Origin of the sequence: Nocardia brasiliensis IFM 10847 (genome assembly GCF_000710915.1) — a bacterium.
GTDB classification, from domain to species: Bacteria; Actinomycetota; Actinomycetes; order Mycobacteriales; family Mycobacteriaceae; genus Nocardia; species Nocardia brasiliensis_A.
Window position 1 is genome coordinate 1 of record NZ_BAUA01000106.1, and the last position, 57671, is coordinate 57671.

The 57671-nt window shown below is 67.8% G+C and carries 50 protein-coding genes and 1 pseudogene (1 of these 51 running past the window's edge); 21 read left to right on the top strand and 30 right to left on the bottom strand.

The features are described 5' to 3' along the window. Nucleotides 1–73: 73 nt before the first annotated feature. The gene (locus NBRGI_RS22310) at nt 74–1093 is read right to left on the bottom strand and encodes a hypothetical protein (protein ID WP_029899197.1); all 1020 of its coding nucleotides are present in this window, start codon (nt 1091–1093) and stop codon (nt 74–76) included. Further along, the gene (locus NBRGI_RS22315; RefSeq protein WP_029899198.1) at nt 1080–1574 is read right to left on the bottom strand and encodes a hypothetical protein; all 495 of its coding nucleotides are present in this window, start codon (nt 1572–1574) and stop codon (nt 1080–1082) included. Before NBRGI_RS22315 ends, NBRGI_RS22310 begins: the two co-directional genes overlap by 14 nt. A gap of 743 nt (nt 1575–2317) precedes the next feature. On the opposite strand from NBRGI_RS22315, the gene NBRGI_RS22320 reads away from it, so the two are divergent. Beyond that, nucleotides 2318–3610: a hypothetical protein gene (locus tag NBRGI_RS22320; RefSeq protein WP_029899199.1), complete on the top strand. Its 1293-nt coding sequence runs from the start codon at nt 2318–2320 to the stop codon at nt 3608–3610. A 5-nt stretch (nt 3611–3615) separates the two neighbouring features. On the opposite strand, the gene NBRGI_RS22325 is transcribed toward NBRGI_RS22320, so the two are convergent. The 4 genes from NBRGI_RS22325 to infC all read right to left on the bottom strand — a co-directional run bounded on the left by NBRGI_RS22325 (nt 3616) and on the right by infC (nt 5887). Beyond that, nucleotides 3616–4413, bottom strand: a complete 798-nt coding sequence (locus NBRGI_RS22325; protein WP_029899200.1) for a TrmH family RNA methyltransferase — start codon at nt 4411–4413, stop codon at nt 3616–3618. Nucleotides 4414–4450: 37 nt separating this feature from the next. Then, entirely contained in the window at nt 4451–4831 is a 381-nt protein-coding gene (gene rplT / locus NBRGI_RS22330) for a 50S ribosomal protein L20 (protein WP_014983432.1), read from the bottom strand. A gap of 103 nt (nt 4832–4934) precedes the next feature. Further along, nucleotides 4935–5129 carry a 50S ribosomal protein L35 gene (rpmI, locus tag NBRGI_RS22335; protein ID WP_014983431.1) on the bottom strand — a complete coding sequence of 65 codons (195 nt, stop codon included), beginning with the start codon at nt 5127–5129 and terminating at the stop codon, nt 4935–4937. Between the two features lie 59 nt (nt 5130–5188). Further along, complete coding sequence (gene infC / locus NBRGI_RS22340) at nt 5189–5887, bottom strand: translation initiation factor IF-3 (protein ID WP_014983430.1); 699 nt, start codon at nt 5885–5887, stop codon at nt 5189–5191. 379 nt (nt 5888–6266) lie between these two features. Here infC and NBRGI_RS22345 point away from each other — a divergent pair, with 379 nt between their 5' ends. From NBRGI_RS22345 to NBRGI_RS49780, 3 genes and pseudogenes are all read left to right on the top strand, one after another. Beyond that, nucleotides 6267–6608 carry a DUF1844 domain-containing protein gene (locus tag NBRGI_RS22345; protein WP_014983429.1) on the top strand — a complete coding sequence of 114 codons (342 nt, stop codon included), beginning with the start codon at nt 6267–6269 and terminating at the stop codon, nt 6606–6608. Nucleotides 6609–6730: 122 nt separating this feature from the next. After that, a complete protein-coding gene (locus NBRGI_RS22350) occupies nt 6731–7342 on the top strand; it encodes a TetR/AcrR family transcriptional regulator (RefSeq protein WP_029899201.1) in 612 nt (203 codons plus the stop codon). Between the two features lie 48 nt (nt 7343–7390). Further along, nucleotides 7391–8927: pseudogene (locus tag NBRGI_RS49780) on the top strand (FAD-dependent monooxygenase). Between the two features lie 220 nt (nt 8928–9147). On the opposite strand, the gene NBRGI_RS22360 reads toward NBRGI_RS49780, so the two are convergent. The 4 genes from NBRGI_RS22360 to NBRGI_RS22375 all read right to left on the bottom strand — a co-directional run bounded on the left by NBRGI_RS22360 (nt 9148) and on the right by NBRGI_RS22375 (nt 13246). Next, on the bottom strand, nt 9148–9987 hold the full coding sequence (locus tag NBRGI_RS22360; protein WP_029899202.1) for an alpha/beta fold hydrolase: 840 nt from the start codon (nt 9985–9987) through the stop codon (nt 9148–9150). Between the two features lie 28 nt (nt 9988–10015). Continuing rightward, nucleotides 10016–10447 carry a helix-turn-helix domain-containing protein gene (locus tag NBRGI_RS22365; RefSeq protein WP_029899203.1) on the bottom strand — a complete coding sequence of 144 codons (432 nt, stop codon included), beginning with the start codon at nt 10445–10447 and terminating at the stop codon, nt 10016–10018. A gap of 125 nt (nt 10448–10572) precedes the next feature. Next, nucleotides 10573–12114 carry a M28 family metallopeptidase gene (locus tag NBRGI_RS22370; RefSeq protein ID WP_029899204.1) on the bottom strand — a complete coding sequence of 514 codons (1542 nt, stop codon included), beginning with the start codon at nt 12112–12114 and terminating at the stop codon, nt 10573–10575. 244 nt (nt 12115–12358) lie between these two features. Next, nucleotides 12359–13246, bottom strand: coding sequence for an aminoglycoside phosphotransferase family protein (locus NBRGI_RS22375; protein ID WP_029899205.1), 888 nt, complete (start codon nt 13244–13246; stop codon nt 12359–12361). A 312-nt stretch (nt 13247–13558) separates the two neighbouring features. On the opposite strand from NBRGI_RS22375, the gene NBRGI_RS22380 reads away from it, so the two are divergent. From NBRGI_RS22380 to NBRGI_RS22395, 4 genes are all read left to right on the top strand, one after another. Then, nucleotides 13559–14983 carry a serine hydrolase domain-containing protein gene (locus NBRGI_RS22380; protein ID WP_029899206.1) on the top strand — a complete coding sequence of 475 codons (1425 nt, stop codon included), beginning with the start codon at nt 13559–13561 and terminating at the stop codon, nt 14981–14983. 42 nt (nt 14984–15025) lie between these two features. Further along, the gene (locus tag NBRGI_RS22385) at nt 15026–15745 is read left to right on the top strand and encodes a MerR family transcriptional regulator (protein ID WP_036560373.1); all 720 of its coding nucleotides are present in this window, start codon (nt 15026–15028) and stop codon (nt 15743–15745) included. Between the two features lie 147 nt (nt 15746–15892). Continuing rightward, nucleotides 15893–17473, top strand: coding sequence for a sugar ABC transporter substrate-binding protein (locus NBRGI_RS22390; RefSeq protein WP_158439905.1), 1581 nt, complete (start codon nt 15893–15895; stop codon nt 17471–17473). Beyond that, on the top strand, nt 17470–19059 hold the full coding sequence (locus tag NBRGI_RS22395; RefSeq protein ID WP_029899209.1) for a glycoside hydrolase family 13 protein: 1590 nt from the start codon (nt 17470–17472) through the stop codon (nt 19057–19059). The genes NBRGI_RS22390 and NBRGI_RS22395 overlap by 4 nt, the downstream gene beginning before the upstream one ends. A gap of 96 nt (nt 19060–19155) precedes the next feature. Here the strand turns inward: NBRGI_RS22395 and uvrA are convergent, their stop codons facing one another. After that, nucleotides 19156–22191: an excinuclease ABC subunit UvrA gene (gene uvrA / locus NBRGI_RS22400; RefSeq protein ID WP_029899210.1), complete on the bottom strand. Its 3036-nt coding sequence runs from the start codon at nt 22189–22191 to the stop codon at nt 19156–19158. Nucleotides 22192–22702: 511 nt separating this feature from the next. On the opposite strand from uvrA, the gene NBRGI_RS22410 reads away from it, so the two are divergent. Both NBRGI_RS22410 and NBRGI_RS22415 read left to right on the top strand, forming a co-directional pair. Beyond that, on the top strand, nt 22703–23335 hold the full coding sequence (locus NBRGI_RS22410; protein WP_029899211.1) for a response regulator: 633 nt from the start codon (nt 22703–22705) through the stop codon (nt 23333–23335). Between the two features lie 8 nt (nt 23336–23343). Further along, nucleotides 23344–24540, top strand: a complete 1197-nt coding sequence (locus tag NBRGI_RS22415) for a GAF domain-containing sensor histidine kinase (protein WP_051727951.1) — start codon at nt 23344–23346, stop codon at nt 24538–24540. A 16-nt stretch (nt 24541–24556) separates the two neighbouring features. On the opposite strand, the gene NBRGI_RS22420 is transcribed toward NBRGI_RS22415, so the two are convergent. After that, nucleotides 24557–25333: a sigma 54 modulation/S30EA ribosomal C-terminal domain-containing protein gene (locus tag NBRGI_RS22420; RefSeq protein ID WP_036560363.1), complete on the bottom strand. Its 777-nt coding sequence runs from the start codon at nt 25331–25333 to the stop codon at nt 24557–24559. 142 nt (nt 25334–25475) lie between these two features. On the opposite strand from NBRGI_RS22420, the gene NBRGI_RS22425 reads away from it, so the two are divergent. The 3 genes from NBRGI_RS22425 to NBRGI_RS22435 all read left to right on the top strand — a co-directional run bounded on the left by NBRGI_RS22425 (nt 25476) and on the right by NBRGI_RS22435 (nt 31659). Further along, nucleotides 25476–27197 carry a sensor histidine kinase gene (locus NBRGI_RS22425; protein WP_029899214.1) on the top strand — a complete coding sequence of 574 codons (1722 nt, stop codon included), beginning with the start codon at nt 25476–25478 and terminating at the stop codon, nt 27195–27197. Between the two features lie 553 nt (nt 27198–27750). Beyond that, a complete protein-coding gene (locus NBRGI_RS22430) occupies nt 27751–29094 on the top strand; it encodes a diguanylate cyclase domain-containing protein (protein WP_029899215.1) in 1344 nt (447 codons plus the stop codon). A gap of 291 nt (nt 29095–29385) precedes the next feature. Continuing rightward, nucleotides 29386–31659, top strand: coding sequence for a HelD family protein (locus NBRGI_RS22435; RefSeq protein WP_081878193.1), 2274 nt, complete (start codon nt 29386–29388; stop codon nt 31657–31659). Between the two features lie 127 nt (nt 31660–31786). Here the strand turns inward: NBRGI_RS22435 and NBRGI_RS22440 are convergent, their stop codons facing one another. The 3 genes from NBRGI_RS22440 to NBRGI_RS22450 form a co-directional block, all read right to left on the bottom strand. Continuing rightward, nucleotides 31787–32239, bottom strand: a complete 453-nt coding sequence (locus tag NBRGI_RS22440; protein WP_014983412.1) for a universal stress protein — start codon at nt 32237–32239, stop codon at nt 31787–31789. Between the two features lie 486 nt (nt 32240–32725). After that, complete coding sequence (locus NBRGI_RS22445) at nt 32726–33139, bottom strand: DoxX family protein (RefSeq protein WP_029899217.1); 414 nt, start codon at nt 33137–33139, stop codon at nt 32726–32728. A gap of 107 nt (nt 33140–33246) precedes the next feature. After that, nucleotides 33247–34137: a helix-turn-helix domain-containing protein gene (locus tag NBRGI_RS22450; protein WP_235211069.1), complete on the bottom strand. Its 891-nt coding sequence runs from the start codon at nt 34135–34137 to the stop codon at nt 33247–33249. Nucleotides 34138–34192: 55 nt separating this feature from the next. On the opposite strand from NBRGI_RS22450, the gene NBRGI_RS22455 reads away from it, so the two are divergent. Beyond that, entirely contained in the window at nt 34193–34660 is a 468-nt protein-coding gene (locus NBRGI_RS22455) for a VOC family protein (RefSeq protein WP_029899219.1), read from the top strand. Nucleotides 34661–34750: 90 nt separating this feature from the next. Here the strand turns inward: NBRGI_RS22455 and uvrB are convergent, their stop codons facing one another. Further along, entirely contained in the window at nt 34751–36943 is a 2193-nt protein-coding gene (gene uvrB, locus NBRGI_RS22460; RefSeq protein WP_029899220.1) for an excinuclease ABC subunit UvrB, read from the bottom strand. Nucleotides 36944–37005: 62 nt separating this feature from the next. Further along, nucleotides 37006–37155 (bottom strand): hypothetical protein, encoded by a 150-nt coding sequence (locus tag NBRGI_RS46545; RefSeq protein ID WP_200882212.1) that lies wholly within the window; start codon nt 37153–37155, stop codon nt 37006–37008. Nucleotides 37156–37503: 348 nt separating this feature from the next. Here NBRGI_RS46545 and NBRGI_RS22470 point away from each other — a divergent pair, with 348 nt between their 5' ends. Next, nucleotides 37504–38151, top strand: coding sequence for a DUF402 domain-containing protein (locus NBRGI_RS22470; protein WP_029899221.1), 648 nt, complete (start codon nt 37504–37506; stop codon nt 38149–38151). Between the two features lie 47 nt (nt 38152–38198). Further along, nucleotides 38199–38723: a DUF402 domain-containing protein gene (locus NBRGI_RS22475; protein ID WP_029899222.1), complete on the top strand. Its 525-nt coding sequence runs from the start codon at nt 38199–38201 to the stop codon at nt 38721–38723. Nucleotides 38724–38762: 39 nt separating this feature from the next. Here NBRGI_RS22475 and coaE read toward each other — a convergent pair whose 3' ends face one another. After that, nucleotides 38763–39962: a dephospho-CoA kinase gene (gene coaE, locus NBRGI_RS22480; protein ID WP_029899223.1), complete on the bottom strand. Its 1200-nt coding sequence runs from the start codon at nt 39960–39962 to the stop codon at nt 38763–38765. Between the two features lie 306 nt (nt 39963–40268). Here coaE and NBRGI_RS47610 point away from each other — a divergent pair, with 306 nt between their 5' ends. Further along, nucleotides 40269–40481, top strand: coding sequence for a hypothetical protein (locus NBRGI_RS47610; RefSeq protein WP_141692293.1), 213 nt, complete (start codon nt 40269–40271; stop codon nt 40479–40481). Nucleotides 40482–40529: 48 nt separating this feature from the next. On the opposite strand, the gene NBRGI_RS22490 is transcribed toward NBRGI_RS47610, so the two are convergent. From NBRGI_RS22490 to NBRGI_RS22535, 10 genes are all read right to left on the bottom strand, one after another. Further along, nucleotides 40530–42074, bottom strand: coding sequence for a phospholipase C (locus NBRGI_RS22490; protein ID WP_029899224.1), 1545 nt, complete (start codon nt 42072–42074; stop codon nt 40530–40532). 261 nt (nt 42075–42335) lie between these two features. Further along, nucleotides 42336–43739, bottom strand: a complete 1404-nt coding sequence (locus NBRGI_RS22495; RefSeq protein ID WP_029899225.1) for an MATE family efflux transporter — start codon at nt 43737–43739, stop codon at nt 42336–42338. 5 nt (nt 43740–43744) lie between these two features. After that, nucleotides 43745–44803: a PLP-dependent cysteine synthase family protein gene (locus NBRGI_RS22500; RefSeq protein WP_036560377.1), complete on the bottom strand. Its 1059-nt coding sequence runs from the start codon at nt 44801–44803 to the stop codon at nt 43745–43747. Nucleotides 44804–44868: 65 nt separating this feature from the next. Beyond that, entirely contained in the window at nt 44869–46212 is a 1344-nt protein-coding gene (locus tag NBRGI_RS22505) for an alanine racemase (RefSeq protein ID WP_036560380.1), read from the bottom strand. Beyond that, nucleotides 46209–47183, bottom strand: a complete 975-nt coding sequence (locus tag NBRGI_RS22510; RefSeq protein ID WP_029899228.1) for an ornithine cyclodeaminase — start codon at nt 47181–47183, stop codon at nt 46209–46211. The genes NBRGI_RS22505 and NBRGI_RS22510 overlap by 4 nt, the downstream gene beginning before the upstream one ends. Next, nucleotides 47180–47869, bottom strand: coding sequence for an ABC transporter ATP-binding protein (locus tag NBRGI_RS22515; RefSeq protein ID WP_051727952.1), 690 nt, complete (start codon nt 47867–47869; stop codon nt 47180–47182). The genes NBRGI_RS22510 and NBRGI_RS22515 overlap by 4 nt, the downstream gene beginning before the upstream one ends. Continuing rightward, complete coding sequence (locus NBRGI_RS22520) at nt 47866–48702, bottom strand: ATP-binding cassette domain-containing protein (protein WP_029899230.1); 837 nt, start codon at nt 48700–48702, stop codon at nt 47866–47868. Before NBRGI_RS22520 ends, NBRGI_RS22515 begins: the two co-directional genes overlap by 4 nt. After that, nucleotides 48699–49556 (bottom strand): ABC transporter permease, encoded by an 858-nt coding sequence (locus NBRGI_RS22525; RefSeq protein WP_029899231.1) that lies wholly within the window; start codon nt 49554–49556, stop codon nt 48699–48701. The genes NBRGI_RS22520 and NBRGI_RS22525 overlap by 4 nt, the downstream gene beginning before the upstream one ends. After that, nucleotides 49549–50523 (bottom strand): ABC transporter permease, encoded by a 975-nt coding sequence (locus NBRGI_RS22530; protein WP_235211070.1) that lies wholly within the window; start codon nt 50521–50523, stop codon nt 49549–49551. Before NBRGI_RS22530 ends, NBRGI_RS22525 begins: the two co-directional genes overlap by 8 nt. Beyond that, nucleotides 50523–52130, bottom strand: coding sequence for an ABC transporter substrate-binding protein (locus NBRGI_RS22535; protein WP_029899233.1), 1608 nt, complete (start codon nt 52128–52130; stop codon nt 50523–50525). Before NBRGI_RS22535 ends, NBRGI_RS22530 begins: the two co-directional genes overlap by 1 nt. A 138-nt stretch (nt 52131–52268) precedes the next feature. Between NBRGI_RS22535 and NBRGI_RS22540 the strand changes: the two genes are divergently transcribed. Continuing rightward, entirely contained in the window at nt 52269–53402 is a 1134-nt protein-coding gene (locus NBRGI_RS22540; protein WP_029899234.1) for a hypothetical protein, read from the top strand. A 9-nt stretch (nt 53403–53411) separates the two neighbouring features. Here the strand turns inward: NBRGI_RS22540 and NBRGI_RS22545 are convergent, their stop codons facing one another. Both NBRGI_RS22545 and NBRGI_RS22550 read right to left on the bottom strand, forming a co-directional pair. After that, nucleotides 53412–54365: an AEC family transporter gene (locus tag NBRGI_RS22545; RefSeq protein WP_029899235.1), complete on the bottom strand. Its 954-nt coding sequence runs from the start codon at nt 54363–54365 to the stop codon at nt 53412–53414. 2 nt (nt 54366–54367) lie between these two features. Beyond that, nucleotides 54368–55069, bottom strand: a complete 702-nt coding sequence (locus NBRGI_RS22550) for a TetR/AcrR family transcriptional regulator (protein WP_029899236.1) — start codon at nt 55067–55069, stop codon at nt 54368–54370. Nucleotides 55070–55156: 87 nt separating this feature from the next. On the opposite strand from NBRGI_RS22550, the gene NBRGI_RS22555 reads away from it, so the two are divergent. The 3 genes from NBRGI_RS22555 to NBRGI_RS22565 form a co-directional block, all read left to right on the top strand. Continuing rightward, nucleotides 55157–55843, top strand: a complete 687-nt coding sequence (locus NBRGI_RS22555) for an NAD(P)-dependent oxidoreductase (protein ID WP_029899237.1) — start codon at nt 55157–55159, stop codon at nt 55841–55843. A gap of 99 nt (nt 55844–55942) precedes the next feature. Next, the gene (locus NBRGI_RS22560; RefSeq protein WP_148310909.1) at nt 55943–56509 is read left to right on the top strand and encodes a hypothetical protein; all 567 of its coding nucleotides are present in this window, start codon (nt 55943–55945) and stop codon (nt 56507–56509) included. 301 nt (nt 56510–56810) lie between these two features. Further along, nucleotides 56811–57671: part of an MMPL family transporter coding region (locus tag NBRGI_RS22565; RefSeq protein WP_036560368.1), annotated on the top strand (this coding region is incomplete at its 3' end). The annotated region continues 436 nt past the right edge of the window; the window shows 861 of its 1297 annotated nt.

Sequence of the window (57671 nt, forward strand, 5' to 3'; positions counted from 1 at the left end):
TGAACGACTGCACCGGCTCGGTCGACTGAGAACGGCTATCCGACAGTTCCGGCGGGATCGATGCCGACCGCGCTCAGCCGAGGGGTGGTGGCGCGGCAGGGGTGCGCTCGGCGGCAGGGGGCGGCACGGCAACTCGCTCGACCCCGCCGGGCGGCACGGGCACTCGCTCCGCCGCAGCCGGTTGCACGGGCACTTGTTCGACCGCGGCGGGCGGCGTGGGAACTTGTTCGGGGGTAGGCAGTTCCGGCTCCGGCAGCTGCTGCTCGACCTGCACGACGGCCAGATACCTGCTGTGCGTATCGAGCGGGATGACGCCGAAAACCCACGGACGCCGCACCTCGACGGGACTGCCGCCGCGCTGTTGGAGCCGCACCCATTTCCGCACCGCTTTGCGCTCCGCGCGGTAACGGCGTCGCTGCGCCTCGCGCCCGATCGGCACGCCGTGCGCGCGTTCGAGTTGCTCGATGATCGCGCATTCGTTGCGGCGCTTGCGATGTCGCGGAATGTCCAGCAGCGTCAGCGGAACGAACAGCACGACGGTCACCGCGAGCGGCAGCGCGTTCGCCTGCCAGGGGCCAGCTTTGTCACCGCTCACCGTCGTCGCGAAAAGCCCTGCGATGCAATACAACAGCCAGAACAGCGTGGGCAACAGAAACCACGGGTGCAGCCATTCGCTCGGCAGCGGACGTTCCGCGCCGCGGAAGGCGCGCGGATCACGGCCGTAGAGCCGCATCAGCGGCCCGACCCGGCGGCGGCCCTCGTCGGACCAGGAGTCGGCGAGCGCGTCGGCGGCGTCCCGCATCGCCTTGCCCGCCCACCAGTTGGAGAACAGGCAGGACGCGTTGCTCAGCGCCCCTGCGATGCAGATGATGACGAGTGCCCCGGTGAGCACCGCGGGCCCGGCGAACCGGTCCCGGTTCGCGGAAAGAATGGCGGCGCCGCCGATCAGGAAACCGTTGAGCGTCATCAGCCACGACATCCGATGACCGATGATGTCGTGCTCGAACTTGATCCGATCCGCGAAGACCTCGACCAGCGTCGTCTCGAGCTCGATGCTCGCCGCGGGATTGTCCGGAGGCTCAGCTGCTGCCATGTCCGCGAACCACCAAACTGCCTAGATCGGGAAGTAAGTCGGGTGAGAGCGGGGCGACGAGTGTCATGATCAACGCCCGGACCTCGGCCTGGGCGAGATACCCCGCCATCACTCGATGAGACGAGTCTAGGAGAAGCAACTCGTCCGCGACCCGATATGTCGGCAGCAGCAACACGAACGGCTCGGTCGACGCCTCGAGCTGCGCACGGAACGCGGCGACCCGCTGCTGCCGGGCCCGCGGCCACGAATCGTGCAGTGCGGCAGCCTCGCGCACCGTCAGCGCGGTCGCGCCCGGATCGAACCAGTCGGCCGGGCGACCGTCCGCGTCGACGTGCCACACGGTGCGCAGTTCGCCGAGCGCGGCCCAACCGACCCTCACCTGCTGGGTCACCGGCACGTTCAACTCCGCGAGCGCACGCCAATCGAGCTGCGCACGGATGCTGCCGGAGAAGAGCCGGGCGAAGTCGTCGAAGTCGGTCACCCGGACCAGTCCACCAGATCCGGCGGGTCCGCGGCAGCGATCGCCACCCGCGCGTTCCGAATCCGCGCGGTAGGCCCGCGCTGGCGGTCCGACGGCCGACTGTTAAGCGAACTAACCGGTTCGCCTTAAGTCTGCGGATCTACCGTCACCGCGTGCTCGAAGGAGGGGGTGCAATGACTGACACGGAGGTGCGCGGCCCGGCCGAGTCGGCGGGTGCGGAGACCGCTGCGACAGCGAAGACTCCCCCACGCGGTGCTGCAGAGGATGCGCCACTTGGTGCAACGCAGGCAGCGGCACCCGCGGCCGTGGCACCCACATCAAAGGACAACGCGGCACCCGCCACAGCAGAGGCCGTGCCATCCGCTCCAGCAGAGGTGGCGGCACCCGCAGCACAGACCGCGACACCCGTTACAGCGGACGCGGCGGCACTCCGTGGAGCGGACGCGGCCGTACTCGGTACAGCGGAGGCCGTGGCACCTGCTACAGCGGACACAGCGGTACTCGGTGCAGCGGAGACAGTGCCACCCACATCAGCAGCACCCGTCACAGCAGAGACCGCGCCACCCACGTCGGCAGACACGGCGGCATCGACTACGGCGGCGGCGGTGCCGACCGCCGCAGCAGACGCGGCAGGACCCACTACAACAGACACGGCGGCAACCATTCCAGTACAGGCCAAGGCACCCGCTACATCAGACGCGCGGGCGCTCGGCGCGGCGGAGGGCGAATCGGGACAGTGGCGATTGCCGACGCGTCTCGGATTTCGGTTCGGTGCCGCCTATTTCGGCTTGTTCGGGCTTGCGGGACTGGTCGGGCTGATGCCGATTCTGCTGGCGGGCTTGGGGATCGATGCGGGATGGGGCTCGGTGCTGAACATCCTGCACCTGGCCCGCCCGCCGATCGAATGGACGGCTACGCATGTGCTCGGCCTGCGGGTGGTCAGCACCCAGGTGGGCAGCGACAGCGCGTTCCAGTGGACCGCACTGTTTCTCCTGGTCGTTATCGCGGCGGTGGTCACGGCGGCGTGGTCGGTGCTGGATCGGCGGCGGCTCGGCTACGACCGGCTGTTCGCCTGGGTGCAGCTGTATCTGCGGTTCGTGCTCGCGCTCGCGATGTTCTATTTCGGGATGGCGAAGGCGATTCCGACGCAGATGCCGTTCGTGCTGAACCGGCTGGTGGAGCCCTACGGCAATTTCAGTCCGGCAGGCGTGCTGTGGGCGCAGGTCAGCGTGTCGCAACCGTACGAAATCGCCCTGGGTGTCGCGGAATTGCTGGCGGGTGTGTTGTTGGTGGTGCCGCGCGCCACCGCCGCCGGCGCGCTGCTGTGCGCGGTGGACATGAGCCAGGTGCTGCTGCTGAACCTGACCTACGACATCCGCCTGAAATCGGTGTCGGCACAGCTGCTGCTGCTGAGCCTGTTCCTGCTCGCACCCCATGCGCGCCGCTTGTTCGTGGTGCTGTTCACCGAGCGCGCCGCACCCGCGATCCGGCGAATTCCGTTGTTCGGCACCGCAAGAGCCAACCGCATCGCGCTGGTGGCGCAGCTGGCGGTCGGCCTGCTCCTGCTCACGGTGACCGGCGTGCAGAATTGGCGACAGTGGGCGAACCCGGTGCCGGAGTTGTACGGCATCTACCAGGTGGACGGCTTCTCGTCGGAGGGCTACGCCCGCGATCCCCTGCTGACCGACGAATTGCGCTGGCGCCGAGTCGTTGTCGACCGGCCATTCCATGTGTCCGACCCGGTGGTGGTCACCATCCAGCACATGGACGATTCGTTCGAGGTGTACGGCGGCACCATCGACCCGAAGCGCCACTTCATCGATCTACGCCATCGCATCGCGGTGGGCACCTTCGAAGAAACTCCGGTGCACGTACGCCTCAGCTACTGGTGGCCGAGCCCCGGCCGCATGGTCATCGACGCCGACGACTACGCGGGCCACCGCATCCACACCTGGCTCACCCGTCTCGATCCGAAGTCCTTCCCGCTGCTGGAACGCGGCTTCAGCTGGGTCCAGGAACAGCCCTACAACCGCTGAGCGCGCTACTGCGCGTAGCGGACACGGGAATTGGCGTAGAGGCAGATAGCGGCGGCGGTGGCCAGGTTCAGGCTCTCCGCCCGGCCGCGGATGGGAATGCGCAGGCGGTGGTCGGCGCGGCGGGCGACCGCGGGGTCGAGACCGTGCGCCTCGTTGCCGAACAACCACGCCACGGGGCGGGTGAACAGCTCGTCGGCGTCGTCCAAGTCGACCTCACCGTTCGCGGCGGTCGCGAGGATCGTGATGCCCGCTGCGGCAAGGGAATCCAGCGTCTCGCCGATATCGCGGTGCCGGGCGATCGGCACATGGAACAGGCTGCCCGCGCTGGCGCGCACACATTTGCCGTTGTGCGGATCGACCGAATCACCGGCCAGCACAACGCCGTCCGCGCCCACCGAGTCGGCGACCCGGATCAGCGTGCCCGCATTCCCCGGTTCGGCCATCTCGACGGGCACGGCGAGCATCCGCGGCGCGGTGCCGAGCACCTCCGTCAACGGCACATCGAGCAGCGCACAGACCGCGACCAACCCCGGGGCGGTGACGGTTTCGCCGAGTTGCGCGGCCGCACGGTCGCTGACCAGCGTGGTGCGCACGCCCGTCGCGGCGGCGCCGGCAACCAGCTCGTGTTCCCTGGCCGCGGCGCCCGCCGAGTAGAACAGTTCCCGCACCCGCCCGGTATCCAGCGCCGCGGCAACGGAATTGGCGCCCTCGGCCAGGAACAGCCCGGTCTTGCGCCGCTGCGCGCCGCGATGCAGTTTGACAGCGGAAACGACCCGCGGATTGCGCTCGGAGAGCGCGTCCACGGGTCGTTCCGAAAGGTGTCCGCTGGTCAACGTCAGCTTATGCAGCCGGCGCGTTGACGTCCTGCGGCAGCGCGGCCTTGGCGACGGCGACGAGACCGGCGAACGCCTCGGCGTCGGAGACGGCGAGCTCGGCGAGGATCTTGCGATCCACCTCGACACCCGCGGCCTTCAGGCCCTGGATGAAACGGTTGTAGGTGATGTCGTTCAAGCGCGCCGCGGCGTTGATGCGGGCGATCCACAGCTTGCGGAAGTCACCCTTGCGCGCCCGGCGGTCCCGGTAGGCGTAGGTGAGCGAGTGCAGCTGCTGTTCCTTGGCCTTGCGGTACAGCCGCGAGCGCTGGCCGCGGTAGCCCTTGGAGGCCTCGAGGATGGAACGACGCTTCTTCTGAGCGTTGACGGCCCTTTTGACGCGTGCCATGGGTCAGTCCTGTCGATCTAGGGGGCGCATGCGGGGCACCCGGGGGTTGGTCGGTGGGTCGGCGTCCGGAATCCGGAACGCGGTCTGCTGCTACGAACCGGTCTCAGAGACCGAGCAGCCTCTTCACGCGCGGGACGTCGACGGACGCGACGGCCTCCGTGCCATCCAGACGACGAGTCCGGCGGGTCGACTTGTGCTCCAGGAGGTGGCGGCGGTTGGCCTGCTGGCGCAGCAGCTTGCCCTTACCGGACACCTTGAATCGCTTCGAGGCACCGCTGTGGCTCTTCATCTTCGGCATGGATTCCTCTAATCTGTCTCGTCCCGGCGGTCCTTGCGGACCGCCGGCTCTTATCGGTCTTACTGCGGCGGGGCGGCCTGCTCGGCCGGAGCCGCGGCGGGCGCGCTGTCTGCGGGCTCGGCGCTCTGCTGCGCAGCGGGCTGCTGCGGTCGCGGAGCCGAGGACTCCTGCTGGGCTTTCACCCGCGTCTTCGCACCCTTGTGAGGGGCGAGGACCATAGTCATGTTGCGACCGTCCTGCTTGGCCGAGGTCTCGACGAACCCCAGGTCCGCCACGTCCGCGGCGAGCCGCTGCAACAGCCGGTAACCCAGTTCGGGCCTGGACTGCTCGCGACCACGGAACATGATGGTCACCTTGACCTTCGACCCGGCCTCGAGGAAGCGCATCACATGGCCCCTCTTGGTCGCGTAGTCGTGGTCGTCGATCTTCGGGCGGAGCTTCTGCTCCTTGATCACGGTCTGCACCTGGTTCTTCCGAGACTCGCGCGCCTTCTGCGCCGTCTCGTACTTGAACTTGCCGTAGTCCATGATCTTGCAGACCGGCGGACGTGCATCCGGAGCGACCTCGACGAGATCGAGATCTGCCTCCATGGCGACGCGTAGTGCATCTTCAACACGCACGATCCCAACCTGCTCGCCGCTGGGTCCGATGAGCCGGACCTCGGGAACACGGATGCGATCGTTGATGCGGGTCTCAGTGCTGATGGGGCCTCCTAGGTCAAGCGGTGTCGTCAAGACGACCGCACGCAATAACTGCAACCCCTTTTCAACACGAAAGCCCCGGTGCGGTATTCCGCAACGGGGCCCGAGTCGACCGGTCGACCGCACGCGAAAATACGCGTTCGGTCTCGTACGCACGGCTCTCCTGAGAGAACCCCCGCACAAGAAACCCGCCTCCGAGGAGGCGGGTGACCGGACCGTTTGACCTGACGATCGCTCGTCGGCAACGGTGGGAGTCGGGCTCCACTTATCAGCCCCTGGCTCGAAATCTTGGTAGAAGACACAACCTGGGGCGGTCGTCAGCGCAAAGTCTAACATTCCGTTCGGCTATCGCCGAATCGGGTCCCCGACCGTGCGCCGAGCTCGGCCGATGGCCGCGCGCATCGGGCGGCCGAACCGCCCCACTAGGGTCACCAGTATGACTGATGAGCTCGACGACGCCGTGCGCGAACTGGCCGACATCCCCGCGGTGGAGGTGATCAGCCGGGCCGCCGTGATGCTGATGAGTTCGGCGGCGGAGAAGCTCGGGCTCGCAGACGAGGATCCGGAGAACAGCGCGCGGCGCGACCTGGACGAGGCGCGCCGGGTGATCACGGCGCTGGCCGGACTTGTCACCGCGTCGGTGGAGTACCTCGGCCCACATGCGGGACCGATCCGGGACGGTTTGCAGTCCCTGCAGCGCGCGTTCCGGGAGGCGTCGGCGCACCCGGACGAGCCGGGCAAGGGGCCGGGCGAGAAGTACACGGGACCGGTCTACTGAGCCGGTTCGACGAACAGCCGTGCGGTGCCGAGTAGTTCAGCGCCGCACGGTACACAACTGGTCGAATTTTTCCCGCCGGGAAATTTTGCCCATTGGGCAAGTTTTTGCCGTAGACTCGTGCCATGGCCGAGGAATTGAGTCTGCGCGAACGCAAGAAGCTCGACACCCGTCGCGCATTGAGCGACGCCGCGCTGCATCTGGCGTTCGAACGCGGCCTGGACAACGTGACGCGGGAGGACATCGCGTCCCGGGCCGGGGTGTCGATCCGCACCTTCAGCAACTACTTCGCCGGCAAACACGAGGCCTTGGCCTACCGCAATGTCGACCGAATCCGGCGCAGTCTCACCGAGTTTCGCGATCGTCCCGCCGACGAGCCGCTCTGGACCGCGATCACCGAGGCCATCGTCGCACCGTTCGTCGCCGAAGGCATCCGCGATACGCCGCCGACCGAGGCCCAGCTGGCGGCGGTCCGCGCAATGGTCGAACTGTCGCAGACGCATGTGGGCATCAGTAAGGAACTCGTCGACGAGTGGGTCGCGGCCATCGCGCGACGCACCGGAACCGATCCCGCCCGCGATATGTATCCACACCTGGTGACCGGCGTACTCATCGCCGTCATGCGGTCCGCCGCGGTGGCGTATGTGCACGCCGATCCGCCCGTGGTCATCACCACCCTGCTCCGCCGTGGCTTCGACGACGTGGCCGCCGGACTACCCGAACCCTCCGGTCACTGACCGGCATAACACCGCAGCGTTCCATACACAAAGGGGGGTCTATTCGTCATGCCCGAAAACTCTTACGACGTAGTCATTTCCGGCGCCGGGCCGAACGGCCTGCTGCTGGCGGGCGAGCTCGCCCTCGCCGGAATCCGTCCGGTCCTGCTGGAGCAGTTGCCCGGGCCGAGCAACGAACCGAAGGCCAACGGCCTTGTCGGCCAAGTGGTTCGGCTGCTGGACATGCGCGGACTGTACGACGAATCCGGTGCGGCGCCGCAGCCGGTGCTCGGATACATGTTCAGCGGGCTACCCCTGTCGTTCGCCGACATGCCGGACAAGGTCCTGTACGGAAAGATCATCTCCCAGTCGAAAGTCACTCGGCAGCTGGAGAAATGGGCGCTCGGGCTCGGCGTCGACCTGCGCTGGGGACACCGGCTCACCGTGCTGACGCCGCACGACGGAGGTGTCGGGATCACGGTGGACGGGCCCGCAGGCACCTACCACCCTCGACACCACCTACCTGGTCGGCGCCGACGGCGGCAAGAGCTTCGTCCGCAAACGGCTCGGCATCGGGTTCCCCGGCAGCACCAACACCGCCGACATCGCGCGGCTGGCGCACGTCTGGCTGCCCGATGAACTGCGCACCGCCGACGGCGCACTCGACATCCCTGGATTCGGGCGCATCGAATTCGGGCACAACAGATTCGAGAACGGCGGCGTGATCTACGCCGAGCTGGAGCCGGGCCGGACCATGTTGGCGACGAAAGAGAGCGGCGGCGAGTCGGCGTCCGCGCAAACCCCGATGTCCATCGCGGAACTACGCGCGAGCCTGCGGCGGATCCTCGGCGTCGACGTGCCCATCGAAGCGCCGCGCTCGCCCGGCCCGAACGCGTTGCGACGCATCGACAATCAGAACACCCGGCAAGCCGAGCGATACCGGGAGGGGAACGTCTTCCTGGTCGGCGACGCGGCACACGTGCATTCGGCGATGGGTGGACCCGGACTGAATCTCGGCATGCAGGACGCCGCCAACCTCGGCTGGAAGCTGGCCGCACAGATAAACGGCTGGGCTCCCGCCGGATTGCTCGACACCTACCACACCGAGCGGCACCCCGCCGGGCTCCGCGTCATGATGAGTTCGCTCGCCCAATCCGCGCTGTTCGCACCAGGGCCGGAGGTGGGCGCGCTGCGCGAACTGTTCGGCGAGCTGCTCGCACTGCCGGGCAACGCCGCCCACATCGCACGGCTGATGGCCGGTGCGGACATCCGCTACGACACCGGCGACGACCATCCGCTCTCGGGTTACCTCGTGCCGGAGTTCTCCGTCGAAACCGCAACGGGCACAGTCCGAGTGGCCGAACTACTACGCAAAGCCCGCCCGATCCTGCTCGCCCTGGACGGGCACGGATTCTTCGATGAAGTGGCGGCCCCGTGGCGCGACCGCGTGGACCTGATCTCCGCCACCGGTCCCGACGCCCCCGCCACCGCGCTCCTGATCCGCCCGGACGGGTACGTCGCCTGGGCCACGGCCACGGCGGCACAACCCGCTGCGGTCCACCTCCGCACCGCCCTGACCCGCTGGTTCGGCACCCCGACCCCATGAGAACCGGACGCGGTGTGCGGCACACCCCACCGAACCGCCGCACACCGCCGACCAGTTCGCACCGCGCGCACCAGTCCGCACCCCGCGCACCAGTCCGCACCCCGCGCACCAGTCCGCACCCCGCGCACCAGTCAGCACCCCGCGCACCAGTCAGCATCCCGCGCACGGATTCGTCGGCGAATCCGTGCGCGCGGTGACGAAACGTGCGCGGGGCTCGGGGTCAGCTGGTGAGGAAGTCGGCGACGGTTGCGGTTTGGTCGAGGATGGCGTGGCCGGTGTCGGGGAGGGCGTGGACGGTGGCGTGCGGGGCGCAGCGGCGGATTCGGGCGGCGGTGGCCGCGGAGTCGAGCATTACGTCGCGGGCGCCGACGATCACCAGAAGCGGCATGGTGAGCCCGCGCAGTTGGTCGTCGGAGAAGATCGGCAGCCGTTCGGTACGCGGGTTGAAGGTGGCGAAGGTGAACACCACGTGGTCGAGGGCGGCGTCGGTCTCCGGCGTGTGCAACCCCGTCACGAGACGTGCCGTCCGGCGCACACCCCAGCTGCCGAACATGCGCAGGAACAACGCTTTCGGCAACCATCCCATCGTCTGCTTGCCGATCCCGCTGGGGCACAACAGCGCCAGCTTGGTGACCCGCCCCGGCCTGCGGGTCACGTAGTCCAGCGCGAACCACCCGCCGAGCGACGACGCCACCAGCGAGAACTGTTCGACGCCAACGGCTTCGAGCACCTCATCGAGCCACCGCGCGTACGCGTCGGAGCCGAGCGGCGGCCGCACCGGCGCACTACCGCCGGGCTCGCCGATGATGTCGACCGCATAGACCCGGAAATCCGTTGCCCACGTAGCGATATCACCGAGCCACATGGTCGCGTTCGCGCCCGAACCGTGCAGCAGCACCAGCGGCGGCGCGTCCGGCGGACCGGACACCACGACGAAGGTCTCCCCCTCGCGGGTCGGAATCCGCAGTTCTTCGGCCGGAACCGGCCAGGCCGTCAACGCTTCTCGATAACGCTGCTGGATCGCGGCCGCGCCGCGCTCGGTCTTGTAGATCGTGCTCATTTCCCCACCTCTGTCGTGCGATGACCCGTCATGCGGCGAGCACCGCTTCCATGTAATCGAGCAGCCGTGCCGTATCGGCCAGGCCGCCGAGGACGATGACCTTCATCCGCGCCCGTTCCGCGTCGTAGACCGTCTCGACCCGTAACCGCTGATCGCCGGGCCCGCGATTCGCGGCCGCACCCATGACGAGCGAGGTGAGCCGGTCGGCGGTCGCGGGATCGACCGCGTCCACCTCGACGATGCTCGACACCTCGCTGTGTCGTTGCCGCCCAACGGTTTCCCGCAGCGGTGCGGGCACCGGTCGGCCGGTGAACGCCTCCAGGTCCGCCGCCGAGATCCGGTACTGCTTGCCGATCCGGACCGCGGTGAGCCGCCCGTCGCGCACGTAGTTGCGGATGGTGCGCACATGTAGGCCCAAACGCTCGGCGACCTGTTCGACAGAATAGAAGGCATCAGACACAGAACTACCCTAAACAACCCTTCAATTGTGCGCAATAGGGAAGTTTAGAAAACAATAGGGAACCCAGTGCGGACAGCAAAAGGCCCCGGTGGCAGGAAACCACCGGGGCCTGGGTCAGCGAGCCACTACTTGATGAGTCCGCCGTGGTAGGCGTTGTCCTTGCCGCGCTGCTGCGTACCCGTCTTCGTTGCCGTACCGCCACCGAGCGGGTTGTCGCTGAACGCGTAGGTGGCGATCGAGTAGGCGATGGCGCCGGTGTTCACGGCCAGCGCCTTGTCGTTGATGTTCTTCGTGGTGTCGCAGGCGCCGTGGTAGCAGGCGTCATAGGGCTTGCCCGCTTCGCCGCCGAACATCTTCTGCTCTTCGGGCGTCTTGACGCCCTCCGCGCCGGTGAACAGACCACCCGCCGCGATCCCGACCGCGATGAACGGGCCGTAATCGGAGCGACCGTCGAACGGGGTCGGCACGTGCGGCAACCGCAGCATGTCGAAGTAGCGTTCGAAGGTCTTCTCGATCTCGGCCGAACCCGGGGTGCCCTCGCTACCGTCGTAGATCTTGTAGGCGAAGTTCGGCGAGCCGATCATGTCGAAGTTGAGGTAGAGCGCGATCTTGGCGCGATCGGCCTCGGACAGGTTCGCGACATAGTGCTCCGAGCCCAGCAGCCCGAGCTCCTCCGCGCCCCACCAGGCGAAGCGCACCTTGTTCTTCGGCGGGAACTTGGCCATCTGCAACGCGACCTCGAGGATGCCCGCACTGCCGGAACCGTTGTCGTTGATACCCGGCCCGGCCAGCACCGAATCCAGGTGCGCCCCAGCCATTACGACCTTGTCCGCCTTGCCCTGCTTGCTCTCGGCCAGCACGTTCGAGGTCGAACGGACCTTGCTCTCGGTGTCGGTCTTGAGCCGCACCACCGTGTCGGCGGGCGAGGCGAGGTCCTCGCCGACGGCGAAACTCGCACCGACCACCGGGATGGTGAAGCCGGGCCCGCCCAGGGTGCCCGCGAAGGCGTCGGTGCGGCCGGGCTGGCCCTCGTTGAAGATGATCACGCCGGCCGCACCCGCGGTCTGCGCGTTGCGGGCCTTGTCGGCGAACGGGCAGGTGCCACGTTGCAGCAGCGCGATATTGCCCGCGGTGAAGTTCGCGAAGTCCGCGGCCTCACAGCCGGAGGTCGAGCTCGGCTCCGGCGTCGGCGGCAACGTCAGGTCGACGGCTTGGACTTTCGCGTTCACGTCGCCCGAACCCGAATAGGTCAGCGTCACGAAGTCGCCGAGCGCACTGCCGCCGGGCGGAGTCGGCTTATAGGTCTTGGCATCCGGGGAGACCTGGTTCAGCACCGCGGTCGATTTCTCTTGGAAGAACGGGAAGTCGAACTTCTGCACCGTCACCTGGTAGCCCGCACCGCGCAGTTTCTTGACGACATAATCGCGGGAAGCGTCGAAGCCGGGAGTGCCCGCGGCGCGGGTACCGCCGTTGGCGTCGGCGATCTTCTGGAACTCCGTCAAGTGGCGTTTGATGTTGGGCGCCTGGACCGAATCGGCCAGTTGTCGTTCGGGCGGCGCGGGATCGGCGTTCGCCGATCCCATCAACACCAGTGACAGAGCGAGCGGCAGCGCGGTAGCGGTCGCGAGAACTCGACCGGTATTGGCGCGGTTGAAGATACGGGGCATGTCGGTTCCTCCAAGGGACGGATGAATCCCGGTGGTCGGAGGTTAGGGCGATATGTCGCGCTACCGGAAACCCCAGTTGCGAACTGGGGAACCGTTTTCCCCAGCTGTGCTGTGTTAGAAATACATACCCGGCCCGTCGCGCACGACACCCTGAAATCCGCACTCGTTTCAGGGATTTGCACCCGCTCCACGGCCTGATTCCGGTGTGGATCCCGAGAGCGGGTGCGAATTACGTTTGCGCCGCTCAGTCGGCGAGGATGCGGGTCAGGGTGCGGCGGCCCAGGTGGCTCATGGTGGGGTTGGTGGTGGCGTAGTACCAGACGAGGCCCATGGCTTGTTGGAAGGCCCAGGCGCGGCCGCGGTGCCATTCGAGGTCGTCGGATTCGAGGTGGGTGCGCAGGATGCGGCGGGGGGTGGGCTCGAGCAGGTGCCAGGCGCTGACCAGGTCGAGGGCCGGGTCGGCGGGGGCGAGGCCGCCGACATCGATGACGCCGGCGAGGCGGGCGTCGGCGACGAGCACGTTTCCCGGGATGAGGTCGCAGTGATTCATCACGTCGGGTGTTGTGCCGCGCGGTAATTCGCGCAGCTGGGCCCAGAGGCGGCGGAGGGCGGGCACGTCGAGCAGGTCGGTGCTGCGCTCGAAACAGGTCTGCATCCAGGCGTCGTGCGTGTGCAGCTCGCCGCCGCGGCCCCGCCCGGCGAAGGTACGGCCGCGGGTGTCGATGGCGCGCACGCCGCGAATGAACTCGGCCAGATCGCAGGCGAATTCGACGGAAGCGCCCGGATCCGCGAGGGTGGCGACAGTCCCGCTCAGCCAGGTCTGCACCGCCCAATGCAGCGGATAGCCCGCGCCGGGCTCGCCGATCGCCACCGGTTCGGGCGTACGAAACCTCGTGCGACCGAGCAATTCTCGCGCGGCCGCCGCCTCCGTCTGCAACGAAAGCAGTACGTATTCGACATCCCCGGCGCGCAACGGGAACCGCGCCGCGAACCGATCCCCGATCCGGAAAAGCGCATTCTCCGTACCTGCGGAAGCGACCGCGCGGATCGGCAGATCACGCCATGCGGGAAACTGCTCGTCGACCAGCGCCCGCACCGTCTCGAGCGATACGGCCAGTTGATCGGCATGCATGGTCACCCCCGCAGCGTGACAAACCGTCACCCATGCCCACAAGCGATTTCCGGCAGTGCACAGCCCCTACGCACTCGGTATCGCTTCGTGTGACAACGATGCGCCCCGCGACACCCAGTGACGTCGGCGTCGCGGGTCACCGGCTGACGATCGCGGCGATCGACCGTCGCGCACCGAGGATTGCCTCAAGTCGGTTCTCCACCGCACCGGTGCGCCGTAGTGGCTCGCCGATTCCCTCGTGAGCAGGCATTTTCCGCCAGCAGACCCTTCGGCTTGACCTTGCCCCTAGGGCAAGGTTCGACGATAGTTTCCATGAACAGCAACGCACTGCACGACATCGCAACGCAGATCCGCGAACAGGCTGCCGCCTTCTGCGAGACCAACCTCGTTCCCGGCTTCGTCGCCGGGGTCTACCGAGCGGGTGAACAGGTCGTCGTGGCGCACGGCACGGCGAATGCCCGGACCGGCGCGCCGATGCTCGAGCACACCGGATTCCTTTTCGGCTCGGTCACCAAGGTGCTCACCACCACCCTGGTGCTACAGCAGGTCGAGCGCGGCAATCTCGACCTCGACGCGCCGGTGGCGCACTACCTGCCCGAGTTCACGCTGAACGTGCCGGGTGCGGCGGACAAGATCCTGGTGCGGCACCTGCTCTCGCACACCAACGGCATCGATGCGGACCTGTACTTCCCCGACGCCAAAGGCAGTGCCGCACTGCGCACTTACGTCGCGGGTCTCGCCGAGGGCAGCGGCATCCTGTTCGAGCCGGGCGAGCAGCTCAGCTATTCGAACGGCGGCATGATCGTCGCGGGCCGCCTGCTCGAAGTGGTGACCGGCCTGTCCTTCCACGCGCTGCTCGAGCGCGACATCTACGGCCCGGTCGGCATGCGCGATTCCAGCACCTCGGCCGAACAGGCCATCCTGCGCAGCACCGCCGTCGGCCACTTTCTGCACCCGGAGACCATGACCGCCGCGCCTACCGGCATGTTCACGCTGCCCGACACCTGGGGACCGGCGGGCGGCACACCGATCGGCACCGTCGCCGACCTGCTCGCGTTCGGCCGTACCCACCTCGCGGGCGGAGTGTCGCCCGCCGGGGTGCGCGTCCTGTCGGCCGATTCGGTCGCCCTGATGCAGCAGGTTTCCCACGATATCGCGACGCCGAACGTGCCGCCGATGGGCATGGGCTGGGTGCGCTACCCGTTCGGCGACACCACTGTGCTCGCCATGTCGGGCGCCTCGCCCGGCGGTGTCTCGCTGCTGTGCGTGGTGCCCGAATACGATCTGGTCTTCGCCGCGTTCGGCAACAGCCCGGACGCGATCATGCTGCAGGATCAGTTGCTGCAGTGGCTGCTGCGCACGCAACTCGGCGTCGAGATTCCCACGCTGGTCACCGAATTCGCGCAGGACGTCGACCTCACCCCGTACATCGGCACCTATCGTTCGAACCAGCTCCGGATCGAGGTCAGCATCGTCGACGGCCAGCTCGAGGAACGGATGGCCTACGAGCCCGCCGACGCATCGCAGGAGCGAATCTTCACCGAGTTCGCGGGTGGCACGACCGCGGCCCCGCCGCAGCGGTACGTGGCGATCCGGCCCGGCCTGTTCGCCCCGGCGGGCTACCCGTTGGAGACGTTCGACGGCTACCTGCGCCTCCTGCTGGTCTCCTTCCACGATATTCGGGACGGCCGGGCCCGTTTCCGCAACGGCGGCGGCCGGCTCACCCACCGAGCCTGACCGTTCCGGCCGGCCGGTGCGGCGAATGGAAGGATGACCCGCATGATCACGATCGGCCGGCTCGCGGACTTCGCCGGAGTGACCACCAAGGCCATTCGCCACTATCACGAGCGCGGTCTGCTCCCCGAGCCCGACCGCGACTCGTCCGGCTACCGGCGCTACACCGCCCAGCACGCGATCGATCTCGTCAAGATCAGGACCCTGGCCGAGGCGGGCGTCCCACTCGCCCGCGTCAAGAACCTGCTCGACGCCGACGCCGAAACGCTCGCCGCCGCGATCGCCGAGATCGACCGCGACGTCCGCAAACGCATGGCCCAACTGCGGCACACCCGCGAGCACCTTGCCCAATTACGCGGCGGCGACCGGCTTTTCGTCTCCCCCGAGGTCGCCGACTTCCTCGATGAACTCCGCGAACTCGGTGCCAGCGACCGTCAGATCCACCTCGAACGCGACGGTTGGATCCTTCTGCAAACCGCCTCCCCCGCCGACGCCGCCCGCTGGTTGGCCGAAAAGCGTGAGCTGCTCGCGGTTCCCGAGTTCCGCGCCCTCTACCTGGAGCACGACGCCGCGTTCCACTGGTCCCCCGACGACCCGCGCCTGCCCGCCCTCGCCGAGCGCACCCGCACCTGGTTCACCACCCAGCACAGCCGCGCCGAAACCCGCCCAGTCCAAAACCCGGCCATAGCCCGCCTCGCCGCCCAATCCCAACCCGGCGCCACTTCCCCCGCCTGGCACCGCCTAGCCCAACTGACGCAGAGCTGACCGCCACGAGCGATCGGGAATCGCGAGCGCTCGAATCGCCGTTGCGCGACAATGATCGATGATCTCGTCGCGCGGCTGACCTCGTACTATCCAGCTTCGAGGACAGCGCAGGCGACGAGCGGATCGACACAGATCGCTGGTTCCCGGATGGCCGACGCGCTGCCCACCTGGTTGCAGGTCCTCATCGCACTCGTCGCGGTCGCCGCACCGGTCGCCGCCGCGACCATTGCCTATCTGGGGTGGCACCGTCAACGCCGATCGGACCGATGCGCGCAGGCCGCACAGGTTTCGGCTTGGTGGGCCAGCAAGAACGACGAATGGGGCGTGTATGTCCGCAACGGCTCAACGGTCCCGATCTTCCAGACCTATGTCACGGTGCTCGAACCTGATGAGCGTTATGAAAGCACCAAAGTGCGGTTCATGGTGGTGCCGCCGTCCCAGGACGGGGTGTTCCAATCGGCAGCAGGCGCGGGACTCACCGCCACCGGCGATGCCCGCCGGGTGCGGATCAGTTTCACCGACGAAGCCGGATTGCGCTGGCATCGTGATCAATACGGTCAATTGACTGAACTGGATTCACGACTCCGTATCAAGACCGACTACATCCGAACCGAGGTGTTCCGGAGTTTCGAGGATGCCTTTCTGCGGACCTACGGCGTACGGCTCGGTTGTGAGACCGGACCGGTCGGCGAGCGGCAACGCGAGTTCGTGGCGAATGTGCGCCGCAAGCCACTGGACGCGGTCATCTGTCCGCACGATTGGCTCGGTTCGCTGATCGAGACCGTAAACCGTGGAACCGACCACGCTCTCGGTGGATCAGCTGCGGTGTTTCCCCGGTGGTCGCTGCGCGCACTGACAATCGCCGGAAAACTGTACGGACTGCCGACGACCGTCGACACTGTTGCACTGCTGCGCAATACAGATCTGGCGCCGGATCCACCGCCCACACTAGAAGCGCTGATCGCGTGTGGTCGAACCGTCATGGCCCAGTACAGCCGCGTGGACACCGTGCTGGCGATACGAACGGGGTACCTGGGTGACCCGTTCCAGTTGTGGCCCCTCTTGAGCAGTGCGGGTGGTTGGCTGTTCGGAACGAATGCCGACGGCACCTGGAATCCCGACGTGGTCGGACTGGACGCACCGGAATCCATCGCCGCCTTCGACAAGATTCGTCAGTGGGGCGCGGCCGGGCTGCTCAGAGCGCCGTTGACCAGAGAAGACGCGTTCCGCCTCTTCGTCACCGGTCGTACGCCCTTTCTCATCTCGTCCTCAGATGCGCTGCTAGCTATTCAGAAGTCCGAGCTCAGGGACAAGGTCGCCGTGACGCCGGTGCCACCGTTCACCGGTGGTCGGCCTGCCACGCCTTTTACTTTGGTGCACGGGTTGATGATCAGCCGCGGCATGAACCGGATCACCGCGCACGACCTCTTCGCCGACTATCTGACCCGCGAGCACGTGTTGCGCAAACTTTCCGATCACACGGCAAATCCGATCGCGGCAGATTACCCCACCAGCCGTTTGCTCACCTCGTTTCGCGAGCTGAGCGAACAGGGTACCGCCATGCCCGCGTTCCCGATCATGAACGAAGTCTGGCGGCTACTCGAAGCCGCCGAGCTGAAGCTCATCTCGGGTAGCGATGCCGGACCGATCGCCGAACGCCTCGCCACGGACGTGCGTAGACTTGTCGAATCCCCATCGATGAACGAATACCGGGCGGTGATCGGATGATCGAATGGTGGCGCGATGCTGTTGTGTACCAGATCTATCCGCGCAGCTTCGCCGATCGGAACGGGGACGGAGAAGGTGATCTGCCCGGACTGATCGACCGTCTGCCGTACTTATCGGAACTGGGTGTCGACGCAGTGTGGTTGTCGCCGTTCTACCCATCGCCCATGCGCGACGGCGGCTACGACATCTCCGACTATTTCGATATCGATCCCAGATTCGGCACCCTCGAGGATTTCGACCTGCTGGTGACGCAAGCGCGGAAGCAAGATATTCGCATCATCATCGATATCGTGCCGAATCATTGCTCGGACCAGCACCCTTGGTTTCGTGCGGCGTTGTCGGCTCCGATCGGAAGCCCACTGCGGGACCGGTTCATCTTCCGCGACACCGTGAACAATTGGCGGTCACATTTCGGCGGCTCGGCATGGACCCGGACACCGGACGGGCAGTACTACCTCCATCTCTTCGACTCGACGCAGCCCGATTTCAATTGGGGCAACGACGAAGTCGTCCAACTCTTCGAGCGGTACCTGCGTTTCTGGCTCGACCGTGGCGTCGCGGCCGTACGCATCGATATGGCGAACACCCTTTTCAAGATGCCTGGCCTACCCGACGCGGAGGACGGCTCCGCTGGACAGCCGTACTACGACCAGCCGGAGTTACACGAGCTCTACCGCGCCTGGCGCGAAATTCTCGATTCCTACCCGGCGGACATCTTTCCCGGCCGCCGCGGCGCGGTGGCGGAGATCTGGTTCGACGATCCGGCAATGGTGCGGCCGTACCTCGCACCCGACGAGTTGCCACAGGTTTTCAACTTCCGGCTGATGCGAGTCTCGTGGACCGCGCAGGACCTACGCCAGGTGATCGACGAAGGGCGCGAATTGGCCGGCGCCACCGGTGGATCGCTGCCGTGGGCACTGGGCAATCACGACGTCACCCGGCTGGTCAGTCGCCTCGGCCTGCCCCAGCGACCGGGCGAGGATCCGACCCAGGCCATCCGATTGGGCGCGCGACATACTGATATCGCACTCGGCACGCGCCGGGCGCGCTCGGCCGCGCTGCTGCTGCTCGCGCTGCCGGGATCGGTTTACCTCTACCAGGGCGACGAGCTCGGCCTACCCGAACACCTCGATCTCCCTCCGGATCGCCGCGAGGACCCCACCTATCATCGCACCGAAGGCGTCGACATCGGCCGCGACGGTTGCCGGATACCACTGCCGTGGTCAGGCGCGGCAGCACCTTACGGCTTCACCGCACCGACTGCCACCACCTGGCTCCCGCAACCGTCCGACTGGGCCGAACTGACCGTCGAAAACCAGTCCACCCGTTCCGATTCCATGCTCGCGCTGTATCGATCGGCGCTGCGCATCCGGCATGAGCACCCGGCGCTCGGCGAGGGCGCGCTGAACTGGCTGGAACTCGGGCCGCAAGTGCTTGCGTTCACCAGAGAGCCCGGCTTCACCTTCGTGGGCAACCTAGGAACGCAACCGGTACCCCTGCCCGAGGGCCGGGTACTGCTCTCCACCACCCCGCTGGACGCCGGACTGCTACCCGGCGACGCTGCGGCATGGCTACACCGCGGCTGACCACAGACACCGCCGGTCTCACAGACCGGTGACACGGTTCACAGCCTGTAAGAGCGCTGTGAACCGTGTCAGTGCCCGTGAGACCCGGCCGCGCGATCAGCGCAGGGCGGCGGCTTTGCGGGACAGGCGTTTGGTGGCGGCCTTGGCGGCGGCCTGGGCTTCGGTCGGTTTGTCGGGGGTGGCCTTGGCTGCCTTGGTGGCGGGGGCCTTTTTGGCGGAAGCCTTTGTCGCCGAAGCCTTTTTGGCGGGGGCCTTTTTGGCGGGCTTGGTGGCGGGGGGTGCGGCCAGGACTTCGCGGAGGAACTGGCCGGTGTAGCTTTCCGCCACGGCGGCCACGTCTTCGGGGGTGCCTTCGGCGACCACCGTGCCACCGCCGGAACCGCCCTCGGGGCCCATGTCGATGATCCAGTCGGAGGTCTTGATCACGTCCAGATTGTGTTCGATGACGATGACCGTGTTGCCCTTGTCGACCAGACCGTTGATCACCTTGAGCAGCTTGCGGATGTCCTCGAAATGCAGGCCGGTGGTGGGCTCGTCGAGAATGTAGACGGTGCGCCCGGTGGACCGCTTCTGCAATTCGGCCGACAACTTGACGCGCTGCGCCTCACCGCCGGACAGCGTCGGCGCGCTCTGGCCGAGCCGCACATATCCGAGGCCCACGTCCACCAGCGTCTTCAGGTAGCGGTGGATCGAGCTGATCGGTTCGAAGAACTCCGCGCCCTCCTCGATGGACATGTCGAGGACCTCGGCGATGGTCTTGCCCTTGTAGTGCACCTCGAGGGTTTCCCGGTTGTAGCGCGCACCGTGACACACCTCGCACGGGACGTACACGTCGGGCAGGAAGTTCATCTCGATCTTCAGGGTGCCGTCGCCGGAGCAGGCCTCACAGCGACCGCCCTTGACGTTGAACGAGAATCGGCCCGGCTGGTAGCCGCGCACCTTCGCCTCGGTGGTGGACGCGAACAGCGTGCGGATCTTGTCGAACACGCCGGTGTAGGTGGCCGGGTTGGAGCGCGGGGTGCGGCCGATCGGCGACTGGTCGACCTGGACGAGCTTGTCCAGGTTGTCCAGGCCGTTGATCCTGGTGTGCCGGCCCGGCACCTGCCGCGCGCCGTTGAGCTTGTTCGCGAGCACCGTCGCCAGGATGTCGTTGACCAGCGTCGACTTACCGGAACCGGAGACACCGGTGACCGCGGTGAGCACGCCGAGCGGGAAGCTGACATCGATGCCGCGCAGGTTGTGCTCGGTCGCGCCGACCACGGTGAGCTGGCGCTTCTTGCTGATCGGGCGGCGCACCATCGGCACCTCGATCCGCTCCCGGCCGGAAAGGTATGCGCCGGTGAGCGATTCGGGATCGGTGAGCAGTTCCTGGTACGGCCCGCTGTGCACCACCCGGCCGCCGTGCTCGCCGGCCAGCGGGCCGATGTCGACCACCCAGTCCGAGGCCCGGATGGTGTCCTCGTCGTGCTCGACGACGATCAGGGTGTTGCCGAGATTGCGCAGCCGGGTGAGGGTTTCGATGAGCCGTCGATTGTCCCGCTGGTGCAGGCCGATGGACGGCTCGTCGAGCACGTAGAGCACGCCGACCAGACCCGACCCGATCTGGGTGGCGAGCCGGATCCGCTGCGCCTCACCGCCGGACAGCGTCGCGGCGGCCCGCGACAGCGACAGGTACTCCAGGCCGACGTCGAGCAGGAACCCCAGCCGCGCCTGCACCTCCTTGAGCACCTGCCCGGCGATGGCGGCTTCGCGCTCGCCCAGCGTGAGCGAGTTCAGGAACGCGGAGCAGTCGCCGATGGACAGATCGCTGACATCGGCGATGGACTTGTTGTCACCCCCCGCGCTGATGGTGACCGCGAGGATCTCCGGGCGCAGCCGGGCACCGTCGCAGACCGGGCACGGCACATCGCGCATGTACCCGTCGTAGTGCTCCTTCATCTGCTCGGACTCGGTGCTCTCCATCCGCCGCTGCAGGAACGGCATCACGCCCTCGAAATCGGCGTAGTACGAACGCTTCCGGCCGTAGCGGTTGGTGTAGGAGACGTGCACCTGATCGGAGCTGCCCTCCAGCACCGCCTTGCGCGCCTTGAGCGGCAGGTCTTCCCAGGGCGTGTCCATCGAGAAGCCGATGGATTCGGCGAGCCCCGACAGCAAGCGGGTGAAGTACTCGGCGGTCTGGCCGCGCGACCACGGGGCGATCGCGCCCTCGTTCAGGCTGAGCGCCGGATCGGGCACGACCAGTTCGGGATCGACCTCTTTGCGGATGCCCAGACCGGTGCAGTCGGGGCAGGCGCCGTAGGGCGAGTTGAACGAGAACGACCGGGGTTCCAGGTCTTCGATATCGAGGGCGTGCCCGTTCGGGCAGGCCAGGCGCTCGGAGAAGCGGCGCTCCCGATCGTGCGCGTGCTCGTCGCGATCGACGAAGTCGAGCACCACGATGCCGTCGGCCAGGCGCAGCGCGGTCTCGATCGAATCGGTGAGACGCTGTTTGGAATTCGGCTTCACCGCGAGCCGGTCGACCACGACCTCGACGTCGTGCTTCTCCTGCTTCTTCAGCTTCGGCGGATCGGTGAGCGGATACACCACGCCGTCGACCCGCACGCGCGAGTAACCCTGGCTGTGCAACTGGTCGAACAGGTCGACGAATTCGCCCTTGCGGGTGCGCACCACCGGTGCGAGCACCTGGAACTTGATGCCCTCTTCCATGGCGAGCACCTGGTCGACGATCTGCTGCGGGGTCTGCTTGGCGATCAGCTCGCCGCAGACCGGGCAGTGCGGGGTGCCGGCGCGGGCATACAGCAGACGCAGGTAGTCGTACACCTCGGTGATGGTGCCGACGGTCGAGCGTGGGTTGCGGTTGGTGGACTTCTGGTCGATCGACACCGCGGGCGAGAGGCCCTCGATGAAGTCGACGTCGGGCTTGTCCATCTGCCCGAGGAACTGCCGCGCGTAGGCCGACAGCGACTCGACGTAGCGCCGCTGTCCCTCGGCGAAGATCGTGTCGAACGCCAGGCTCGATTTACCGGAGCCGGACAATCCGGTGAACACGATGAGACTGTCGCGGGGCAGATCGAGGTCGACCCCCTTCAGGTTGTGCTCCCGAGCTCCGCGCACAGTGAGGCGTTCCGCCACCTGGTGAATCCCTTCTCGATCGTGTTCGGGTGAACCGACAAAACGGCGTCCAGACCTATCCCGCCGCCATGCTAGGCGCGCCCACCGACAAGTTTCGCTCGCGCGGGTCGCGCGGGATAGTGCGGCGGGGTCACGGCCGCTCGCGCTGCGCCGGATGCGCGGGCAACGCACCGGAACTCGACGGGTACGACAGCACGCACACCCGCGATATCGCGATCCGCGGCGCGTACTCCGACACAGGTCGCCGGCGACGCCGCCGACCCCCTCCGGAACACCCGGCCCCAGCAAATCCATCGTACGCAGCTTCGCCACCCGCCCGCCGCCGGGCCATAGCTCGACCGCATCGCGCGTGAGCCGGACCACGCGGGGACGTAATCCGCTGCGCCGGATACCTCTTCGCGGCGATCCAGCCTGCGCGTGGGCGGACCCGGCTAGTTTGAGCAGGGGATGCGGGGATCGATCGAGCTCGCGAGGTCGGTGAACCGGGACGGCAGTGCGGCAGGAGGGTTGCGTGATCACCGTTTTTCTGGTGGACGACCACGAGATCGTCCGGCGTGGCCTGATCGATCTGCTCGACAGCGACCCGGAACTGCGGGTGATCGGCGAAGCCGGTGACGTGGCGCAGGCGCTGGCCCGAATTCCCGCGCTGCGGCCCGATGTCGCCGTGCTCGACGTGCGGCTACCCGACGGCAACGGCATCGAGCTGTGCCGCGACCTGCTGGCCGAGGTCGACGGGTTGCGCTGCTTGATCCTCACCTCCTATACCGACGAGCAGGCCATGCTCGACGCGATCCTGGCGGGCGCGGGCGGCTATGTGGTGAAGAACATCAAGGGCATGGAGCTGGCCGCGGCGATCAAGGCCGTCGGCGCGGGCCGCTCACTACTGGACAATCGCGCGGCGGCCGCACTGCGCGCGCGACTACGGGCGGGCACCGCGGAAGACGGCGCGCTGGCCGGGCTCACCGAGCAGGAACGCAGGCTGCTCGCACTGCTCGGCGAGGGACTCACCAACCGGCAGATCGCCGCCCGCATGTTCCTGGCCGAGAAGACCGTGAAGAACTACGTGTCCCGGCTGCTCGCCAAACTCGGCATGGAGCGCCGGACCCAGGCGGCGGTGCTGGCCAGCAAGCTCGGCGAACGCTGAACCGGGCCATGGCCGCCATCCCGCACACCGTGCTGGACATCCTGCGCGCGGTGGTCGACACGGCGACCCGGGTCGCCATCGACAACGCCAGGCTCTACGAATGGGCCCGCACCAGACAGGCCTGGATCGAGGCGACCAGCGATATCGCCACCGAGTTCCTGGCGGGCACCGCACCGGACCGGGTGCTCGCGCGAGTGGTCGAGCACGCGCGCACGCTGACCGGCTCGCAACGCGCACTACTCGCGGTGGTCGAGCCCGGCGTGCCGCCCGAGGAGGCCACCGAACTCGTGGTGGCGCAATGGTCACGCGCCGCGGAACCGGTTGCGCGACATACGGTGCGGCTCACCGACACCGCGGCCGGCAAGGCGTTCGCGGAGCGCACGGCGGTCCAGTTCGCGGACGCGCGGGACGTCGATCTCGGGGCGCCCGTCGCGGCGGCGGGCCCGACCCTGATCCTGCCGTTGCAGACCGCGGGCGTGGTGCTGGGCGTGCTGATCATCCTGCGCGGACCCGGATCCGCGCCCTACTCGTCCGAACTCGTCGCACTGGCCTCGGCGTTCACCGACCAGGCCGCCTTGGCCATGCAACTGGCCGAGGCGCAACGCAAGGCGCGGGAACTGGACGTGCTCGCCGACCGCGACCGCATCGCCCGCGATCTGCACGACCATGTCATCCAGCGGGTCTTCGCGGTCGGCCTCGGCCTGCAGGGCCTGGCCACCCGGGTCGACGACGAGCAAGTCCGGCAACGACTCTCGGACGAGATCGACCGGCTCCAGGAGATCGTGCACGAGATCAGGACGACAATCTTCGACCTGCACGGCGGCGCGGGCGCCTCGCTGCGCAGGCGACTGGAGGACGCGATCCGGCAGCAGACCACCGACACCGCGATCCGGGCCCGGCTGCGCGTCGACGGACCGCTGTCGGTGGTCGGTCCCGCACTGGCCGATCACGCGGAAGCCGTTGTGCGCGAGTCGGTCAGCAACGCGGTACGCCATTCCGGTGGGGACTGCGTGACGATCGATATCGCCATCGGTGACGAGCTGACCATCCTGGTTCGAGACAACGGCTGGGGTCTGCCCGACGACGTGATCCCCAGCGGCCTGGCCAATCTCGCGCAGCGCGCGGCCGAATCGGACGGCCGCTGCCGGATCGAGGGCGGTGCGCACGGCGGCACGGTGGTGCAGTGGTCGGTTCCGCTGAGCTGAGCGGTCCGGCGCGCTGCTACGCGGGACCCACCAGCGTCAGATCGCCGTCGTAACGCCGGTACAGCAGCTGACCGCGGCCGTGGTGGTGATCGGTGTAGAACAGGAACGGCAGGCCCTGCTGACACAGAATGCTCGCAGCCCGCTCCTCGTCCAGGACCGGCGCCGGTTCGGTATCCACGGTCAGCGGAAGCGAATTCACGGCTCGGGCGGGGTGCTCGGGCGCACCGCACTGCCGGGACAATCGCACCCCGAGCGGATCGCCCCAGTGCACCACGGCGTCGGCGCCGGTCGCCTCGTCCACGAACAGATACGCGTCGTAGTCCATCGCGTCCATCACCGCCGTCGCCTCGGCCGGTGTCCCGGTGAGCAGCGCGCAGTACTTGCGGCGCACGATCGGACGCGGCGCGGTGACCCGTGCCAGCGGCGGCCGCGCCGGATCCGGCCAGTCCCGCGCCGCCGCCGTCGCCAGCCGGGCCAGTTGCCGGTCGAGCCGTTCGGCGGCGAAGGTCACCGCGAACCCGCCGGGCCCGGTCACCTGCACGCGGGTCGCGATACCGTGACTGCGAATGTTGGCCTGCACCAACGTCGGATCCTCGGCATCGAGCGGAGCGGTGACCCGAACCCGGGTCACCGCGTCGAGGTGATGGCGGCGCAGCACCCGCCCGATCGCCCGGACCGCCCGCGTCACGTCCATCGCCGGAACCGCGCCGCAGGTGGTGACGGCGAGGTCGAGTTCACCCGCGGTATGCCAATACTGCGCCGGCGACGATCGCAACAGCCCTGACGACTTCATGTGGCACGTCCTGCCTTCGATTCGAACCCGAGCCACCATGTCATCATCGCGCCGCCACCGCGAACAGGGCCGAAAGTCCCCGATCGGCGAACTAAACTGGCGCGGGGCGCAGTCCACGCGCCCGCCACAAGGGGATGCCGAAATGACCGACGAGCAGGGTGACGACCCTTACTCGGTCCGTGACACCCTGTCGCAACTGCGGTTACGGGAACTGCTGAGCGAGGTCAAGGAACGGGTCGAGCTGATTCTCGACTCCCGTGACCGGATGGACGGTTTGGTCGAGGCGATGCTGGCCGTCACCTCGGGCCTGGATCTGGACGAAACGTTGCGCACCATCGTGCGGACCGCGATCAGCCTGGTCGACGCCCGCTACGGCGCGCTGGCCGTGCGCGGGCACGACCGGCAGGTGGTGCAGTTCATCGACGAGGGCATGGACGAACGGACCCGCAGCGCCATCGGCCGATTGCCGGCCGGGCACGGCGTGCTCGGCGTGGTGTTCCAGCAGTCCCGACCGCTGCGACTGGACGATCTTTCGAAACATCCTGCCTCCGTTGGTCTTCCGGAGAATCACCCGCCGATGCGCACCTTTCTCGGGGTCCCGGTGCGGGTGCGCGGCGAGGTGTTCGGCAGCCTCTATCTGACCGAGAAGGCAGACGGGCAGCCGTTCACCGACGATGACGACGTGCTGGTGCAGGCGCTGGCGGCGGCCGCGGGCATCGCGGTGGACAACGCGCGGCTCTACGAATCGGCCCGCACCAGGCAGGCCTGGATCGCGGCCACCCGCGATATCGCGACCGAGTTCCTGGCCGGCACCGAATCCGACAGCGTGCTCGGCCAGGTGGTCGAGCACGCGCGCACGCTCACCGGCTCGCAGCGCTCGTTCCTGGCGGGTCCGGGCAGTGCCGCGGATGAGCTGGTGATCACCCAATGGTGCGGTCCCGGAACGGGTTACGAGGGCACGGTGGTGCCGGTCGAGGGCACCGTGCTCGGTGAGGCGTTCACCCGCCGCACCCCGTTGCGCTTCGACGACGCCAGTGCCGTCGGTCTCGGTTTCGCCCGACCGGAGAACGGGCCGCTACTGGTCCTGCCGCTGTGCACCCCCGACACGACACTCGGCGTGCTGACCACATTGCGCCCCGCGGGCGCGGCACCGTATTCCGACGAATTGGTCGAACTGACCGCCGCTTTCACCGATCAGGCGGCGCTGGCCATGCAGCTGGCCGATGCCCAGCACCGGATGCGCGAGATCGATATCCTGGCCGATCGCGACCGCATCGCGCGCGATTTGCACGATCACGTCATCCAACGACTGTTCGCAATCGGGATAACGCTGCAGGGCGCGGTCGCGAAGGCTACGGTTCCGGTAGTGCGACAGCGGCTTTCGACGGTGGTGAACGATCTGCAAGAGGTGGTCCAGGACATTCGTACCTCGATCTTCGATCTGCACGGCAGCCAGGGCAACCCGCTGCAGCAGCGACTGGAGCGCGCGATCCGCCAGCAGACCGCCGAAACACCGCTGCACGCAACGTTTTCGGTGTCCGGCCCGCTGTCGGTGCTGGAGGGCGAGCTGGCCGATCACGCGGAAGCGGTGGTCCGCGAAGCGGTCAGCAACGCGGTCCGGCACTCGGGGGCCGACACCCTCGCGGTACAGGTCACCGTCGACGACGACCTGACCATCGTGGTCACCGACAACGGATGGGGCATTCCGAATCACGTGGTACGCAGCGGATTACGCAATCTGGAGCAGCGGGCCCAGAAGGCCGACGGCGAATTCGGCATCGGCACGGCAGGTCTCGCGCCCGACGAGCGGGACGGCGGCGCGATGCCCGGCACCAGGCTGTGCTGGTCGGTGCCGCTGCCATGATCGCACGACATACTCCGCGGGCGGCGCCGGTGACGCGACCGTCCAGCCGGTTACCGGTCCCGGGTAGTGGCGTCGGCGTGCACCGCACAGCTGGGCGCCCGCCCGGCGCGTTCGCCTCGAGCTGCCCTGTTGCCGGGAGCGGTACCGCTGGACACCGGCGAAACCCAGGCATCCGGACAAAACCCCGGTCGGCACCGCGGCGGCCCGCACGCCGCCGACATGCCGACGAACAGGCCGAGTCACCGGCCCGCGTGTCGCCGGCGACGGGCGGTGACGACCCGAGCCCGGGAAACGTCCTATGATCTTGATGGCGGTATCGGTTGTCCGGGTCGCAGCCGGCTTCGCTTCGGCCCGGCCCGGGATTCCCCGGCTGAGCATTTCGGCCGGAAATTTCCCGGAAAAGACGGTGCTGTAATGATCGGCGGACCGAGTCCGATCAAGTGCGCGAACTGTGATCGAGGCAATAGCTTCGGCGCTGTGATCTCGTACGCGCCGATACCAGAATAATCCCATGTTCCAATGGCCATAATCGGGTCGACGATCGGGGGTTCGAGTGGGTGAGGACAAGGTAGCCGCTGCGGTCGACGCCGCCGAGCAGCTGGCCGAGCGCTACCGTTCCCTGGTCGAGCACTCACCCGACGGCATCTGCGTGCACGAGCGCGGCGTCCTCGTCTATGCCAACCCCGCTGCCGTCCGTTTGCTGGCCGCCGGCACCGCCGACAACGTGATCGGCAAGCCGCTCACCCAGTTCGTCCACCCCAGTTCGGTCCCGGGGATGCTGGAGCGGATCAGCCACCTGACCACCAAGGGCGCCGCTTCCCGGCCGACCGAGATGACGCTGGTCCGCCTCGATGGCGCCCCGGTGCCGGTGGAGACCGTCTCCGTGCTCACCGCCTGGCACGATCGGCTCGCCTATCAGGTGGTCATCCACGACCTCACGGCCCAGCGGCACGCCGAGGCCGCGCAGCAGTTGGCCGAGCAGCACTTCACCACGGTCGTCTCGCAGCTCGAAGAGGGTGTGGTGGTGATCGATACCGAAGGCCGGATCGAATCCATCAACCCGGCGGCCCGGCGCATCTTCGGCGCCGAGGACAGCGACGCCATCATCGGCCAGCCGATCGACGCGCTGCCGCTGACCCTGCTCGACGCGAACGCGCAACCGCTGCCGCCGCACCGCCATCCCATCGCCCGCACCCTCGCCACCGGCGAGACCATTACCGGCTACGTCTTCGGCGTAGACCGGGTCGACGGTCAGCGGCGATGGCTCTCCGGGAGCAGCAGGCTGCTCAACCCCGACGACAAGCGCTCCTCGGCGGTGTCCTCCTTCGCCGATATCACCGAGTTCCGGGCCAGCCGGCGGCAACTGGAATACCAAGCCACGCACGACTCGCTGACCGGGTTGGCGAACCGCTCGCTGATCCTGTCCCAGCTGGCGGGCGCGCTGGCCACCAGCGAGGATCTGCCGGTGTCCACGGTGCTGTTCATCGACCTGGACGGGTTCAAGGCGATCAACGACACCCTCGGGCACGCGATCGGCGACACGGTGCTGCAGATCGTCGCGCAACGGCTGCAGCGCGCGTTGCGCGGCGACGATATCGTCGGGCGGCTCGGCGGCGACGAATTCCTGGTGCTGCTGTCCGGCCGGACCCGGCGGGTGGATATCGACGCGCTGGTGGAACGCCTGCGCACCACCATGGCCGAGCCGATCATCGCGCGCGGGCACCGCATCGAGGTGAACGCCTCGATCGGCGTAGCACCGCTCAGCGTCGGCGACCGGCGCACCCCGGAGGCGGTACTGCACGACGCCGACCTCGCCATGTACCGGGCCAAGCCGTCCGGCCACCGCGAGGGCACGGTCACCAAGGGCCGCAGACCCAACAGCACGCACGCCTCCTGAGGGCGATGGCTGCGCCGATGACCTCGATCACGCCCGCAACTGGAGGACCAACACGCCCGGCGCTGCGACCTGCACCGGAGTACTGGACGGCATGATTTCGGGTACATCAGCGGTTACGGCGAGCGCGCCGCAATCGCAGTAGACTCGACAACTCTGTTTTCCGAGCGTTCGCGTACGCGGTGTCGACCGCGTGTACCGTTCGCCCGGCTTCATCGCGGTGACAAGGAGTTCAGTTTGCCCGACCTCACTCAGGACCGAGCCGACTCGTCGGGTCAGGGCAACCGCACCGCGTTGCCCGCCCGTGCGGAAGGCCCGGCGCTGACCCGCGAGACCGAACAGGAACAGGCGTACCTCTCGGTGCTCTACGACCGGCTCGACGAGATGCGCGACTACGCGCGCAACCGATTACGCACCGTGCTGCTCGAAACCGGCGGCACGCCGCAGGCCCGCAGCGAACGCGAGTCGTTCAGCCAGCTCTACACCGAGGATCTCGCCAAATACGATGCGGCCGAACACGGTTTGTGTTTCGGCCGGATCGATCTGGCCGAGGAATACCGCTACATCGGCAGGCTCGGCATCCTCGACGAGAAGGACGACTACGAGACGTTGCTGCTGGACTGGCGCGCGCCGCTGGCTCGCCCGTTCTATCTGGCCACCACCGCGGCGCCGGACGGCGTCACCCGGCGCAGGCACATCCGGTCGCGCAACCGCAAGGTCACCGCGATCAACGACGAATACCTCGACCTGGACGCCGCGCGCCAGGCGGGCGCGAGCGAGGACGACGGCGGTGTCGGCAGCGAGAGCGCACTGCTCGCCGCGCTGAACGCCGCCCGCACCGGCCACATGAACGACATCGTCGAAACCATCCAGCACGAGCAGGACGCGATCATTCGCTCCGAGCACAAGAGCGTGCTGGTGGTGCAGGGCGGTCCCGGTACCGGCAAGACGGCCGTCGCGCTGCATCGCGCCGCGTACCTGCTCTACACCTTCCGTCAGCAGCTCGCGAAGAGCGGCGTGCTGATCATCGGGCCGAACGCCACCTTCCTCGACTACATCGGGCAGGTGCTCCCCTCGCTCGGCGAGACCGGCGTGCTGCTGTCCACCATCGGCGATCTGTACCCGGGTGTGAAAGCCACCCGCGAGGATTCGCTGCGCGCGGGCGAGATCAAGGGCTCACTCGACATCCTCGAGGTGCTCAAGCAGGCCGTCCGCGATCGGCAGGAGGTGCCCGCCGAACCGATCCGGCTCAGCTTCGACGGTTATCCGGTGACGCTGGACCGCAAGATCGCCACGAAGGCGCGCGGGCGGGCCCGCTCCTCGCGCCGCCCGCACAACCTGGCCAAGCCGATCTTCACCAGCTCGGTGATCGACGCGCTCACCGACCAGCTGGCCGAAACCATGGGCGCGGATCTGTCCGGTGGTCCGAGCTTGCTGAGCCGGACCGATCTGGCCGAGATCCGCGACGAGATGCGAGCCGATCAGGAGATCCAGCGCGCCATCGGCAAGCTGTGGCCGCTGCTGTCCCCGCAGGAGGTGCTCGCCGACCTGCTGGCCGACCCGAAACGGCTCGACCGCGCGGGCAGCAGCCTGGACCCGGCCGACCGCGCCGAACTGGTGCGCTCGGACGACGGCACTTTCAGCGCGGCCGACGCGCCGCTGCTGGACGAACTGGCCGAACTGCTCGGTGTCGACGATGCCGAGGAACGCGAACGAGCCCGCCGCCGCTGGCGCGCCCAGCTGGCCGAGGCCCAGGACGCACTCGACATCCTGACCGGTTCCGCGCCACAGGATCTCGAAGACGAACTCGACCCGGAAATCCTGATGGCCTACGACCTGATCGACGCGAGCCAGCTCGCCGAACGGCAGGACGTGCGGACCAGGCAGACCACCGCCGAACGCGCCGCGGGCGATCGCACCTGGACCTACGGCCACGTCATCGTCGATGAGGCACAGGAACTTTCGGAGATGGCATGGCGAATGGTGATGCGGCGCATCCCGAATCGCTGGATCACCGTGGTCGGCGACGTCGCGCAGACCGGCGACCCGGCGGGTGCGTCCTCCTGGCAGCGGATGCTGGAACCCTATGTGGCCAAACGCTGGAAGCTCACCGAGCTGACGGTCAACTACCGCACGCCGGCCGAGATCATGGACGTGGCCGCGGACGTACTCGCCGCGATCGATCCGGACGCGACGGCCCCGCGCTCGGTCCGCGAAACCGGAAACCCGCCGCGCGGGTACCGCGTGGATCCGTCCGGCGTGCGCGACGAGGTGGCCAGGCTGATCGCGACGGAAACCGGCCCGGGCACCACCGCGGTGATCGCGCCGCACGCGCTGCTCGAGGGGCTGGCCGAACTCGCCGGCGAATCGGTGCGGGTGCTGACCGTGCACGATGTGAAGGGCCTGGAGTTCGACGCGGTCTACCTGGTCGAACCGCAGGCGATCCTCGACGAATCACCCCGCGGGCTCAACGACCTGTACGTCGCGCTGACCCGCGCGACCCAGCGGTTGGGCGTGGTCCACAGCGCGGACCTGCCGGAAGTGCTCGGGGCGCTGCTGGTCGGATGATCACCGGGTAACGGTGGCGGAAGCCTCTCGGTCTTTGCCGCCACCGCTACCTGGTGATCGCGTGTCCAGACGACGCGAAAGGCTCCGCATCGGGTGCGATGCGGAGCCTTTCGGGTAGCGGGGGTGGTCAGCGCACGGTGTGCACGATGAGCACGTCCGAGCGGGACTTGCGGGCCACGTCCGAGGGGACGGAGCCGAGCAGGCGACCGGTCAAGGTGTTCAAGCCGCGGTTACCGACGACCAGCAGGTCGGCGTCGACCTCCTTGGTCAGCGTGAGCAGGGACTCGACCGGCTCGCCGACCACGGCGCGCTCGACGATGTCCACCGCGCCCGCGGCAGCGGCCTTGTCCCGCGCGGTGCGCAGGATCTCGTTGGTGGGGGCGGACCCGCGCACCTGGTAGGCCTCTTCCTTCAGGACATCGGCGGCCGCGGCCACGTCACGATCGTCGGTGGGGTAGTAAGCACACGCGATGACCAGGGTCGCGGCGGACACTCCAGCCAGCGCGGCGGCCTTCTCGACGGCGACGTACGACGAGTCCGAGCCATCGGTACCGACGACGATCGTCCGGTAGGCGGTCATTCTCTCCTCCAAGTTATGAAGTGGTCACGTTGCCCACGCCGGTGCACCCGCACAGACGCGGCACCGGCGCAGCGACTTGCGTCGACCCTAGCGGCAAACGGAGTGGAAATATCAGAAATCGCAACACATCACATCGGCGGTGTCCGGGCATTCATGCCACGGGTTCGCGGGGAAATGTCGCGAGGGCCCGAGTAACCAGGCCGGACACAAATGCCGGGTCGACAAACTGTGATCCAGCACAACAATGGTGAACCATCTTGTCCCACTGGGATATTCGTCACACACCAGGGGCGATGGAACGCCGATCGGCCCGCCGCGACGCGTAAATCACGCGCCGGGACGGGCCGATCGGGCTCGGTACTGCCGAGCTATCAGGGCCACTGTCGGTAGTTCGCCCAGAATAAGCCCAGAATCGCTCCGATGATGTCCATGCCTACCTTCTCCCTGCACTAAAAGGACGCGCAATATTAGCGCGTCGCACAGGGTTCAGAGGTCGAAAAGCGGTCCGGTGATGGTCAATCCGAGGTCGTCGACATGGGCGAAGAACGCGAACAGCATCAACGCGGCGCCGCCGAGGGCCACGTCCTTGTTGAAGCTGATCATCTCCATCTGCTTGGCCTGGGCGTCGGTCTCCTTCCAGAACGCGTGCATCAGCACCGCGGTGACCACCAGCAATACCGCGAGCACCAGTGCGCCCAGATCCGCCCACACCCCGAGCAGAATGCTGAGCCCGCTCAGCGCGAACAGCGCACCCGACCCGAGCACCGACAGCTTGGCCATCGGCAGACCCCGGCTCTCGGCATAACCCGCCATCGCGTCTGTCTGCATGAAATGCCCGACCCCCGAGCTCAGGAACAACACCGCGAACAACACCCGTCCGATCAACACCACGACATCCATGTCCAGCTCCTTGTTTGGCTGACGGTAGGTAGTGCAACATTCAACTAGCGGCTCGGCTGGGCATTTCCCAGCCCCGGTCGAATGGTCGAATACGGTCGGCTCGGCAACTACGTCCTGGTCGACAGGACCTTCGCCGTAACCTCGTTGCGCGAGCGTAGCGAATTCTTGGCGTATTCCAGTGGAGCCATTCCGACTTCCGCGGTGAACTCGCGCGAGAAGTGCGCCTGATCGAAGTATCCCAGTTCGGCGGCCAACATGGCGAGATCTTCGGTGCGGCCGCGGGCGAGCAGTTCCGCGCCGTCCTGCAGGCGGTAGCGACGCAGGACCCACTTCGGTCCGGCGCCGACATAGCGGCGGAACATGCGCTGCAGGGTGCGCATCGAGACGTCGAAGCGCTCGGTGATCTGGTCCACCCTGGTCAGCTCCTGGTCCCGGGCGATCGCCTCGACGATGCGCAACACCAGCGGATAGGTCGGGTCCGCCGGCGTACAGCGCGGCGCGAGAAAATCCTCGAGCACGCTGCGGCGCTGCTCGTCGGTAGTCGCGTCCAGGACACGCTCGATCAGGTCGCCCGTGTCGGGCAGCACCTCGGTCAACGGGACAGAGGTATCGCGCAAGGACCCGACGTCCGAACCCGTGAACGCGCCGAAACCACCGGCCCGGAAGCGCACACCGAAGGTCTCCCCCACCCCGCTGAGCTCGCGGACGAACTTCGTCGTACACACTCCGGTGACGAAACCGCCTGTGCGCGTTGCCGATCGCTCGAAGGTGACGTTCACGCTGGGATACGGCAGCACCTGCGCGTGGTACGGCGGCCGGTCGCGCAGATCCCAGCGCACCGACCAGTACCACTCGACGAAACGACCGACCACCGGCCCGGCGGGCAGCCGCGCCAGCGAGCGGTACTTCGCCTGCTCGTCCGGGTGCAGGATGCCGGTGGTGTCCACGGGAGTCATCGGATTGGGTGCGGGCGGATCGAACGCGGTGCTATCGGACATCGTGCTGTCGCTTTCTTACAAGACCGGCCGGCCGTGGGCGACCAGTATCGGTGCCATGACCGACACCGTGAATCCCATCGCCGACGGCTACCACTCGATCACCTGCTTCCTCGCGGTCGCGGACGCGAACAAGGCCATCGACTTCTATACCGCCGTGTTCGGCGCCGAGCTGCTCAGCCGCAACGACCTGCCCGACGGGCAGCCCGCGCACGCCGAACTGAAGATCGGCGATTCCACCCTGCAACTCGGCATGCCGATCCCCGACAACAACGTGCTCGCCCCGAACGGCGAATGGGTGCACACCTCGATCGTGCACTACTGCCCCGACGTCGACAGCGTCATCGCCCGCGCCCTCGCGCACGGCGCCCGCAGCGCCGAAGAACCCCAGACCTTCGTCACCGGCGACCGCTTCGGCGTCGTGATCGACCCCTTCGGCCACCGCTGGGCCGTCCTCACCAAGGTCGAAGACGTCTCCCGCGAAGAAGCCGAGCGCCGCGTCGACGACTGGCTCGCCACCCAGTAGCGCGCCCACGCACAACACCCACCCGCACCTTTCTGCACAGGCCGGCCTTCCGCGGCGACCATCTCCTCAGACGGCCCCCGGAACGGAGGCTCAGCTGAGGCCGGCGGCGTCCATGCCGCGTAGTTCCTTTTTGAGGTCGGCGATTTCGTCGCGGAGACGGCCGGCCAGTTCGAATTGGAGTTCGCGGGCGGCGTTCATCATTTGGGCGGTGAGTTCTTTGACGAGGTCGGCGAGTTCGGCCCGGGGCATGGACTTGATGTCGCGGCCCTCGTAGACGCCGGCGCTGACCGCGCGACCGGGCTCGCCCTGGGCGCGACGGCCGCGGCTGGCGTTGCGGCCGGAACCGCCGACCTCGACCTCGGTCTCGTCGGCTTCCTTGTAGACCTGGTCGAGGATGTCGGCGATCTTCTTGCGCAACGGCTTCGGGTCGATGCCCATCTCGGTGTTGTAGGCGACCTGCTTGGCCCGGCGCCGATCGGTCTCCTCGATCGCGTGCTGCATCGAGTCGGTGATCTTGTCGGCGTACATGTGCACCTCACCGGACACGTTGCGCGCCGCGCGGCCGATGGTCTGGATCAGGCTGGTGCTGCTGCGCAGGAAGCCTTCCTTGTCCGCGTCGAGGATCGCGACCAGCGACACCTCGGGCAGGTCGAGACCCTCGCGCAGCAGGTTGATGCCGACCAGCACGTCGTACTCGCCGAGGCGCAGCTGCCGCAGCAACTCGACCCGGCGCAACGTGTCGATCTCCGAGTGCAGGTAGCGCACCCGCACCCCGAGCCCGAGCAGATAGTCGGTGAGGTCCTCGGCCATCTTCTTGGTCAGCGTGGTGACCAGCACCCGCTCGTCCCGTTCGGTGCGCACCCGGATCTCGTGCACCAGATCGTCGATCTGTCCCTTGGTCGGTTTGACCACCACCTGCGGATCGACCAGGCCGGTCGGCCGGATGACCTGCTCGACCACCTCACCGCCGACCTGCCCCAGCTCGTACGGGCCGGGGGTGGCGGAGAGGTACACCGCCTGCCCGATCCGGTCGGCGAACTCCTCCCAGGTGAGCGGCCGGTTGTCCACCGCGGACGGCAGCCGGAAGCCGAACTCGACCAGGTTGCGCTTGCGCGACATGTCGCCCTCGTACATGCCGCCGATCTGCGGCACGGTCACGTGCGACTCGTCGATGACGAGCAAGAAGTCGTCCGGGAAGTAGTCGAGCAGCGTGGCGGGCGCCGATCCGGCCGGGCGGCCGTCGATGTGACGCGAGTAGTTCTCGATGCCGGAGCAGAAGCCGACCTGCCGGATCATCTCCAGGTCGTATTGGGTCCGCATGCGCAGGCGCTGGGCCTCCAGCAGCTTGCCCTGCCGTTCCAGCTCGGCGAGCCGCTCTTCCAGTTCGGCTTCGATATCGCGCACCGCGCGTTCCATCCGCTCCGGCCCGGCCACATAGTGGGTGGCCGGGAAGATGCGCAGCATCTCGACCTGCCGGACCACATCGCCGGTGAGCGGATGCAGGTAGTACAGCGCCTCGATCTCGTCACCGAAGAACTCGATGCGCACCGCGAGTTCCTCGTAGGACGGGATGATCTCGACGGTGTCGCCGCGCACCCGGAACGAGCCGCGGGTGAAGGCCATGTCGTTGCGGGTGTACTGCACGTCGACGAGCAGGCGCAGCAGCGCGTCCCGATCGACCTCCGTGCCGACCTCCAGCTGGATCGAACGATCCAGGTAGGACTGCGGGGTGCCGAGGCCGTAGATGCAGGACACCGACGCGACCACGACCACGTCGCGCCGCGACAGCAGGCTCGACGTCGCCGAATGCCGCAGCCGTTCGACGTCGTCGTTGATCGAGCTGTCCTTCTCGATGTAGGTGTCGGTCTGCGCGATGTACGCCTCGGGTTGGTAGTAGTCGTAGTACGAGACGAAGTACTCGACCGCGTTGTTGGGCAGCATTTCGCGCAGTTCGTTGGCCAGCTGGGCGGCCAGCGTCTTGTTCGGCGCCATCACCAACGTCGGGCGCTGCAGCCGCTCGATGAGCCAGGCCGTGGTGGCCGATTTACCCGTGCCGGTGGCGCCGAGCAGCACGACGTCGCGCTCCCCCGCCGTGATCCGGCGTTCCAGCTCGGCGATGGCGGCCGGCTGGTCGCCGGCCGGCTGGTGGTCGCTGACCACCTGGAATTGCCCCTCGGTGCGCTCGATCTCGCCGACGGGTCGATGCTCCGAGTGGGCCAACGGGGTCGCACCGGCGGCCCTGTCCTCGTAGCCCTCCGTCGGAATCTCGGTTGCAAATGCCATGATGACCAGCCTAGGCCCAGCCACCGACAGATTCCGCTGGTCCGCCCGGCCCGAACCCCACCTCAGTGCTGGATCAGCCCGCCGACCGGCACCGCAGCCACATGACCGCCCCGCAGGGTCCAGTTCGGATCACCGCTCGGGGGCACGTGCCGGGTGAGCAGCAGCCGCCCGTCGTCGAGGCATACCGCGTACGCCGCCAGCCGAAAACTCATGCGGCCCAACCTACGGACCGGTCGCCCGCCGCGGCCGAAAGCGGGTTTTCGGCGGGCGGCAGCGGGCATTCTTTCCCTTGTTACGGCGGCCGTTCCACGAGGCGGTGGAATTCGGCACACCGTCGCCCGCCCAAGAGCGGTAAAAGGGACGGTAAAAGTGGCACGTCCGCCGTACCGCACCACGCCTATTTCACTTTACGAATCCTGCCGATGTCCGAATTTGCCTCAGCAGCAACAGGTTTCGTGGCAAAAATGATGCTCGCTCATTACACCCCGCGACCCATTCCCAGGTGTACTCTGATTTGGTTGTTCGGACAACGAGTTCGGATGCGGCGAAGGACAACAGCCATGAGAGGTCTGATTCCATTGCTTAATACCGCGCCCACAACGGGCTTCGCAGGAAACCTCGCCAGGCATCTCCGCGCGGCGGTACCCGGCCTGAATCACAGCGGCCCGGCCGCCAACCCACCGAACGCGTTACCCCCGGGCCAGCCACCCCACCGGCCGCACGTCGAGTTCTTCAACCTGGCCGAACTCACCAGCACCGACAACAAGGGTTTCGTCCGTCAGGTCGAGCGCTATCACCACGAACCGTGGGGCCTCTACATGGCGCGCATCGTGCCCGTCCCGCATCACCACTACCTGGAGTGCTGGCTGCTGCCCGAGCTGTCGCTGCGCGTGACGGTCACCCGCCGCAATCCGGCGCACCACGTAGACCACGACTTCCACCTCGACATCGGCGAGTTCACCGAGATCGCGCCGAAGCGCTGGAAGGCCGTCGACCACTACCTCGACATCGAGGTGCACCGCGGCCGCGACGTCGAACTGCGCGGCGTGGACGACCTGCTGGCCGCGCACGCGGCCGGCCTGGTGGACTCGGCGCAGGCGCATCGGGCCTTCGAGTGCGCGACGGCCGCGCTGGACGGACTGGCCGTCAACGATCACTGCGTCGAGGACTGGCTCGCCACCCGCGGCATCACGCTGACCTGGATGTGACCGCCACACCGCTCGACTCGGTCCACGCGCCGGTAGATTCTGGATGCATGACGCAGGCACCCTCTGTCGACGTGCATCGGCCCAAGGTCGAATACTTCGACCTCGCGGACCTGACCAACACCGATCCCAAGGGCTTCGTGCGACCGGTCGAGCGGTACCAGGTGGCGCCATGGGGCCTGTACATGGCACGCACCTCCGACCATGAACAGTTCCACTACATCGAGTCCTGGCTGCTGCCCGAGCTCGCGCTGCGGGCCAGCGTGTTCCACTACCACCCCGAACATCGGCGGGATCAGGATTTCTATCTGGACCTCGGCGAGTTCGGCCAGGTGTCGCCGGACAAGTGGCAGTCGGTGGACCACTACCTCGACATCGTCGTGCGCACCGGCCGAGAATGCGAGCTCCTGGATGTCGACGAGTTGCTCGCCGCGCACGTCGCCGGGTTGATCACCGCCGCCGCGGCCGAGGCGGCGATCGCACACGCCACGGCTACCATCGACGGTCTCGCCGCGCACGGTTACGACCTGAACCGCTGGCTCGAGTCGCGCGGCATCACACTGACCTGGAAGTAGCCGACGCGTGCGATAGACTGCACCGCATCGGTTGCGGCCCTAGGCGTTTCGTTCCGTCAGCCGGTGGTACGCGGAGTCGAACCAGGGCTCCTTGACGTCCAGGTAAGCACTCGTTGCCGCCGCGCCTTCGAGCCCGGCGGCCTTCGCCTCGCCGGCGCGCTTGATCTCGAGGTATTCGGCGCGCGCCTCGGCATCGGCGCGCAGCCAGTCGCGGAAGGCCAGCGCGAACCGCTGCCCGGGTGAACCGTCCACGCGCACATGCACGTTGGCGAGGCGGCCGGGGTCGGCGCTCTGGTGATATCGCTTGGCCCACAAGGCGAGATCGGTCCCGTCCGGATCCGCGGGCGTCGGTTTCGGACTGTCCTGGACGACCTCCGGCCGCACCGGAAAGCCCGCCGCCCCCAACGCATCTCGCAGCCCATCGGCCGCCGCCAGATCCGCGACGGTGATCTGGAGATCGAGCACGTCCTTCGCGGGCAGCTCCGGTACCGAGGTCGAACCGATGTGATCGATCCGCGACGCAGCCTGGCCGCAGGCCACCCACAGCCGGGCGATCAGGCGCTGCGCCTGCGCCGCCCACTCCGGGTTCGGCGGTACCAGCCGCAGCTCTTTGCGCCGGGCGGGGGTCGCCGTGCGCAGGTTGTGTTCGAACGGCACCAGTCGCTCGTCCCACAGCGCCCGCACCGTCTCCTCGATATCCGCCGGCGCGCCGCTGTTGTCCAGCAGCACATCGGCTACCGCACGCCGCTGCTCGTCGGTGGCCTGCGCCGCAATCCGCGCCCGCGCGTCCGCTTCGGCGACACCACGGAATTCCACCAAACGATGCAGCCGAGTTTCCGCGGGCACGTCGACGACCAGCACGAGATTCATCAGCGGCGCGAGACCGTTTTCCACCAGCAGCGGAATATCCTGCACCACAATGGCGTCCGGCGCCGCGGCGGCAATCAATTCCGCAGTGCGTTTACCCACCAGCGGATGCGTAATGGAATTCAGGCGCGCACGGGACGCGTCGTCGGCGAAAGCTTTGGCGGCGAGGGCGGGGCGGTCCAGGCTGCCGTCGGCCGTCAGGATGGCGGAGCCGAACGCGTCCACGAGCGCAGCGAGGCCCTCGGTGCCAGGCGCGACGACCTCCCTGGCAATCAGATCGGAATCGACGATGACCGCCCCGCGGTCGGCGAGAATCCGCGCCACCGTCGACTTGCCCGCTCCCATGCCTCCGGTGAGGCCGATCCGCAACATTCGATCAGTCTTACATCCGGCGTTCTCGCGCGCCGCGCCCCACCCATGGCCACGGCCGCCAACGGGACACAATCAGCCCGATTACCCACTGGCGGCTGAGTTTCCACCTGCCCTCGCCGCATTTGTTCGATCCGTGACGAGGCCGAGACCGATTCGCAACAATTCCGGTCGAACCGGGTCACGCGGCGACAACTTTCCGACACGCCGAGCCAATTACTTGCGCAAAATACTCTGCGCGGCACTTTCGTTCGGCTAATCTTCGCCCTGGCGATCCAGGCGCCAGCACCAGCAAGCAAAGGAACACCATTGGGCACCAGAAACAACCAGACGGGTCGCCACCGCCTGGGTATGGCGGGTGGCGTGCACTGCACCCAGATTCCCGCCGTCGCGGAGGCGCTGGCCGAGCACCGCCGCACTTGGTTCACCGCGTTGATCAGCCCGGCCCGGCACAGTTTCGCGGCCATGCGCAAACGCTCCACCGTCCCCTCGGTCCGGTGGGTGCCCGCGACCGCGAGCTGACCTCACACTTCGAGCAGTGGCCCAGCCCCCGCCAGGACTGGGCCACTCTCATGCCCGAATCAACCCGCTCGGCCTGCGCCGGGCACCGGGTTGTTGTGTCGGCATGGCATTCGGCGGCACCGGATACGGAACTCCGGCGGTCGCCGTTCCCAGGGCGACATTCGGGCCGCATTGGGCGATCGCGGCATCCATTTTCGGTTTCGGATCGGGCAGTACGGGTTTCGCCGTATTCGGCGCGGAGCCGAAATCGAACGTGGAGGTCATATCGCCGGTCACGCCACGCCGCCACGCCGTCAGATTGGGCACGTCGACGCCGAATCTGGTTTCCAGCAGCCGCAGTTGCGAGGTGTGATCGAAAGTCTCGGACGCGACGAGTCCGCCGCGCGTGTAAGGCGAGATCACCAGTGCGGGAACACGATAGCCGAGACCTATCGGACCGGCTGTGCCCTCCGCCGCCTCGACGCGCTCGAGCGGCACCGTGAGGAACTCGCCAGGGGTGCCCGGCGGCGCGGTCGGCGGGGTGACGTGATCGAAGAAACCGCCGTTCTCGTCGTAGCTGATGATCAGCGCGGTCTTCTCCCACACCTTCGGGTTCGAGGTGAGGATGTCGAGCAGCTGCACGATGCCGAAGGCGCCGAAAGCCGCAGGCAGCGCGGGATGTTCGCAGTTGAGCAACGACGGGATCACCCAGGACACCGCGGGCAAAGTGTCGTTGGCGACGTCGGCCCGGAAGTCGTCGGGGTACACCGGCGCCATGCCGCGGCGCGCCAAATCCGAAGCAGGGTCGGCCGATTGCGTGAAGCAGCCGAGCATGCCGTCCAGCAGCACCGACGACAGCGGGCCGACATCGCGGTTGTTGTAGATCTTCCAGCTCACGCCGGCCTCGGTGAGGTTCTCCGGGTAGGTGCGCCAGCTGTACACGTGCTGCGGAATGAGCGTCGGCGTCCGCACCAGCGGCCCGCCCGCATAACCGTCCGGGTCGATGGTCGCGCTGATCCAGTACAGCCGGTTCGGATCGGTGGGCCCGAGCACCGAGCAGTGGTAGTTGTCGCACAGGGTGAAGGCTTCGGCGAGCGCGGTGTGGATCGGAATGTCTTCCGGCAGGTAGTAACCCATCGCGGCGGGCGCGTTCGCCGGGCCGACGCTGTGCACCGACATCGGCATCCATCCGTCGTTGCGGCCACCGTTCCAGGCGCGATGCATACCGCCCCAGGAATGATCCGGGTCGTTGATGCACTCACCGTCCAGCGTGGCGCCGCGGGTGGTGTCGAGCCGGAACGGATGCACGAAACCGTCGGGCGTGGGGCCGATTCCGGGCGTCCACCCGTACTGCCGCCAGGCCGGCGACGGGTCGTCGAAGCCGCGGACGCCGGACAGTGTGCCGAAATAATGGTCGAAGGAACGGTTCTCCTGCATCAGCAGCACGAAATGCTCGATATCGCCGAGCCCGCCCGTGCCCGCCGGGTCGGCGGCGTAGGCCCGCTGGATGATCGGGTCGGCCCATGAGGCCAACGCGCCCACCGCACCGGCCGCGGCCGCCTTCGCCAGGAATTGTCTGCGGTTGAGTCCACTGAACGGCCCCGCTGCGCACATCGTGTCGGCCGACCTTTCCGCCAGGGCTGTCGAGCAGAATTTCGCGATCCGCGCCGACCCTACCCGAGGTGCGGCGACGCCGCAGAGAAAGATCAACAGGTGATACCGATCAGGTGATCTGGACCACGTTCGCCACCGATCGATGCTGAACAATTGCCGTCTATTATCCGAATTGTCGGACTGTGCATCGACGCAAACACCACCTGCCCGAGAGCTAGGGCGGCCCAGCCGGTTTCATACGCTTTGCCTCATTCCTCCGATTCATCCGGTGACAACCACGGGTTCCCGTGCGGCCGTGGTCAACTCGGTGACCCCGCGCAGAAACCTGCGCCACACCAGAATCGCGGTGGTGCCGAAGCCCACGCACAAGCCCAGCCAGATCCCTGGCCCGCGCAGATCGAGCGCGAACGCGAACAGCGCCATCGCGGGCACACCGAGCACGAAGTAGCCGATCAAGGTGCTCTGCATGCCCGCCTTGGTATTTCCGATACCGCGCAGCAAGCCGATGCACAGGTTCTGCGAACCCTTGCAGTACTGCTGGACGATCGCGAACCACAGCAACGTCGACGCCGCGGCGACCACCGCGGTGTCGTCGCGGTCCGCGCCGAGGAACGGCGCGAGCACCGTGCCCGGGAACACCACGTACACCAGTCCCACCACCGTCATGAAGCCGAAGCCGAGCGCGAAGGTGCGCCGGGCGATACCGGCGACCGCGTGCTGATCCCCTTGGCCCACTGTGCGACTCACCAGGATCGACGAGCCCTGGGAGAGGCCGATGTTCACCTGGTAAACGATGTAGGCCAGCTGGTTGACGATATTGCTCGCGGCCAGCGCCACCGGTCCGAACCCACCCATCAGCACCGTGGCAATGGACGTGATCGCCGCTTCCGCCCCGTAGGTGAGCGAGATGGGCGTGCCCATCCGCACGATCCGCAGCACCGTGGCGCGGTCGGCGGTCCACACACGCAGCGAAAGCAGTTCGCCGAGTACGGGATCGCGCCGGACGGTGCGCAGATAGGTGCCGAAGGTCCAGACTTGCACCAGCGTCGTGGCCAGCCCGATGCCGGCCAGGCCCAGCCGCGGCATACCGAACCAGCCGAAGATGAACAGCGCGTTCAGCAGCGCGTTCACGCCGATCGACAGCAGCGTGACCCGCAGCAGCGAGCCGGCTCGGCGCAGCCCGACGGCGAACTGCCGCAGCACATTCAGCCACAGCATCGGAACGAGGCCCGGCGCCAGCGCCCAGATGATCGACCGCGCCAGTTCGAGCACCGCCGGATCCTGCCCGAACCACCGCAGCGCGTAGCCGAGCGCGACGAGGATCAGCGCGCCGACGATCGACACCACGGTGGCCACCGCGGCGGCAGCGCGCACGTACCCGCGGATCTCGGAGCGCGCCTGTTCGTCGAGTCCGTCACTGCCGGTGCGTTTCTCACCCCGCCCGGCAGCCGCAGCGATCATGTTCCCGACGCCGGTGACCATGCCGACGCACATGGTGCGCAGCTGGTTGTACAGCAGCAGTGCGAGCCCGCCCGCCGCGACCGCCGCGATCCCGAGCAGTCCCATCATCGCCAGATCGACCGTGGTCAGCGCCACCTGCGCGAGCTGGATGCCCGCGATCGGGGCGGCCAGCGCGACGATGGCGCGGTACTCCCGAATTGCCATAGCGTTCACGCCCCCGCTCGTTCCAGGTCGTCGGCCGCCAACCGTACCGATTCGTCATAAGCCGTCAGCAGACGCGTGATCCGCTGCTGCGCCGCCCGGTCGTACAGCCCGCGCGCGTGCAGCCAGTCCTCGTCGTAGACGGTGTCGAGGTACTTCTCCCCCGCGTCGCACACCAGCACCACCACGGTGCTCGCCGCGGGGACGTGCACCAGGCGGCGCAGCGCGATGTGGATCGCCGCGCCTGCGGTACCACCCACCAGAATGCCGGTCCGCCGCGCCACCACGCGCGCGGTGGCGAACGCGTCGACATCGCCCACCCGGCAATCCTCGTCGATCGCGTCGTATTTCACGTTGCGGCCGACCGGGAACCCGGCGGGGCTGCCGGCGCCGGTCTGCCAATAGCCGCCGCCCGCGCCGCCGAAGATGATGGATCCGACGGGTTCGACACCGATCGCGTGCACTCGGGAACCGAGCCTGCGCAGCTCTTCGACTGTGCCGCAGAGTGACCCGCCGGTGCCGACCGCACCGACGAGGTAATCGACATCGGTGTTGAGGTCGGTGAGCAGTTCGCCGGCCAGGTCCCGATAGCCCGCGTTGTTGTGCGGGTTGTTGTGCTGATCGGGGCGGTATGCGCCGGTGCGCGCGGCGATCTCGTCGGCGATCCGCCTGCGCTCGACCGTGCTCGGACCACCGCTGTCACCGCTGTTCACCGAAACCAGTTGCGCGCCCATCGCTTTCATGGCACGCAACTTGTCCTTCGCGGCGTGGTCGTCGACCACCGCGGTGAACGTGTACCCGCGTTCCAGCGCGATCAGGGCGAGCCCGGTGCCGGTATTGCCCGACGTGGGTTCGACGATGTGCCCACCCGGACGCAGTTCGCCGCTGCGTTCGGCCTGCAACACCATCTCACGGGCCATGCGCACCTTCGCCGAGCCGGTCGGGTTGAACTGCTCCAGCTTCAACAGGATCCGGGTACCGGTGCCGGTGCGCACCAGTTCGAGCAGCGGGGTCGCACCGATGAGCTCGGACGCGCTGCGCACGACGTTCTCTCGGAGCCGGGGCATCGGTCGCACTCCGGCCGGATGCACGGTGGCCCGGCCGACCGGACGCACCGTCGTCGCGTCCGCCTCTACTTGTCCAAACGCCACAACCACCGGTCCTCCTGTTCGGTGACGACAACCTTGGGCGGCAACGGGAGCTGATGGAACTCGCTCTCGTTCTTGTCCATCTGGTAGCCCGCCGTATTCGGATACAACAGCAGGTCACCGGGTTCGGGTCGCTGCGTCAAGCCGACCTTGCGCCAGGTGAGCACGTCGTACTCCATGCAGCTGGCGCCGCCGACACAGGTGGTCACCGGTGCGGCGGCCGTGATCTGCTTGCGCGGCACCAGGATCGGGTCGGGCAGGAACTCACTGCCCTTCCACTGCTCGGAGACGCTCATGCTGAGTCCGTGCACGGTCGTGATGCCGTAGTCGGCGTTCTGTTTGTAACCGAGCACCGGGAACACCGTGAATCCCGCGTCGATCAACAGGGCCCGCCCCGGCTCGATGAACAGCTGAATATCGTTGTCCCGCAGGTTCTCTGACAGGGATCGGACACCGAAACGGGTTGCCAGCACGGCGTCGAGCATGGCGGCGCCGGTCGGGTCCTGGGCGTAGGGATAGAACTTGTCGAACTGTTTTCCGGCATGGAACCAGTCGTCGCGGCGCTGTTCGAGGAAAGTGCGCCAATCGTCGTCGCGCACATACCGGCAGGCGAAACCGCCCCCGATCGAGATCGTGTCGACGGGCAATCCGCGCGCCCGCGTCCGCACGCACAGCTGGATCAGCTCGTCGGCGAGTTCGGCGCGCGGCGCGACGGCGTAGCCGTCCAAATGGAACGAGAACCCGATCAGTTCCACCCCCGGCCGCAGTCGCACGCACAACTCGATCGCGTGATCGAGATCGGTTGCGGACAAACCGAACCGGCTGTGCGGGGCGCTGGGCGGCAGCCGCCGCAGCAAGATCCGTACCGGCCCGGCCTGCCGGGCGATCTCGGCGATCCGCTCCAGCTCGTCGAGCGCGTCGATGGCGACCACGCAGTCGTGCCGGGCGGCCAGGCGCAGCAGCGCATCGGTCTTCGCGGCGCCGGTCACCCCGATGTCGCGCCCGCGGACACCGTGCGCCAGCGCGTGCACCAGTTCCGGCTCGCTCGCCACGTCGACCGCCCCGCCCAGATCGGCGATCTCGGACAGCCAGCAGCCGGCCTTATTGGCCTTCTTGCCGTAATAGACCTGGCCGCGCACACCGCGTGCGGTGAAGATCCGCTGGAACGACCTGAGGTTGTCGGCGAACTGCTCCGGGTAGACGACGTGGAACGGGCCGCCCAGCGCGTGCCGGATATCGAAGAGCAGGTGCCGGTCCGCGCGCACCCGCTGCTGCCACTTCTGCTCCAGCGCAGGCAGACCGGGGCGTTCGACCGGTGCGGTGTTCACGACCACAGTTCCACCCGCTGTCCACGGCCCGCGGCCACCGCCCGGGTCGCCAGCGCGTGCGCCACCGGAATATCGGTGATGATCATGCCGCTGGCGAAGGCGAACACCCGGTCGTCCGCGCCGATCCGTCCGCGCGCCCGGCCGGCCACGATGTCCGGTAGTTCGGCGTCGATCACCGGTCCGTCGGGACCGGCCAACCGGGTACCGGTGACCCCCAGTTGCCCCGCGCTGGTCGCGATCGCGTAATCCGCCGCGCGTAGTGCACCGCTCTCGACGCCTTTGCTGGCCACCGAGATCAGCAAACCGCCCGGCGGCAACCACTCCGTGCGTACCTTGGGATGCGCTGCCCGCCCCGAGGCGACGACGACGATATCCGAATCGGCGACTGCGGCGGGTACGTCGTCGACCAACTCGAGCTCCCGGTCCGGATACCAACGCCGCATGGTGGCAAGGGTTTCCGCGATGCCGTCGGGATGGGTACCGAACAGGCGCAGCTCCTGCAGATCCGGCAGCGCGGTGAGCAGATAGGGCAGAGTGTTTCGTCCTTGCACCCCGGTGCCGATCATCAAGGCCTTCGTCGCACCCTCGCGGGCACAGTGTTTCGCGGTGATGGCCGTCGTCGCCGGAGTCCGGGCGGCACCGACCCGCTGGCAGTCCATGAAGGCGAACGGCAGCCCCGTGGTGTCGTCGTACAGGCTGATCGTGGTGTAGTACTTGTCCGCGCTCTCGCTGCCCTGCCGGTAGGACGTCTTGAAACCGATCTGCTCCAGCGAACTGTCGTATCCCAGCATCGAATACGAGACCGCGTCCCGCTCCACCTTCGGAATCGGCATCATCAGCTTGACCGGGCACCGGGATTCGCCGCGCGCGTACGCCAGATAACCCTCCTCGACCAGATCGATGACCTCGGCGGGCGTCAGATCGATATCGGCCAGATCGGTGCGGGTGAGGATATGCAATGCGTTGCTCATAGAACTCCGATGTCGTCGGTCGAATCAACGGTCGGTCCGGGCGACGACGCTGCCGCACCGGACACGGGAGAAAGGTTGTCCCCCAGGCGCACGAGCCGGTCCGCGCACACGTTCAACAGGGGGATGTCATGACTGATGAACAGCACGCCGACACCGGTGCCCGCCAGGGCGGTCACGGTGCGGGCGACCGAGGCGGTGGTGGCCGGGTCGAGCATCGAGGTCATCTCGTCGCACAGCAGGTAGTCGGGCTCGGACGCGAGCACCCGGGCGACTGCGGCTCGTTGCAACTGGCCGTCGGAAACCTGCGCCGGATACCGGTCGAGCAGATCCGGTGTCATGCCGACGGATTCGAGCACGCGCTCCCAAGCCACCGGCCCGCGCGCGAGTTCGGCGATGGACCGGCGCAGGGTCAGCCGCGGATCGCAGGACCGCCGCGGCGACTGGAACAGCATCGCGATGCGCCCGGTATGCCGCCGGGGCAACGGGCTCCCGTCACAGACGACCCGACCGCCGGTGGGTTCGCGAAGACCGGACAAGACCTGCGCGAGTGTGGTCTTACCGGTCCCCGAGGGCCCGGTCAGCCCCACCACCTCACCGCGCGCCAGCTCGAGCGACACCCGATCGAGGACCAGACGTCCGCCTAGTCGCACCGAAACCGACTCGGCCGCAAGCGATCTTCTCGTCATGCTGCTCCGTAGCGGAAGTCCGCGGGCAGGTTCACCAGTTCAGGTGTGCGATACGGCAGCGGGTGCAAGCCGTTCTCGGGCAGGGCGGCCAGCAGATCCTTCGTGTACGGATGCGCAGGTGCGGTGAGAACCTGCTCGGCACTGCCGGTTTCGACGATCCGGGACGCGTACATCACCGAGATGTCCGTGCAGATCTGCGCGGCGCGCAGGGCCGTCAGGTCGTGCGTGACGAGCAGTACGCTGCCGCCCGCTGCGGCGAATTCGCCGAGCAGGCCCAGGATCGCAGCCGCCCGCGCGGCATCGAGCGCCGAGGTCGGCTCGTCGGCGATGATGAGCGTCGGATCGCCCGCCAGCGCGAAAGCCAGCGCCGCTCGCTGCGCCATACCGCCCGAAAGTTCGTGCGGGTACCGGCGCAGCACGTCCGCGGTCAACCCGACCCGGTGCAGCAGGTCGCCCGGCTCGTGCGCGGTGCCCAGGCACCGGATCGTTTCGGCCAGTTGCGGTCCCAACCGCCGGACCGGCGTGAAGTACGTCATCGCCGACTGCGGGACCCAGGCCACCGAGCGTCCCCGTGCCTGCCGGATATCCGCCGCGGAGTAGGTCCGCCCCGCTGCCTCGAGTGCCACGGTGCCGGTCGTGCGGGCACGTTTCGGCAGCAATCCGGTGATGGTTGCGGACAGCATGGATTTCCCGGAGCCCGATTCGCCGATCAAACCGTGCACCGTGCCGCGCGCGACCGTCAGGTCCGCCTCGGTCACCGCATGCACGATGCGGCCGGGGCCCAGCGGTATTCGTACCGACACCCGCTGCAACGTCAGCATCACCCCGTTCATGCCGAAACCTCGTGGCGCAGTTGACCGTTGCGCTGCCAATGCCTGCCGAGCACCGAGACCGCCAGCGCGACGAGCACCAGCACCCCCGCCGGAAAGACCAGTAACCACCAGTCCCCCAGCAGTATCGACGCCTGCGCGTCCGAGAGCAGCGTGCCGAGCGAGGCCCGGTGCGGCGGCAGGCCGACGCCCAGGAACGACAGCGTCGACTCGTGCCAGATCGCGTGCGGAATCAGCAGCACGACGCCGACCAGCGCCTGCCCCAGGGCGGGCGGAACGAAGTGCCGCCGGACAATGCGCCATCCGGGCAGCCCGCGCAACCGGGCCGCCTGTACGAATTCGGCGTGCCGCAGTGCCAGCACCTCACCCCGCACCACCCTGGCCACCGAGGTCCAATGGGTGAGCACGAGCGCGGCGACGATGGCCGGCACCGAGCCGCGGTACATGGCCACGACCAGCAGGGTGAGCAGCAGGCTCGGCAGCGAGTTCATCGTGTCCACCGCACGCATCGCGATCCGGTCCCACCAGCCGCCGAGCGCCCCCGCGCTCACTCCGACCAGCAGGCCCAGAACCGCCGAGCCCAGCGCCGCAGCCGCAGCGATCAGCAGCGAGACGCGCATGCCCTCGGCAACGCGGACGAACACGTCACGCCCGGCACTGTCGGTGCCGAAGGGGAATTCGAGACCGGGCGGCCGCCTGCCGACGGAGAAATCGACCAGCGCGTTGTCGACCGGCCGCAGCAGCGGCACCAGCCCGGCGTACAGCACCGCGAGCACCAGCACGCCCACCGCGAGCACGGGAACTGTTGCACGCCAATGTCTCCTGGTCGACCGCTGGGTGGTCCGCCGCTCATCCATCGGCGTCGATCCTCGGATCGATGGCCACGCCGATCGCATCGGCGGCCAGGTTGCCGAGCAGCACCACCGCCGTGACGAGCAGCGTCAGCGCGGCGAGCAAGGGGAAATCCAGTGCGCGAGCGGCAGTCACGGTCGCCGCGCCTACGCCCGGCCAGCTGAACACCGTCTCGATCACCGTGGCGCCGACCACCAGTTCCGGCAGTCTCGCGCCGCACAGCGCGAGGAACGGCGCCACCGACACCGGGAGCACATGCCGGAAAGCGATGACCCGCCACGGCAATCCCCGTGCTTTCGCCCCGGTTACGGCGTCGCTGTCGAGGCTGTTCGCCACGGTCTCCCGCAACCCGAGCACCAGCCAGGGCAGCTGCGTCACGCCGAGCAGTACGGCGGGCAGCACGAGATGCCGGGCCGTCGATCCGACGCCGACGCCGCCACCCGGATCGGTCAGACCCGAGGCCGGAAACCAGCGCAGGGTGGTCGCGAAGACCAGCACCGCGCCGAGCGTGAGCACGAACGGCGGAACAGACTGCAACACAACGGCACCCGCGCTGATGAACCGATCGGTCAGGCCGTCGCGACGCAGTCCGGCCCAGGCGCCGAGTGCGGCCGCGAGCACCAGCGCCACGAGGCCGCCCAGCACGCCGAGCAGCACACTCCAGGGCAGCCGCTCGGCGAGCACCTCGGCGACAGGCTGGCGGTAGGACCGGGAGGTGCCCAGCTCGCCCCGCATCAGGTCGCCGAGCCAGGACCACCACGCGCCGAACCAGCTGCGGTCCAGCCCGAGTCGATCGCGCAGCGCCGCGCGCTGCGCCTCGTCGAAGCCGTCCCCGTGCGGGCCGAGGTAGGCGTCCAGTGGATCGAACGGGCTGGCCGCCGCGAGCGCGAACACGGCGAGCGAGACCGACCCGGCCAGCGGTACCGCGACGATGAGCCGTCGAACGATCAACCTGCCCGCTCTACCAGCCATCACCGGGTCCAGCGCGCGAGCCCGTACCACGGGCCCCACGCGACGCCGTGCGAATGCGGCTCCAGCGCAGTCGGTGTGACCCGCCAGCCGTTGTCGCGCAGCACATAGACGTGGTTCGTGGTGACCAGCGCGAGCATCGCGGGCGCGTTGTGATATTCCGCCTGCAGCTGCCGGTACAGCTCGGCGCGCCGTTGTGCGTTCGTCTCACCGCGGGCGGCATCGAGCAGCTGATCGATCTTCGGGTTCACGTAATCCGAGGCGTTGTCCCACTTGGAGCCGACACCCGGTGCGGCGTAGCGGGAGTGCAGTTTGGTGTAGAGCTGGCTGTCCACCGTGTAGGGCTGACCGCCGCCGCCGAGCAGGAACGGGGTCTGCGCCAGGTACTCCGGCGTCATCTTCTTCTTGTCCACCGCGACCGGGGTGATCTCGATGCCGACCTTCTTCGCGTCCGAGACCACGGCCATCGTCAGATCGCGCCGCAGCACCTCCGTCGGATAGTAGGCGATCTCGAAACTCGCGCGCCGCCCGTCCCGTGCCCGGATGCCGTCCGCACCGAGCCGCCAGCCCGCCGCGTCCAGCACCCGGGCCGCCTCGGCTCGGTCGAACCCGAAATCCTGTGCGGGGTCGTAGTTCTCGCCGTAGACCGGGCCCATCAAGGTGGACATCGGCGCACCGTGCCCACCGAGGATGTGCTCGACCATGGCCTTGCGGTCCACCGCGAAATTCAAGGCCTTGCGGACCGCGGGGTCACCCGCGACCGGGTTGCCACTCGGCAGGGTGATGGCGCGCCAATCGTTGCCAACCGCCGACACGACCCGATAGCCGTCTTCGGCCGCCGCCTGGGCCAGCTCGGGCGGCAGCACCGTGCCGTCGGCCCCGTCGCGCAGCTGACTCGCTCTGGCGTTGTCGTCGTCGCTGCGGCGCACCACGAACTTTCGCACCTGGGCGCGCTCGCCCCAGTAATCGTCACGAGCGGTGAGAATCACCTGATCGGGGCGGGATTCGGTGAGGACGTACGGTCCGGTCCCGATCGGGTGCCGGTTCAGCTCGGCCTGATCCGCGGGTCCCGGGGTGGCGAAAGCTTCTGCCGGCGCGATCGCCAGGAACAGTCGATGGTCGAAATCGGCGTAGACGCCGGACAATTCGAACTCGACCGTATCCGGGCCGGTCTGCACTGCCCGCTTCAGGAAGTCGTAGTCCGCGGCGATCGGTGCGGCGAACACCGGATCGATCAACGAGTTGTAGGTCGCGACAACGTCTTCGGGCCCGAACGTGGTGCCGTCCGAGAAGCGCACTCCGGTGCGGGTGTGCACCCGCCAGCGGGACAGATCGCCGCCGACCGGCTCCGGCGCACCCACTGCCAGCACCGGCACGGCCGCCGGGATCCGATCGGTCACGCCCTCCTCGATCCGGTACAGGCTTTCGAAGATCTTCGACTCGCCGTTCTTCCCCGCGCCGAGCAAGGGGCTGAAGTCGCCGAGTTCCTCGGTGTCGATCACCACGAATTGGTCAGGATCGCTGGATTTTTCCCCCGGTGCCGAGCAAGCGGTCAGCCCTACTACGAATGCCGTTGCGGCAGCACACATCCCGATCCGAAACAAAGCCATGTCAGCATCGTAGACTACTGGTAATGATTTTCATTAGCATTTTCAGTGAAACCGGACACATCCGTCGAGCCGGACGCGACATGTCCGCCGATGTCCGAATACCGCTCGAGTGGCTAATGGAGAGCTAATCTCCAGGCTGTGCCGATCAGGGATGCGGTCTCGGGCTTGGTATCGAAGTGGAAGCTGCTGCTGTGGCTCGCCGCCACTGCGGTGTCCCTGCTGCTGGCCGCGGGCACCGTGTACTCGTGGACGCACGCGGCGAGCAAACACGCACCGGTCGCGGAGATCGGCACCACGGTGTCGACCTACGCCGAGGCCGAGGCGGCGGTGCGGCCGAACCTGCCGCAGGACCGGCATGTCCCCCGGCTGTCCACCGGCGTGCTGGTGAACTCGCTGCAGTTCGTCAACGCGCACAACGTCAAAGTGGTCGGACACATCTGGCAGCACGTACCGTCCGATTTCCCGGCGGAGATCGAGATCGGCGTGCAGTTGCTCGAGGCCGAGGACCCGCACAGCCCCAAGAAGGTGTTCGAGTACCCGCTCGGCGACTGGCGCGTGGTCGTCTGGTCGTTCTCCACCGTCATCCGCCAGCAGTTCCACTACCAGGACTATCCGCTCGACCACCAGGACATCTGGCTGCGCATGCGCCCGGTCGACATGATCCATCCGGTGCAGTTGGTGCCCTCGTTCGAATCGTTTCCGCCGTGGGACCCGCACGCGCTCAACGGGTTGGATCCCGGCCTGGTCTTCGGCGACTGGGAGCCGGAGTACACGGTGTGGAGCCTCAACCACCAGGCGTACAGCATGCTCACCCACCCCGGGCTGGCCAATACCGACGAGCTGTACTTCAACGTCGGCGTCACCCGCGGGCTGCTCGGACCGCTGCTCGGCCGGATCGTGCCGGTGCTGCTGCTGGCGGTGCTGATGTTCCTCTCGCTGTTCGTCATCACCACCGACCCGGACCGGCGGCCGATCTCCGGCTTCACCGCGTTCGCGATCATCACCTTCTCCGTGTCCACCGTGCTGGTCGTCGCGGTCAACGACAACGCGGCCCGCACCGAAGTGGGCTCGGCGGGCATCTCCTACATCGAGTACTGGTACTTCACCCTGTATGTGATGACGCTGCTCGTGGCGCTCAACGCGACCCTGCTGCTGCACGGCACCTTCGGCAAGGCGCTGGCCTGGCGGGACAACTTGCTGCCCAAGGTGCTGTTCTGGCCGCTGTTCACCGCGATCATGTTCGCGGCCACGGTCGGATACCTCGGCATCTGACCGGTTCCGTCACCGGGCCAGCAGCAACCATCCAGGCAACAGCACCAGCGCCACCAGTGAGGTCTTCGCGACGATCGACGCCGCCAGATCGATATCCGTTTCGTAGCGCTGGGCGAAGATGAACAGGTTCTGCGGCGACGGCATGGCGGCGATCAACACCGAATACGTCAGCCAGGCGCCGCGAATACCGAAGAGGTACTTGCAGATCAGCAGGGCGAGCAGCGGAAAGACCAAGCATTTGAAGGCGATCAGCGCGTACTCGTCGCGCGCCGCGGCTCGCAGGCGCAGCCCGGAACCGCCCAGGTGCAGGCCGATCGCGAACAGCGCGATGGGCGCGGCCGCGTTGCCCGCGAACGCCAGCGCGTCCAGCAGCCAGTGCGGCACCGGCACGTCGGCCACGTTCGCACCGATACCGAGGTAGCAGGCCACCACGATCGGCGTCAGCAATGCGGCGCGAATCCCGCGCACCGCGGCGGCGATCGGCCGCTGCCCGCCCAGATCATCTTGTCCGGCACCGAATTCCATGACGGCGATGACCACGACGGTGAGCACACAGACCTGGAGCAGGATGATCGGAAAGATCGGCGCGGCATCACCGAACAGCAGCACGAACACCGGAATCGCGAAATAGGTGGTGTTCACCTGCACCCCGGCCATGATCCGCAGCGCGATCCCCCGGCTGTCCGCGCCGGTCACCCGCCGCGACCAGAACCCGACCACCAGCATGCCGGCCAGCGCGGTGACCAGATACGCGGCGATGGCGCGCGGATCGAACAACCGCCCGAGGTCACTCGAATACAGTGCCCCCGCCAGATAACAGGGAATCGCGAACAGAAACGCGAAGTCGGAGAACGCCTTCGAGACCTCGGCGCCGATGATCTTGCGCCGCGCGAAGACGACGCCGCCGCCGAACACCAGCGCCACCGGCGCGAGCTTGCCGATAGTCGTCGCGATCTCGCTCATCCCTAGAGCCCGAGCGACCGGACCAGGTCCAGCATTTCGGCGTGATAGAGCTTCGCCGGGTCTTGCGATTGCGGCACCAGGTGACCGTAGACCTCGAGCGCGATCAGCCCGTGCATCCGGCCCCACATCCGCAGCGCCAGGCTCAGCGCCGCGGGCGGCAGATCGGGAAAGTCGTTGCGCACGTGGGCGACCAGGCCCGCATCGAAATCGGACCAGTCCTCGTCGCCGACCGTCTGCCGCGCCGCTGCGTGCGGCCAGGCCGCCGCGGCCAAGCCGACGAGCCCGGTGCAGGCCCGCAGTTCGGCCGTCGTCGCGGGTCCGCCGGGCGGCGGCTGGTAACCGGCCACCGGATCGCCATAGATGAGCCGGAACTCCGCGGGATGCGCGATCGCCCAGTCGCGCACGGTCTCTCCCCACGCGACGATTCGTCCCGCGGGGTCGGCGGCGGGCACCGCGTCCCGCGCGGCCTCGACCCGATCGACCAGCGCGGTGTAGACATCGGAGATCAGCGTGGAGATCAGGTCGTCACGGGTGGCGTAGTAGCCGTAGATGGCGCCCGCGGTCATGCCCATCTCGCGGGCGATGGCGCGCAACGAGACCGCGTCCGGGCCGCCCTCGGCGAGCAATTGCAAGGCGATCGCCTTGATCTCGTCCGACGCTTGCGCACGTAACCGCTCTCTGCGACTCCTGACTGCCTCGACCACGGTTTGACACTCTACAGCGTTTGGCTACTATCATCCGCGCTGTTACTGAACGGCGTGTAGTAAATGAACAGCGTTGAGGGAGTGATCGTGGAAATCGGAATTTTCGGGGCGACCGGTGTCATCGGCAGTAGGGTCGTCGCCGAGGCCACCCGGCGGGGACACCGCGTGACCGCGTTCACCCGGGACGCGGCCCGGATCCCGGCCGAGCAGTCCGGCGTGCACTGGCGGGTAGCCGACTGGCTCGACGCCGACAGCATCGCCACCGCCATCACCGGCGCCGACGTGGTGATCAGCGCCGTGAACGCCGGGCGCGACATCGCCGACACCATCACCAACGCAAGCGATTTCGTCACCGGCGCGCAGGCCATGGTGCGCGCGCTCGAACGACACCCACGGGTCCGGGTGATCGCCGTCGGCGGCGCGGGCAGCCTGGAGGTCGCGCCCGGGCGCCAATTGGTCGATACCGGAGCGGATTTCACCCGCACCCTGACCGAGGTGCTGGAGGTGCCGGCGGACTACATCGACGTGGTGCGCGCCTTGCGCGACAGCCTGAACGTCTATCGGCTGTCCAACCGCCACTGGACCTACCTCAGTCCGTCCGCGGGCCGGATCGAACCCGGCGAGCGCACGGGACGCTTCCGCATCGGCGGCGACCAACTGCTGTCGCCGGCTCCCGGCGCGGGCGACATCTCGGCCGAGGACATAGCCGTCGCGCTGCTCGACGAGGCGGAACAGCCCCGATTCATCCAGCGCCGCTTCACCGTCGGCTATTGAGCGCCGAAACTTGTCGTACCCCTAAGGGAGAATAGTTCTCAGGTCGGACGTCGATCGAGCTGCCGCGAAAGGTAATTGGCACTCGAACGAGGAGGCGCAATGCCTGATGTCCCAGCTTCGACACCCGACCCGCGCGACCCGATGCATGTCGATCTCGAGCGGCTGGTGGAGCTGGCGGCAGAGATCGAGCGGCATCGGTACCTGCTCCGCGCCGCCGCCGAGGACTATCGGTGGCGGGTGGCGCAGCGGGTGGAGTGGATGGAACCGGACGATCGGGCGATGCGGCTGGCACATGCCGAGCGGCTGATCGAGGCGATGATGATCGACCCGGTCCAGCACACCACCCTGGATCTCGACGCCTACCGCGCCGTGCGCGACGGTGCGCCGCTCGAGTTCGACCTCGAACGGCGGACCTACGTGCTGCGCCGGCCCGGCCGGGAACCCTTGGCGATCCGCCCGGGGCTGCCGGAACACCGGCTCGGCGTGATCGCCCGGCTCGCCGGGCTGGGGCTGCGGTTGGAACAGATCCAGGTCGTCGTGCTCACCACGGCGCAGCCGGGCGGGTGGACCACCCGCCCGACCGGCCCGCCGGAGGTGACCCGAGGAGGCACGACGAAACCGTCGCGGCGCAGCCGGCCCCAGCTGATGCACCACGCGGACAACTGAATTCGAGCCCGCCGCCGGCGCGCCATCGATCCGCGACAGCACCTGTCGCATCGGATCGTGCCACGTCGGCGGCGGGCTCATTTCGTCTATCGGCGGCGGGCGGAGCTCGGTCCCGCACCGCGACCGCCGGATGTGGTCCGGCGGCAGCACGCGCCACGGCACCCGCCAGACCGCGCACTGCTCCAGCGAACCGGACCATTGCCGCAAAATTGAGAGTCCCTTGCTTCTACTCCCTCAGTATTCGTATGCTGACCGAAAGAACCTGATAGTCACTGTCAGGTAGCGAACCCTGGGAGGGGCGATGGCGCAACCGACCATCCTCGAACGGCCGCAACCCCCGCGGGCCACGCCGCGATGGGGCGCCGCCGGTCGCTGGGGCATGGCGATGGCCAGGCATCGCCGGATCGTGCTCGCCGTCTGGGTGCTGCTGGTCATCGCCTGCGGCGCGACCTACCCCGCCCTGCACGCCCGACTCGGCACCCCCGACTACTCCGTGCCGGGTTCGGATTCCGTCGCGGCGAGCAAGCTGGTCGCCGAGCACTTCGCCCAGTTCGGCACCGAACAGGACCTCATCGTCTTCCATTCCGACACCGCGACGGTCGAGGCGCCGGAGTTCCGTGCGGCGATCGAGCGCACCCTCGCCACGGTCCGGCAGACCGACGGCGTCGCCGGCGCCGTCGGCCCGTTCGACGGCAATGCCGCTCAGATCGCCGCCGACCGGCACACCGCCTTCGCCGTCGTCGGCCTCGACGGCGACATCTCCGAGCGGGTCAGCGTCGTGCGGGAACTGCGCACCGCGCTCGCCGCCGGATCCGACGCGAGCGCGCAGGCCGTGCTCACCGGCTACGCGCCGATTCAGGCCGATCTGATGGAGATCGAAACGGCTGATCTGCAACGCGGCGAGGCGCTCGGCGTGCCCATCGCCGCGGTGCTGCTGGTACTGGCGCTGGGCGCGGTGGCCGCCGCGGCGCTGCCGATCAGCGTCACCGCGGCCGGCATCGCCGTGGCGGTCGGCGCGCTGTTCGGCTTGACCACCTTCCTCGCCTTCGACTCGCTGGTGCTCTCGGTCGCCACCATGATCGCCACCGGCACCGCGATCGACTACGGCATGTTCATCGTCAGCCGGTTCAACGAGGAGCTGACCCGGCGCGGAGTCCGAAAC

Excerpts from the sequence above, each read along its gene's own strand:
- NBRGI_RS22500 (WP_036560377.1), bottom strand. The coding sequence starts at position 44,803 with ATGCCCCGGCTCCGAGAGAACGTCGTGCGCAGCGCGTCCGAGCTCATC.
- NBRGI_RS22495 (WP_029899225.1), bottom strand. The coding sequence starts at position 43,739 with ATGGCAATTCGGGAGTACCGCGCCATCGTCGCGCTGGCCGCCCCGATC.
- NBRGI_RS22520 (WP_029899230.1), bottom strand. The coding sequence starts at position 48,702 with ATGAACGGGGTGATGCTGACGTTGCAGCGGGTGTCGGTACGAATACCG.
- NBRGI_RS22370 (WP_029899204.1), bottom strand. The coding sequence starts at position 12,114 with ATGCCCCGTATCTTCAACCGCGCCAATACCGGTCGAGTTCTCGCGACC.
- NBRGI_RS22455 (WP_029899219.1), top strand. The coding sequence starts at position 34,193 with ATGACCGACACCGTGAATCCCATCGCCGACGGCTACCACTCGATCACC.
- NBRGI_RS22440 (WP_014983412.1), bottom strand. The coding sequence starts at position 32,239 with ATGACCGCCTACCGGACGATCGTCGTCGGTACCGATGGCTCGGACTCG.
- NBRGI_RS22390 (WP_158439905.1), top strand. The coding sequence starts at position 15,893 with ATGGCCGACGCGCTGCCCACCTGGTTGCAGGTCCTCATCGCACTCGTC.
- NBRGI_RS22310 (WP_029899197.1), bottom strand. The coding sequence starts at position 1,093 with ATGGCAGCAGCTGAGCCTCCGGACAATCCCGCGGCGAGCATCGAGCTC.
- NBRGI_RS22415 (WP_051727951.1), top strand. The coding sequence starts at position 23,344 with ATGGCCGCCATCCCGCACACCGTGCTGGACATCCTGCGCGCGGTGGTC.
- coaE (WP_029899223.1), bottom strand. The coding sequence starts at position 39,962 with ATGTTGCGGATCGGCCTCACCGGAGGCATGGGAGCGGGCAAGTCGACG.
- rpmI (WP_014983431.1), bottom strand. The coding sequence starts at position 5,129 with ATGCCGAAGATGAAGAGCCACAGCGGTGCCTCGAAGCGATTCAAGGTG.
- NBRGI_RS22525 (WP_029899231.1), bottom strand. The coding sequence starts at position 49,556 with ATGGATGAGCGGCGGACCACCCAGCGGTCGACCAGGAGACATTGGCGT.
- NBRGI_RS22350 (WP_029899201.1), top strand. The coding sequence starts at position 6,731 with ATGGCCGAGGAATTGAGTCTGCGCGAACGCAAGAAGCTCGACACCCGT.
- NBRGI_RS22510 (WP_029899228.1), bottom strand. The coding sequence starts at position 47,183 with ATGAGCAACGCATTGCATATCCTCACCCGCACCGATCTGGCCGATATC.
- NBRGI_RS22385 (WP_036560373.1), top strand. The coding sequence starts at position 15,026 with ATGATCACGATCGGCCGGCTCGCGGACTTCGCCGGAGTGACCACCAAG.
- NBRGI_RS22360 (WP_029899202.1), bottom strand. The coding sequence starts at position 9,987 with ATGAGCACGATCTACAAGACCGAGCGCGGCGCGGCCGCGATCCAGCAG.
- rplT (WP_014983432.1), bottom strand. The coding sequence starts at position 4,831 with ATGGCACGCGTCAAAAGGGCCGTCAACGCTCAGAAGAAGCGTCGTTCC.
- NBRGI_RS46545 (WP_200882212.1), bottom strand. The coding sequence starts at position 37,155 with ATGAGTTTTCGGCTGGCGGCGTACGCGGTATGCCTCGACGACGGGCGG.
- NBRGI_RS22445 (WP_029899217.1), bottom strand. The coding sequence starts at position 33,139 with ATGGATGTCGTGGTGTTGATCGGACGGGTGTTGTTCGCGGTGTTGTTC.
- NBRGI_RS22375 (WP_029899205.1), bottom strand. The coding sequence starts at position 13,246 with ATGCATGCCGATCAACTGGCCGTATCGCTCGAGACGGTGCGGGCGCTG.
- NBRGI_RS22345 (WP_014983429.1), top strand. The coding sequence starts at position 6,267 with ATGACTGATGAGCTCGACGACGCCGTGCGCGAACTGGCCGACATCCCC.
- NBRGI_RS22380 (WP_029899206.1), top strand. The coding sequence starts at position 13,559 with ATGAACAGCAACGCACTGCACGACATCGCAACGCAGATCCGCGAACAG.
- NBRGI_RS22515 (WP_051727952.1), bottom strand. The coding sequence starts at position 47,869 with ATGACGAGAAGATCGCTTGCGGCCGAGTCGGTTTCGGTGCGACTAGGC.
- NBRGI_RS22425 (WP_029899214.1), top strand. The coding sequence starts at position 25,476 with ATGACCGACGAGCAGGGTGACGACCCTTACTCGGTCCGTGACACCCTG.
- NBRGI_RS22475 (WP_029899222.1), top strand. The coding sequence starts at position 38,199 with ATGACGCAGGCACCCTCTGTCGACGTGCATCGGCCCAAGGTCGAATAC.
- NBRGI_RS22560 (WP_148310909.1), top strand. The coding sequence starts at position 55,943 with ATGCCTGATGTCCCAGCTTCGACACCCGACCCGCGCGACCCGATGCAT.
- NBRGI_RS22535 (WP_029899233.1), bottom strand. The coding sequence starts at position 52,130 with ATGGCTTTGTTTCGGATCGGGATGTGTGCTGCCGCAACGGCATTCGTA.
- NBRGI_RS22450 (WP_235211069.1), bottom strand. The coding sequence starts at position 34,137 with ATGTCCGATAGCACCGCGTTCGATCCGCCCGCACCCAATCCGATGACT.
- NBRGI_RS22530 (WP_235211070.1), bottom strand. The coding sequence starts at position 50,523 with ATGGCTGGTAGAGCGGGCAGGTTGATCGTTCGACGGCTCATCGTCGCG.
- NBRGI_RS22470 (WP_029899221.1), top strand. The coding sequence starts at position 37,504 with ATGAGAGGTCTGATTCCATTGCTTAATACCGCGCCCACAACGGGCTTC.
- NBRGI_RS22420 (WP_036560363.1), bottom strand. The coding sequence starts at position 25,333 with ATGAAGTCGTCAGGGCTGTTGCGATCGTCGCCGGCGCAGTATTGGCAT.
- NBRGI_RS22395 (WP_029899209.1), top strand. The coding sequence starts at position 17,470 with ATGATCGAATGGTGGCGCGATGCTGTTGTGTACCAGATCTATCCGCGC.
- NBRGI_RS22490 (WP_029899224.1), bottom strand. The coding sequence starts at position 42,074 with ATGTGCGCAGCGGGGCCGTTCAGTGGACTCAACCGCAGACAATTCCTG.
- NBRGI_RS22545 (WP_029899235.1), bottom strand. The coding sequence starts at position 54,365 with ATGAGCGAGATCGCGACGACTATCGGCAAGCTCGCGCCGGTGGCGCTG.
- uvrB (WP_029899220.1), bottom strand. The coding sequence starts at position 36,943 with ATGGCATTTGCAACCGAGATTCCGACGGAGGGCTACGAGGACAGGGCC.